Source organism: Komagataeibacter melomenusus (assembly GCF_013155395.1).
Classification (GTDB): domain Bacteria; phylum Pseudomonadota; class Alphaproteobacteria; order Acetobacterales; family Acetobacteraceae; genus Komagataeibacter; species Komagataeibacter melomenusus.
This window is the reverse complement of sequence record NZ_JABJWC010000026.1, coordinates 1-48,425: the sequence shown is the minus strand read 5'-3', so window position 1 is coordinate 48,425 and position 48,425 is coordinate 1. Positions and strand designations below refer to the sequence as shown.

Below are 48,425 nucleotides of genomic sequence, written 5' to 3'. Positions count from 1 at the left end.
TGCCGGAAGCAGGCCAGATCATCGAGATCGGGCGCGGGCGAATCGTGCGCGAGATGGCGCGCCAGTCCGGCCCCGAGCAGGGCGGCATCGCCATCCTCTCGCTCGGGCCGAGGCTTGCCGATGCGCTGAAAGCTGCCGACATGCTGGCAGCCCAGGGGCTTTCCCCCACCGTGGCCGATGCCCGCTTCGCCAAGCCGCTCGACACCGCGCTGATCGAGCAGCTTGCGCGCAACCATGCCGTGCTCATCACCATCGAGGAAGGCTCGGTTGGCGGATTTGGCAGCTTTGTCATGACGCATCTGGCCAAGACCGGCCTGCTCGACCGCGTGCGCTTCCGCCCCATGACCCTGCCCGACCGCTTCATCGACCATAACAGCCAGGAGGCCCAGTACCATGAGGCCGGGCTGGATGCGCCCGCCATCGTGGCAACGGCCCTTTCGGCCCTTGGCGTGCCGCACTCACGGCAGATGGCCTGACACGGGCGGGTCGGGGTAGCGCCGCGCATGGCAAAACGACGCGTTGACCAGATGCTGGTGGACCGGGGGCTGGTGGAAAGCCGCACCCGGGCGCAGGCGCTCATCATGGCGGGGCTGGTCTATACATCCGACCGGCGCATTGCCAAGGCGGGCGACCAGCTGCCCGAGGATGCGCCGCTTGCGCTCAAGGGGCAGGACCATCCGTGGGTCTCACGCGGGGGGATCAAGCTGGCGCACGGACTGGAGCATTTCGGTCTCTCGCCCGCGGGGCTGACCTGCCTTGACGTGGGGGCATCGACCGGCGGCTTTACCGATGTGCTGCTGCATGAAGGGGCTGCAAGGGTCTATGCGGTCGATGTCGGCCACGGCCAGCTTGCGTGGAAGCTGCGCAGCAATACCGAGCAGGTCGTGGTGCTGGAAAAATGCAATGCCCGCGCGCTCGATGCCACCATCATCCCCGACCCCATCGATGCGCTGGTGTGCGATGCCAGCTTCATTGGCCTGCGCACGGTGCTGCCAGCCGGGCTTGACCTGTGCGTGCCCGGAGCCTGGGCCATTGCGCTGATCAAGCCACAGTTCGAGGCCGGGCGTGACGCGGTTGGCCCCAAGGGCGTGGTGCGCGACCCGGCGGTGCATGAGGCCGTGTGCGAAATGATACGCGACTGGTGGGCGGGCCTTGCGGGCTGGCGCGTGCTGGGCATTGATGCCAGCCCCATTACCGGGCCGGAAGGCAACCGCGAATTCCTGATCGCGGCCCGCAAGGACGGCTGATCGGCAGTCGCATCCACGGCCCCGGCTGTGATACACAGGCCGCAGGAGCGGGCTGCAACGCCCCTCCCCTTACGCATGACATGAAACACAGAGGCAGCACCGGTATGTCCGCAGCCCCCGCAACTTCTCCTTCCCGGTTACGTGACGGGACGGCGGCCTCGCTCCTTGATGATGCGGAGCGCACGCGCATACGGGCCAAATCCGCCCAGTTCGCCCCCCCCCGGCGCCGCCCTGCCCGATGGCAGGCGCGACCTTGTGGGCCTGTCACGCGAGGAACTGACCGAGATCATGGTCGAGATTGGCGAAAAGCCATTCCGCACCAAGCAGTTGTGGCACTGGATCTACCACCAGGGCGCCACCGATTTTTCGCGCATGAGTTCGATTGCCCGCCCCCTGCAGGAAAAGCTGGCCGAGCGCTTCGTTGTTGGCCGCCCCGGCGTGGTGACCGAGCAGACATCACAGGATTCCACGCGCAAATTCCTCTTCCGCTTCCGTGACGGGCAGGAGGCGGAAACCGTTTACATCCCCGACCGGCAGGAAGATCGCGGGGCGGTGTGCATTTCCTCGCAGGTGGGGTGCACGCTGTCATGCACCTTCTGCCACACCGGCACGCAGGCGCTTGTGCGCAACCTTGGTGCTGCCGAGATCGTGGGCCAGTTCATGGCCGCGCGTGACAGTTATGGCGAGTGGCCCAGCCCCAAGGGCGATACGCCGCGCCTGCTCTCCACCATCGTGCTGATGGGCATGGGCGAGCCGCTCTATAATTACGACAACGTGGCCAAGGCCATGCGCATCATCATGGATGGCGAGGGCATTGGCCTCTCGCGCCGCCGCATCACGCTCTCCACATCCGGCGTGGTGCCGATGATGGACCAGTGCGGGGCGGAACTTGGCATCAACCTGGCCGTGTCGCTCCATGCCGTGCGCGATGACCTGCGCGACGAGATCGTGCCGCTCAACCGCAAATATCCCATAAAGGAAGTCATTGCCGCCTGCCGCCGCTACCCCGCCGCCAGCAATGCGCGGCGCATCACGTTTGAATACATCATGCTGCGCGGCATCAATGACAGCGAGGCCGATGCGCGTGAACTCGTGCGGCTGATCTCGGGCATTCCGGCCAAGGTCAACCTCATTCCGTTCAACCCGTGGCCGGGCAGCAGCTACAAACCCTCGACGCGCGAGCAGCTTGAGAAGTTTGCCACTATCGTCATGGATGCGGGCTTTGCCTCGCCCATCCGCATGCCGCGCGGGCGCGACATCCTGGCCGCCTGCGGGCAGTTGCGCACCGAAAGCCAGCGCCTGCGCCGCGCGACCCGCCCGGAAGGGGCGCCCGATCCGGTGGAATGACGTAAAAATCCGCCTTTCGCTTCTGGTCGCCCGCTGCGTGGGGTGCTAGGAGGGCAGGCCGCCGGTTTTCCCGGCAAAGTATTGTCAAAGTTTTGTCGACAGGAGCGTTCTCCCATGGCCGCCAAGGGTGTCAAAAAGGTCGTTCTCGCGTATTCGGGCGGTCTTGATACTTCCGTGATTCTGCGCTGGCTGCAGACCACCTATAACTGTGAAGTCGTGACCTTCACCGCCGATCTCGGCCAGGGCGAGGAACTCGAACCCGCCCGCCGCAAGGCCGAGATGTTTGGCGTAAAGGAAATCTTTGTCGAGGACCTGCGCGAAACCTTCGTCAAGGATTTCGTCTTCCCCATGTTCCGCGCCAATGCGCTGTACGAGGGGCAGTACCTGCTGGGCACCTCCATCGCCCGCCCGCTGATCGCCCAGCGCCAGATCGAGATTGCCGAGCAGGTCGGCGCCGATGCCGTGGCCCATGGCGCCACCGGCAAGGGCAACGACCAGGTGCGCTTCGAGCTGGCCTATTACGCGCTCAAGCCCGACATCACCGTGATCGCGCCCTGGCGCGAGTGGGACCTGACCTCACGCACGCGCCTGCTCGCCTTTGCCGAGGAGCACCAGATCCCCATCGCCAAGGACAAGCGCGGCGAGGCCCCCTTCTCGGTCGATGCGAACCTGCTGCACTCGTCCTCGGAAGGCAAGCTGCTTGAAGACCCGGCGGTCGGCCCCGATGAGATCGTGTTCCAGCGCACCATCTCGCCCGAGGCCGCACCCGACAAGGCGACCGAGATCACCATCGATTTCGTGTCCGGCGACCCGGTGGCCATCAACGGCGTGGCCATGTCGCCCGCAACGCTGCTCACGCGCCTGAACGAACTGGGTCGTGACAACGGCATCGGTCGCCTCGACCTGGTGGAAAACCGCTTCGTGGGCATGAAGTCGCGCGGCATTTACGAGACGCCGGGCGGCACGATCCTGCTGACCGCGCACCGCAGCATCGAGAGCATCACGCTCGACCGCGAGGCCATGCACCTCAAGGACAGCCTGATGCCGCGCTATGCCGAGGTGATCTATAACGGCCTGTGGTTCTCGCCCGAGCGCCACATGCTGCAGGCGCTGATCGACCGCAGCCAGCACTCCGTCAGCGGTCGCGTGCGGCTCAAGCTGTACAAGGGCAACGTGATCTGCGTGGGCCGCGAAAGCCCGAACAGCCTGTATGACACCCGCGTCGTCACCTTCGAAGATGACCAGGGTGCGTACAACCAGGCCGATGCGCAGGGCTTCATCAAGCTCAACGCGCTGCGCCTGCGGCTTGGGGCCAAGATCGGCCGCCGCGGCGGCGCGCTCTGATCGCCTGCGCCCTTTCTTCATCCCTTCAACAGCCTGCCGAGGTGTCATGAAACGCTTTTCCCGTGTCATTCCCCTTCTTGCCGCAGCCGTGGTTGCGCTGCCGCTTGCGGCCTGTGGCGGAAACAAGGATGAACAGCCGGAACTGACCCCGGCGCAGTTCATGGACAACGTGCGCAAGCAGCCCGGTGTCCAGACCCTGCCTGACGGGCTGGCCTACAAGGTGCTCCAGTCCGGTCCGAAGGACGGGGCGCAGCCCACCATCAATGACAGCGTGATGGTGATCTATGAAGGCCGCCTGCCTGATGGCGGCATCTTTGACAGTTCCGACCAGCATGGCCACGGCGCGTATATGCAGATGCCGCTGGAAATGGTGATCAAGGGCTGGCAGGAAGCCGTGCCCAAGATGCATGTGGGCGATACGTGGATGCTGTACGTGCCGCCCGAACTGGGCTACGGCCACAAGTCAATGGGCATCATCCAGCCCGACAGCCCGCTGATTTTCAAGATCCAGCTGCTTGGCGTCTCGCCTGGCGGCCGGTAAGCCCTCAAAGAGCCATTCATCCGCCGGGTGGGTGGCTCTTTTCACATGACGGGACAGGAACCGGACAACCGAGATGGGTACTGCAACCGGGCGCTTGGCGTCCGCACTGCGCAAAAGCTGCCTGATTGCCAGCGTAGTGCTGCTTGCCGCCTGCACGCGCCACGGGCAGGAAGGCTATGCGCGCTACCGCACCAACTGCGGCATCTGCCACCATGGCGGTGAAGGACTGAAGGGCGAGATCCCGCCCATAACCGGCCGCGTGGACAGGATCGCCACCTCGCCCGAGGGCAGGCAGTACCTGATGCATGTACTGCTGAACGGGCTCAATGGCCCGCTCAGGATCGATGGCGTGCCCTACAACTTCTTCATGCCGTCTTTCCGCGCCCATCTGTCCGATGAGGAGATCGCCTCCATCCTGAGCTATCTGGCCACGCGCGGCGACACGAAGCCCGCCCCGGTCTTTACCGCAGCCGAGGTGGCCAGCGAGCGCACCCATGCCCTGAGCAGCAGCATGGTGGCGGAGGAACGCCGCCGCCTCGATGCGATCCACCCCCTGCCCTGACCACCGCGCACAAGAAACGGAAAATACTTTCATGCAACGCCTGTTTTCCGGCATTCAGCCGACCGGTATCCCGCAGCTTGGCAACTACCTGGGTGCTATACGCAACTGGGTTGCGCTCCAGCGCGACCATGACTGCATTTTCTGCCTGGTGGACATGCACGCCATCACCACATGGCAGGACCCCGCCACCCTGCGCCAGCAGACCCTGGCGCAGACCGCCGTGCTGCTGGCCTCAGGCATTGATGTGAACAGGCACATCCTGTTCAACCAGTCTGCTGTCAGCGCCCATGCCCGGCTGGGGTGGATCTTCAACTGCGTGGCACGCCTGGGCTGGCTCAACCGCATGACCCAGTTCAAGGACAAGGCAGGCAAGGACCGCGAGAAGCATTCCGCAGGGCTGTATGTCTATCCCGACCTGATGGCGGCTGACATCCTGGCCTACAAGGCAACGGCGGTGCCGGTGGGCGAGGACCAGAAGCAGCACCTTGAACTGACCAACGACATTGCCCAGAAATTCAACCATGATTACGGGGTGGAATTCTTCCCGCAGGTCGAGGCCCTCATTCCGCCGCAGGGCGCGCGCGTGATGAGCCTGCGCGATGGCACCAAGAAAATGTCCAAATCCGATCCCTCCGCCCAGAGCCGGATCGAGATGACGGATGACGCCGATGCCATCGCCACCAAGATCAAGCGCGCCAAAAGCGATTCCGAGGCCCTGCCATCGGAGGCAGCGGGCCTTGAAAACCGGCCCGAGGCCCGCAATCTTGTCACCATCTACGCAACGCTTTCGGGGCGCACGATTGATGACGTGCTCGGGCAGTTCGGCGGCCAGGGGTTTGGCCCCTTCAAGGCGGCCCTGACCGAGGTGGTGGTGGGCGCTGTCTGCCCCATCGCCACCGAGACGCAGCGCCTGCTCAAGGAACCCGGCTTCCTGCGCGACACGTTGCGCGCCGGTGCGGACCGGGCCCGTGTGATTGCCGATCCCATCGTATCGGAAGCGGAATCGCTGATCGGCTTCCTCAAATAAACCCGAAAGGACCCGCCCCATGCGCCAGGAACTGCACAGCCTTCAGGTCAGCACGCAGGGCAAGGGGCTGGTTCCGATCGACCGGCCGGTGCTGGCCTGGGTGCGGCAGAGCGGGATTGAAACCGGCCTGCTCACCCTGTGGTGCCGCCACACCTCCGCCTCGCTATGCGTGCAGGAAAATGCCGACCCCACCGTGCGCACGGACATCGAGCGGTATTTCGAGGCGCTGGTGCCCGAGCAGCCCGGTCGCTACATCCATGATGATGAAGGCCCGGATGACATGCCCGCCCATCTGCGCGCCATGCTCACCAACGTGCAGCTTTCCATTCCCGTGGCCGGTGGCAGGCCGGTGCTGGGCACGTGGCAGGGATTATACCTGTTCGAGCACCGCGCCCGCCCCCACCGGCGCGAGATCGTGCTGCACCTGATGGGCGAATAATTACAAAGCTTCAGAATAATGCTGCCTTTTCCTTAAAAAAAGGCAGCACCCGAAAACTTTTATCAACGCATTATTTGCAATCTCTCATGCCGTTCCGATTACGTGGCATTCAGGATTGTAGCATGATGGTTGATATGGTCGGCAATGAAGGACTGGATGAACCAGTAGGAGTGATCATACCCCGCATGCATGCGCAGTTGTAGCCCCTGCCCTGCCCCCCCCTGCCGCCGCACGCAGCAGGTCGGGCCGGAGCTGGTTGTGCAGGAACTGGTCCGCCTCGCCCTGGTCGATCAGGATGGTAGTGGGGTGGGTGTGGCCTGCCTCGAGCAGGAGCGTAGCATCATGCCGTGCCCAGGCCTTGCGGTCGGGGCCAAGATAGGTGGCAAAGGCCTTCTCGCCCCACGGCACGATGGCCGGATGGCAGATGGGGGCAAAGGCCGAGACCGTCTTCCATGCCTGGGGCGCCGTAAGCGCATGCACCAGCGCGCCATGACCGCCCATTGAGTGCCCCATGATGCCGCGCCTTGCGCCATCAATGGCAAAATGCGCCTGCACAAGTTGCGGCAGTTCCGTATCGATGTAACTGCCCATGCGGTAATGCGTCCGCCACGCAGGGGTGGTGGCATCAAGGTAGAAACCGGCCCCGGTGCCAAGGTCGTATGCCGCGTCCTCGCCCGGCACGCCCGCACCCCGCGGCGAGGTATCGGGCGCAACCAGCGCAAGACCGTGATGGGCGGCAAAGCGCACGGCGTTGGATTTGATGAGGAAGGTCTCCTGCGTGCAGGTCAGGCCCGCGAGCACGAACAGCACCGGCACCTTTGCGCCTGCCAGCGCCCGGGCGGGCAGGAACACGCCAAAGCGTGCCTCCAGCCCCAGCGTGGTGGAAGGGTGGCTGTAAAAACCAACCCGCCCGCCGCAACTTGCATGTTCCTCAAGCGTCGTGATCTGGCCCATGATCAGAACTCGACAACGGTGCGGATGCTCTCGCCCTTCGCCATCATGTCGAAGCCTTCATTGATGCGCTCGAGCGGCAGCTTGTGGGTAATCAGGCTGTCGATATCGATGCGGTTTTCCATGAACCAGTCCACGATGCGCGGCACGTCGGTGCGCCCGCGCGCACCGCCAAAGGCCGAGCCGATCCACCGCCGCCCGGTCACGAGCTGGAAGGGGCGCGTGCTGATTTCCTGCCCTGCGCCTGCAACACCGATGATGGTCGAAACCCCCCAGCCGCGATGCGCGCATTCCAGCGCCTGGCGCATGAGCGTGGGGTTGCCCACGCATTCGAACGAGTAATCCACCCCGCCCCCGGTCAGCTCCACGATATGGCCAACGAGGTCGCCATCGGGGCCAAGATCCTTGGGGTTGATGAAATCGGTCATGCCGAATTTGCGGCCAATGGCCTCGCGCTCGGGGTTGATGTCGATGCCGATGATGCGCTCGGCGCCTACCATCTTCGCCCCCTGGATCACGTTCAGCCCGATGCCGCCCAGCCCGAACACGGCCACCGTGGCCCCGGCCTCGACCTTGGCGGTAAACAGCACCGCGCCAATGCCGGTCGTCACGCCACAGCCGATGTAGAATACCTTGTCAAACGGGGCATCGGGCCGGATCCTGGCCAGTGCGATCTCGGGCAGCACGGTAAAGTTGGCGAAGGTGGAGCAGCCCATGTAGTGATGGATCGGCTGGCCTTTGAACGAAAAGCGCGACGTGCCATCAGGCATCAGCCCCTTGCCCTGCGTTGCGCGGATGGCCGTGCACAGGTTGGTCTTGCGTGACAGGCAGGATTTGCACTCCCGGCATTCGGGCGTGTAGAGCGGGATCACGTGATCGCCGGGCCTGAGGTGGCGCACGCCGGGGCCGACCTCGCGCACAACACCTGCCCCTTCATGGCCGAGAATGGCGGGGAACAGCCCCTCCGGGTCGGCGCCAGAGAGGGTGAACTTGTCGGTGTGGCACAGGCCGGTGGCCATGATTTCCACCAGTACCTCGCCCTCACGCGGGCCTTCGAGTTGCACGGTCTCGATTTCAAGCGGTTTGCCAGCCTCGAAGGCAACGGCGGCCCTTACATCCATGACCAGTCTCTCCTTGCATGCGTTGCGGGCCGGAGCCCGTAGCTGTTTGCAACGATTAAGGGCATCGGGGCGGGGTGCGTCAATGTTGCCGGGTCAGGAAAGCGTTAAGACATTTCAGTGACAAATGATGCCACGCGGCATGCCATGCTGCCACGCGCGGTACGGGATGTGATAAGCGCGAAAGCGGGGCTGGCAACGCCTGCCCGCTTTTTTCAACCACTCCGGGAACACCATATGGTCATCAATCGCAAAATCGGCTTGTGGATCCTCATGCGCGAGAGCCTGCTCTCGCTCGTGCTGCTCTGCGCGTGGGATGTGGTCGTGGTCATGATGTTCCAGATCTTCCACCAGGAATGGATGGAGCAGCCCACCCTGCCCATCTCGCTCATCGGCTCGGCGCTGGTGCTGTTCATGAGTTTTCGCAACAACACCGCCTATAACCGCTGGTGGGAGGGGCGCACCCTGTGGGGTGCCGTGACCAATAACAGCCGCTCGTTCGCCCGGCAGGCGGGCACCATCCTGCGCGGCTGCCCGGACCTGGCCTGCGCCATGGCCGCCTACCCCTACGCGCTGCGCAGCGCGCTCGGCCGACTTGATGACATGAGCGACGTGCTGCGCCTTTTGCCAGATTCGATGAAGCCCGGCATCGAAGGCCGCGCCAACATCCCGGCCGCCATCCTGTTCCAGATCGGGCTGCGGGTGGAGGCGGAATGCCGCGCGATGGACATCGATGGCGCATTGCAGGGCCAGATCGACCGCATCCTGTCCGACATGAGCAACGCGCAGGGCGGGCTCGAGCGCATCCGCAACACGCCGCTGGCCATCCAGTTCTCGGTGCTGCCCAAGGTGGTGGCCGCCGTGTTCTGCATCATCCTGCCGCTTTCCATGGTGCAGACGCTGGGGTGGATCACGCCACTCGGCTCATCGCTCGTGGGGGTTCTGTTCGTGGCCCTCGACAAGATCGGCAGCGACCTGCAGGACCCCTTTGGCGCAACGCCGCACGGCATGCCGATGCTGACCATATCGCGCACCATCGAGATCGACCTCATGCAGTCCTGCGGGTTGCCCGCCCCGCCGCCGCTCGCCCCCGTGCGGGGCATACAGGGCTGAATCAGCGCCATGCAAGCGCCTCAAGACAGCAGGCGCAATTTATGCTACAAGGTGGGCATGAGCATGTTCAGAACCACCCAGAAGGGCACTGTGACCGATGCCATGGCGCGGACCGCCGCCGCGACCACGGCAGCCGAGGCCAAGTCCAGCACGGCTGTAAAAGATGAAGATCCGTTCCGCGAGGGCGATGCCATCGTCTATGCCGCGCATGGCGTGGGCCGCGTTGACCGGATCGGGGTCGACGAGATCGCGGGCACGAAACTGGAGATGATCCAGATCTCGTTCCCCGGCAACCAGATGACACTGCGCATCCCGCTCTCGAAGGCACGCAAGTCCGGCCTGCGCAAGATCGTCTCGCGCGAGATCGTGGACAAGGCGATGGCCATCATCAAGGGCAAGCCCCATGTCAGCCGTGGCATGTGGGCCCGCCGCGCCGTGGCCTATCAGGAAAAGATCAACTCCGGCGATCTCGTGCAGATTGCCGAGGTGCTGCGCGACCTGCGCCGCAATGTCGACAGCCTTGATGGCAGCTTCAGCGAGCGCAAGCTGTTCGAGGCGGCCCAGGAACGCTTCGTGGCCGAGGTGGCCGTGCTTGAAGGCAAGGAGCCGACCGAAGTGCTGGAAAACCTGACCGAGGTGATGAAGGCGGCCTGATCGCGCCCCATCCCCACTACACCCGACAAGACACCGCTGGCCCCCGCGCCAGCGGTTTTGCTATGGGGGAACACATACCCCGCCGGGGCACGGTGCCCCATGACGCAAAAACCTTTACCGCCCGGTCGCCCGGCACAAAAGACGCAAGGCGACCGGGTCCGATGCTGGCAAGGATGGAGACAATGGCCGGAAAATTCTTCAGCCGCGATGCAATCATCGATACGCGCCGCAACCTTGACCGCATGAACGCCATCCAGAAACGGCAAGGGCCGGTGTCGTACCACACACACCTCATTACCTGCGGCTGCCCGGACCCCATATGCGGGGCCTATCCCCGCATTGATGAGACACGCCCCCTGCCCACGCCCCAACAGGCGGAGCAGACCCTGCGCGCACACAGGCACCAGCGCAAGGCCCGCCGCAAGCGCTTCAACAGGGCCAGACTGGAGCAGTTGCGTGCCAGAGCGGCATCAGGTTGCTACACCGGCCCGGCCCTGATCTGACGTTTCAGTATTTGAACTGATAAAGCAGGCCGATACTGCTGCCCGGATCATTTTCCGGTGTGGTGAAGCCGGTCACGTTGCCGCCGGTGCCCACCGTGGTGTTGATCTTGAGCCGCTTGGTCAGGTCAACCTGCACCTGCGCCTGCGTGCCTGAACCCGACGTAGCCTGCTTGGCCCCCACATACACCCCGCGCATGACATATTTGCCCGCCTCGATGGCCCCGGTATCATTGCCGCCCGAGCCGTTGGAGGAACTGCTCATCTGCAACCGGTCCAGATGCAGGGTCTTGCGCACCATGCCCAGCGGGTCAAAGGCGGAGCCACCGCTGACACTGGCCACGGCGGCGGCGATGGAGGCCATCTGCGTGGGCGAGAGCGACTGCGTATCGGTGCCGAACAGCAGGATGGCGAGGATCTGGTCCTGCGAGAGCGGCGGCGAGGAGGAGAACGTGATCTTGGGCGCGCTGGCATACCCGCCCACGTTCAGCCGGGCGGTGCCATCATTGGTGCTGCGCTCGGCCACGAAATCCAGCGTCGGGTCGATGGCATGCGTCACCCCCACGCCATTGAACCCCACCTGCCCCTTGCTGAAGTCAAGCGAGATGCCGCCGAGCGAGAAGCCCCCCTTCACCAGCGAGAACGCCCCCGTCATCACCGGCGCGCTCGCGGTGCCACCAGCGTGGACATGGCCATGCATTTCCGTGTTCAGGCCATGCCCACGCACATAGAACTGCCCCGGCGAGGTCACATCCAGCCCCAGCCCGACCACCAGCGGCGCGGCTTTGGCGGTCCTGTCCTGATTTTTCTCGTCCTCGGGCCGGATGACATCCAGATGGGCGACCGAACTGGGCAGGGAATCGGGAATGTTGATGTCCACCCGCTTGAGCGTGATGCTGCCGGTCGCATCGATCCGGCTTGAAAGCTGCCCCTTTACGCCCAGGTCGCCATTCAGCGTGGCGGTGATCAGGTCACTGGCCAGCGGGCGGGCATTATCGGCATGGATATGCAGGTCGATCGGCTGGCCGGGCTGCAGCACGCCATAACTGCCCGAGGCCGCAATGCTGCCCTTGCCCGCCTGCGCGGTGAGCGCGGCGATGACCAGCCTGTCGCCCATGGCATTGACCGTGCCCTGCATGGCTGAAAGCTGTATCCCCTCGCCAAAGTCATGGAACAGGCCATTGCTCAGGCTGAGCGTGCCATTGAGCCGGGGCTGGGCGGGGGTGCCGCGCACGCCCAGCGCCACCTGCAGGTTGCCCCCCGCCTGCATGCCCTGCGCACCCAGATAGGCATTGGCCACCGCAAGGTCCACCCGGCCATCGGCCTGCAGGGTGATCTGCCCGGCCCTGTTGACCGGCGCCGTGCCGTGCAGGCCCAGATTGACCTGCGGCCCCGCCTCGATCTGGGCATCGACCCGCGCCATGCCCGCATTGAGGTTGGCCGTGGCCTCGATCGAGGCCGGGGCGAGCGAGGCGGTATAATCGGTGTGATATCTGAGGTCCGTGCCGCGCAGGCTCACCTTGCCCGTGGGGCTGGCGGGCGTGCCGGTCAGCCGGGCCTCGGCGGATATCTGGCCCTGCGCGTGCAGCGTGGGCACGAAGGGCACCAGCAGGTCGGGCGAGAGGCGGTTGAGCGCCACATGCAGGTCAAGCGCCGGGCTGATCTTGCCGCTGGCTTCCACGCTGCCCGCCTGCCCGCGCGGCGGCATCAGGCTCACGCGCAGGTGGTCGAGCGCGATCTCCTTGCCATACCCCACGCTGACCGGGCCATCGAGGCGCATCTGCTCGCCGCGCGCCTGCGCTGTAAGGCGGCGCACGTTCACCGACTGCCCGCTGATATTGGCCACCAGCCCCGCATCCAGCGTGGCGGGGCCGGTCCACGGCGTATCGAGCGTGGACTGTGCGTTGACATCCAGCCCCGAAAGCGGCCCCTTTGCCGTCACATGCGCCCGCCCCCCCATATCGCGGAAATGGGCGTTATCCACCAACAGGTCGAGGTCGGTGGTGGGCGCATCACCCGTAGGGTCGAGCACATGGCCCCTGAGCACCACCCGGTCGATACGCGCGATGGCGGCATTGAGCGCGCCATCCACATTCACCGCCAGGGCCGCGGGCGTCGTGGCCGTGGCGGCGGTGGTGTGCACGGTGGCCGCCACGTGGCCGCTGATGTCCTGCCCGGTCAGGTCATGCAGGTCGGCCAGGCGGGTCATGTGCACATCGAGCATGCCAGCTGGCACCTTGTGGCCCTCGGGCAGCGTCATGTCCGCCGTGCCGGCAAGGCTCTTCCAGCCCAGTTGGGCAATCTGGAGGTGGCGGCTGTTATCGGCAGTGCTGTCCAGACGGGCGCTGACCTGTATAGGCGCGCGGTCCACCGTGCCGGAAATGCTCAGTTCCCCCTGCCTGACCTGCGGCAGGTGCGCCATGGTCAGGCTGGCCTGCACATCGCCCGCCGCCGTGTTGCTGGCCGCGATGCTGGCCTGGGTCTTCAGGCTGGCCATGAGGTCATTGACCGGGCCTGCCGCATGCAGGTCGGCCTGCATGTGCCCCTTGAGTGTTGGCGCCAGCACATGCAGGTCCGACAGGGCCAGATGCGCCGTGGCATCCACGTTGAGCGGCGTGCCGGTTACGATCCGGGTCGGCGTGGCATCGAGTTGCAGGGTGCGTCCGTGCACCTGCAACGTGGTGAAGCGGATCGTATTGATCCCCTTCCCGCCCGGCGTCATGGTGCCCGCAATGCTGACATGTCCCTTGTCGCCCACCAGCCCCACGGCCACCGGCAACCCGCCATCGAGCACGATCTGGCTCTCGAGGCCGAACTGCCCGTCCTGCCCCTTTGCGGGCAGGCTCACGCTGCCATCAAGGCCCGCATGGCCATGCAGGGTGGTGCCGCCCGCTGCCGCCAGCGGGGCAAGGTCGGGCAGGTCGGCATGGAAGGTGGCGGCAATCGGCTGCGTGGTGGTGGCCTGCCCGGTCAGTTGCGCCAGCGGGTGCGACAGCGACAGCGTGAGCAGCCCCTTGGGCGCATCGGGCCGCCACAGCACATCCAGTTTCAGCGGATCAGCGGCGAACAGCGTGGGCTGGCTGCCCGGAATGCGCAGCCCCGTCACGGTGGCATGCACCGCCGCATGCTCGGGCTGGCCTGCGACCGGGGCGCTCAGCCCGTCGGCCACCAGATGCAGGTTGGTGAAGCTGGTATCGTTACAGGTCAGGCGGTCGATGTCGAGCGTACCATTGCCCGTGGGGCGGTCCAGCGTGCCACCCAGATGGGCAGCCAGTTCCGCGCCCTGCCAGCCCGTGCCACCAGTGGCCGTTACCGCATCGCTATGGGCCGCGACATCCAGCGCCATGTGGTGATCGAGCAGGCCGAACTGCCCGTGCGCCCTGGCATGAATGCCCCCCGTGGCCAGCGCGAGGGCCAGTTGCGTGTTCGCACGCGGGCCATGCAGCCCCAGCGTGAGATCCAGCGGCGCAAGGGCGGGCACGCGGGTGAGCGTGGCAAGGAAGCCCTCCGCTCCTTCACTGGCGTGCAGGTCCAGCGCCACGTCGCCCCTGCCCAGCTTCGTGACAAGATCGAGGCTGCCGGGATGGTCGAGCCGGACCAGCTTCAGCGCGATATCGGCAGGCGGCAGGGTGGCGATCGAGAAATGGTCGAGCACCGGGGCAATATCGGCCAGGCTGGCATGGCCGTTGAGGCTGAAGGCGGCGGGAACCTGCGCCAGGGCCGCCCCCACATCGATCCGCGCCACATGCACTTCCCTGATGTCCACGCCCATGTGGATGCTGCTGCTGGATGGTTTTTCAGGCCTGGGCGGATGGGCGGGGTCATCCTCGCTCAGGCGCGGAATGGCCAGCCGCGCCATGGACAGGTTGTTGACAACCGCCCGCCGCGTGAGCAGCCGCAGGGGCGACCAGTCAAGCTGGAGATCATCGATCGACAGCCACGCGCCCCTGTAGTCATCAAGTTCAAGATGCTGGACATGCAGCGCATCGGGGAAACGCCCCCCCAGCCCCGACAGGTGCACGCTGCCCCCGGTCAGCCCCGGCAGGCGGCGCTCGATCTCGCGCTGGCCCGCCCCGGTATTGGCCGCCACCAGCACCATGGCCAGTGCCGCGGCCACCAGCCCGAAGGGAATGCCAAATGCCAGCGCGCAGGCGCGCACGATGCGCCGCCCCGTGCGGGACGGGGGGGAAGATGGCGTATCCTGCGGCATCAGAATGTCTCCCCCAGGCCCACGTACAGCTCCCATGTGTCGCCCTTGGCGGGGCGGTTGAGCGGCACCGCCACGTCAAGCCGCACCGGGCCGATGGGCGTGTAGTAGCGCGCCCCCGCCCCGGCCCCCACGCGCACCGTGCCCTGGAAGGGCGTGCGGTCCGCCGTGACCTGACCGGCATCGATAAAGCCCACCGCGCCGAATTTCTGCAAGATGCGCTGGCGGTATTCAAACGAGCCCGCATCCATCGACGTGCCGCCAATGGCGTAGCGCGTATTGGCAAATTGCGGGCCAACGCCCTGGTAGCGGAAGCCGCGCACCGTGGCCGAGCCACCGGCATAAAGCCGCTGGTCGGGCGGGATGGCGAAGGTCGAGGCCCCTTCAACATTGCCAATGGTGCCACGAAACGCCAGCACGCTGCGGCCAGGGCGGCTCAGGCCGAAATTCTTGAGGTCGAAATAGGTCGAGACCGTGGCCTGCATGATGGCGAAGAACGAGGTGCCATCGGTCAATGAGGCCGATGGCGTGATGCTGGCCCCCACGCGCACGCCATGGGTGGCGGGCGTGATGGGGTTGTCCACGCCCGTGCCGTCATAATTGGCGGTGAGCGGCACCGAGAGGATGAAGTAGCTGTTGGTGGTGCGCATCTGCTCGATCTGTTCCTGCTCGATCTGGCCGCCAAACGACACGTTCCAGTGGCGGTTGACGTGGCGCACGACGCCGATGCGCGCGAGCAGCGCGGTCTGGCGGTAGGAATAGAGTTCCTGCTTGATGCCCTCGATGCGGGCGCTGAGGTTCTGCTGGCGCGAGCCGAAATCGGGCTTCATCAGGTCGGCATAGAAATCATAGCCCAGCCCCTGCTCCGCCGAGCCGCCAAGCCCGGTAATCAGCGCGGTCAGCCGCAGCCGCTCGGCATTGCCGAACAGGTTGTTGTGCGTCCATGTCACACCCGCGCGGCCACCAAGGTCGGTTGAATACCCGCCCTCCGCCCCCACGCTGTGGCGCTTGCCTTCATGGAAGCCGAAATCGAGCGGCATGGAGCCATCAGGGGCCAGCGTGTCACCATGGTTGACCTGCACATCCGAAAACAGCCCCGTCGCGGCAATGTCCTGCCGGGCGCGCTCGATGCGCGAGGGCTGGTACAGTTCGCCGGGTGCTATGGTCAGCCTGCGCGCGATATAGGCCGGGTGCGTGCGCTGCAGCCCCCCAAAGGCGAAGGCGCCAAGGTTCACCACCGGGCCGCGATGCACGGTATAGGCAATATCGAGCGTATGGGTGGCAGGGCGCAGCCAGGCCTGTGGGGTGCTGACATGGGCCAGGGCGTAGCCTTCCTCCGTCAGGGCGGTCTGGAGGCTTGCGCCGGCTGTCAGCACCGCCTCGGCCTGCGCGGCAGCACCCGGCTTCATGCCAAAGGCCGCGGCCTCGGTGGGGTTGAGGTGGATGGGGCCATCGGCCTGGTCGGGGTTGAGCGTGACCGTGCCGATGCGGAACAGCGGGCCGGTGCTCGCCGCGATGCTGATCTGCGCCTTGTGGCCCGCGGGCAGCGCCTGCATCCATTCCGGCAGGTCGGGGTCGCGCCCGTCCTGCGCGCCATCGGCGGGCGTGCTGCCCTTATGGCCCCCATCGCTTATGGTGATGGTAATGGCGCCCGCATAATAGCCATAGCTTTCAAGCGCGCTGATCAGGCGGGAATAGTCGTTGTGGATGCGCCCGGTCAGGGCAAAGGGGCTGACGGCCTGCGTTTTCTGCAGCGAAAGCAGGTCGGAAGACGCCCTGAGCGCTGCATCAAGGTCGGCATTGCCGGTGGGGCGGATGGTTGTGGTGTAGTCCTGCGGGTCGGCGGCGAATGCTGCGGGCGGTCCCGGCAGGAGAACCGTCAAGACCGCGAACAGGCTGACATAACCGACCCCGCGCCGGGCACGAACCGCCAGGCGGAGATGACGCAATCGTGTCAAACGGTGCTGCCCCTGTTGCTGTCTTCTTTCATGCGGTCAGTTGCCCACAGGGTATTGTCTGCCATTCCCGCCATGCATGTTCAAACCGATATTAACGCTTCCCCCTTAATAAGTTCCGAATTTGTCGCATTGAAGGACAAAACGCGCCAGCGATGTTGCAAACTATCTCCACGCCTGCGTTCCTGACTTGACATACCCCCGATTCCGGCAGGCATGATCGGGGGCAGATCGGGCATAGGGGCCGCACCCGGCACCCAACCCTTCGCACCAGGAGCGTTGATGGGCAGACCATATGTTCCCGGCTTTATCGGCGGCAAGCCTCTTGACCGCGCGCAGGCAAGGCCCGATGTCTTGCCCCCGTTGCGCGGGCGCGTGCCCGCGATGATGCCTGAGGATACCTGACCCGTGAACAGCCTGTCTCCCCGCCCCGGCGTGGCCACGCCACAAGCCAGCACCTCATCCACCAGGGGGCTTCATGTCATAACATGGGGCTGCCAGATGAACGTGTATGACAGCGAGCGGATGTCCGACGTGCTGCGCCCGCTTGGCTACCGGGCCGTGAGCACGCCGGATGCGGCTGACATGATCATCCTCAACACCTGCCACATCCGCGACCGCGCGGCCGAGAAGGTCTTCTCCGAACTCGGTCGCCTGCGCAAGGTCAAGGAAGCGCGCGCCGAGCAGGGTGCGGCCACCGTGCTGGCCGTGGCAGGCTGCGTGGCGCAGGCGGAGGGCAAGGAAATCCTCGCCCGCGCGCCCTATGTCGATATCGTGCTCGGCCCCCAGACCTATCACCGCCTGCCCGAGATGGTGGCGCGCGCCGCCCGCGCGGCGGGGGCCGTGATCGAGACCGACTTCCCCGTCGAGCAGAAATTCGACTTCCTGCCCGCCGACCGCGAGGTGCCGGCCGGGGGGGCTGCCTTCCTCACCATTCAGGAAGGGTGCGACAAATTCTGCTCCTTCTGCGTCGTGCCCTACACGCGCGGGGCGGAAAGCAGCCGGCCCGCGCAGGCGGTGATCGATGAAGCCCGCAGGCTGGCAGCCGCCGGCGTGCGCGAGATCACGCTTTTAGGCCAGAACGTGAACGCCTACCATGGCGAAGGCCCGGATGGCCGCACCTGGGGCCTCGCCCGCCTTGCCCGCGTGCTGGCCGACGAGGTGGGCATTACGCGCATCCGCTACACCACGTCGCACCCGCGCGACATGGAGGATGACCTGATCGCGGCCCATCGCGACCTGCCGCAGCTCATGCCGTTTTTGCACCTGCCGGTCCAGTCCGGCTCCGACCGGGTGCTGGCCGCCATGAACCGGGGCCACACGGCCGATGACTACCGCACGCTCGTGGCCCGCCTGCGCGCGGCGCGGCCCGACCTTGCCCTGTCATCCGATTTCATCGTGGGGCATCCCGGCGAGACGGATGCCGATTTTGCCGACACGATGCGCCTGATCGATGAGATCGGCTTCGCGCAGGCCTATTCCTTCAAGTATTCCTCCCGCCCCGGCACGCCTGCGGCAGGCGCTGGCATGCACGTGCCCGAGGATGTGAAGGATGCCCGCCTGCAGGAACTCCAGGCCATGCTGCGCGTGCAGCAGGATGCATTCAATGATGCAACCATAGGCCAGGTGGTGCCCGTGCTCTTTACGGGGCGGGGGCGCAAGCCCGGTCAGGTTTCGGGCAAGAGCCCATGGCTGCAGGCCGTGAGCGTTGAAGGCCCGGACAGCCTGATCGGCCAGATCGCCAATGTGGATATCCGCCACAGGTACACCAACTCGCTTGGTGGTATCCTGACAGAGGAGACAGACAGGGCTTGAGAGAACAGACACAATCCACGCTCCACGCCCCCCGTCGCAGCGGCGGGCGGCGTACCCCCGGTGGCACGGCCGCGGCCAATGACCGCACCGTGACCATGCAGTTTGAAGATAACGTGCTGCTGGCACAGCTTGTGGGTGACCATGACCGCCACCTGCTGCATCTTGAACGTGGATTTGATGTCCGGCTGGCCTGCCGGGGCAACCGCATCGCCATTACGGGTGCGGCACAGCGGGTGGAACTGACACAGGCCACGCTGGGCGAACTCTACCGCCGCGCAACAGCCGGGCAGACGGTCGATACCGCCACGGTCGATACCGCCATCCGGCTGGCTGCCCATGCCTTTTCCGCCCCACACACCGTTACGGGAGGACTGCCCGCCATGCCCGACACCCGCACTGCGGCAGCCCCGGCAGGCCCGACGCTGGCCGACCTGCCCACCATCATGACCCGTCGCGGCCCCGTGGCCCCGCGCTCGGTGGGCCAGGCGGAATACATGGCCATGCTCGCCCGGCAGGAAATGGTGTTTGGCCTTGGCCCCGCGGGCACCGGCAAGACCTACCTTGCCGTAGCCCAGGCGGTGGCCATGCTGCAGGCGGGCCAGGTGGACCGCATCGTGCTCTCGCGGCCCGCGGTGGAGGCAGGCGAGCGGCTGGGCTTCCTGCCCGGCGACCTGAAGGAAAAGATCGACCCCTACCTCCGCCCGCTGTATGACGCCCTGCATGACATGATGCCGGGTGATCAGGTGATCCGGCGCATGGGCACGGGCGAGATCGAGGTGGCGCCGCTGGCCTTCATGCGCGGGCGCACGCTGGCGCACTGTTTTGTCATTCTGGACGAGGCGCAGAACACCACGCCCGCCCAGATGAAGATGTTCCTCACCCGCATGGGTGAAGGCACGCGCATGGTCATTACCGGCGACCTGAGCCAGGTTGACCTGCCGCGTGGCGTGACATCCGGCCTGCGGGAGGCAGTCGATACCCTCGACGGCCTGCCCGGGATCGGCATGATGCGATTTGAATCGCGTGACGTGGTGCGCCACCCGCTGGTGGCGCGTATAGTGGAGGCATACGACCAGCGTGCCGGGGCCGAACGCCGCCCCCACCACGCCCGGTCGCAGCAGGAGAACGATGAAACCTCGAAGTAGCACAGGCCCCGCCCACAAGGGCGGGGTCGCAGCAGGGCGGGCCACGCAGCCTGCCCTCCCGGCCGGGTCCGATGGCCCCGATGTCACGGTGGCGGACAGGCGCTGGAACCGCGCCGTCCCCCACCCCGCCCGCGTGGTGGATCGCGCGGTGCGCGCCACGCTCGCGGCCACGGGCTGCCATGGCCCGGTCAGCGTGGTGCTGGCCGATGACCGCACGGTCGCCCGCATGAACTGGCGGCATCGCGGGCGCAACAAGCCCACCAATGTCCTCACGTTCGAATACCCCCAGGCCGGTGGCATATGGGGCGGCGACATCATCATCGCCTTTGGAACCGTCGCGCGCGAGGCGCAGGCCGCAGGCCGCGACATGGCCGCCCATCTGGCGCATCTGGTGGTGCATGGCGTGCTGCACCTGGCCGAATATGACCACCACCACCCCGGCGAGGCCCGCGAGATGGAAATGCGCGAGGCCCGCATCCTGTCCGGCCTGGGCGTTGCCAATCCGTGGAAGCCGGGCCGCATGGCCGCGCGGGGGGCACGCTCATGAGCCGCCCCGGCACCGATGCCAACGAGGAGCCTCCGTCCGGCTCGCGCGGCAGGGGATTCCTGTCACTGTTCAGCCGCAGGCGCGCTGAACCGGGACTGCGCCATTCCATTGCCGCGCTGGTCAAGGAAGCCGATGATGCAGCGGGGGATGACGCCAATCCCCATGCCTCCGAACTCGACCGGCAGGAACGCGCGCTGCTGGCCAACGTGCTGCGCCTGCGCGGCATCACGGCGGATGACGTGATGATTCCACGCGCCGACATCGTGGCGATGCCGGTCGATATCAGCCTTGATGAGGCCCTGGCCATGATGCGACGGGAAAACCACTCCCGCATGCCGGTCTATCGCGACCAGCTTGATGACATCGTGGGCATGATCCATGTGAAGGACCTGATCGCCTATGTCGGCACGTCGGAAGCCTTCCGCATGGAGCCGCTGCTGCGCCAGCCGCTCATGGTGGCACCACAACTGCCCGTGCTCGACCTGCTGTTGCAGATGCGGCTGCGGCATGTGCATCTTGCCCTCGTGATCGATGAATATGGCGGCATCGACGGCCTCGTCACCATCGAGGACCTGATCGAGACCATCGTGGGCGATATTTCCGACGAGCACGACGAACCGACCGTGAACATGATGCGCGAACGGCCCGACGGCACGCTCGATGTCGATGCCCGCACCCCTGTCGCCGCCTTTGAGGAAAAGGTCGGCCCCGTGCTCACGCGTGAGGAACGCGAGGCCGAGATCGAGACCGTGGGCGGGCTGGTGTTCCGCCTTGCGGGCCATGTGCCCACGCGCGGCGAGATCGTGACGCATGAAAGCGGCATGGTGTTCCGCATCCTTGATTCGGATGCCCGCCATATCCGCCATGTGCGCGTGCGCCTGCCCCCGCGCGACGCAGCCACGCCGCCCGCCTGAACGGTGGCGCGCCAGCCCCGGCGCGCCACCTGCATGGCACCACGATGGCATGGTGCCACGATGGATTTACGCCGGGCCTGCGCCGCCTTAATACTGATACCCGCCGGGGCCATGCCCCATAATATCCCTGTCCCCACCGGAGAGTGACCGTAATGCCCATCACACGCCGCACCCTGCTTGCCCTCACCCCCACTCTCATGGCTGGCGGCCTGCTGTCTGGCCAGGCCATGGCGCAGGCGGCGGACCCGCGCCTGTCCATCCGCGCCGTGGGCAACCCGGCGGCCAAGGTGCATGTGGAGGAATTCTTCTCGCTCACCTGCACGCATTGCGCGCGTTTCGCTGCCGAGGTCTTCCCCGAAGTGCGCAGCAAGCTGATCGATACGGGCAAGGTCTACTACATTTTCCGTGATTTTCCGCTCGATCAGGTGGCGCTGACTGCCTGCATGGTCGCGCGCACGCTTGCACCCGAGCGTTATGAGCCGTTCGTGCTTGCCCTGCTGTCCAGCCAGGACCACTGGGCCTTTGGCAAGGAACCGGCGGAAGCCGAGGCCGAGATCCAGAAAATGGCGGCACTTGCAGGCATGTCCGCCGACCTGTTCCAGCAGACCGTCCATGACGACAAGCTGCGCCACGCCATCATGGATGAGGAAGACCGCGCCCAGGCCCAGTACAAGATCGACGGCACGCCCACCTTCCGCTTCAATGACAGGGAGCAGGTGGCCCAGGAACTGACCTACGAGCAGTTTGCCCAGAAGGTTGAAGCGGCGGCCCGCTGAGCATGACCGCCCGTTTCGTCCGGCTGCGCATCGCAGGCTTCAAGAGTTTCGCCGACCCGGTCTCCGTCGACATCCTGCCCGGCCTGACCGGCATCGTCGGGCCTAATGGCTGCGGCAAGTCCAACGTGGTCGAAGCCCTGCGCTGGGTCATGGGCGAAACCAATGCCCGCGCCCTGCGCGGCGGCGAAATGGATGACCTGATCTTCGCGGGCACCACCGCGCGCGCGGCCCGCAACATGGCGGACGTAACGCTGACGCTGGAAGGCGCTGCCGAAATCGCCCCCGCGCCCTTTACCGGGCAGGATGAGCTTCAGGTCTGCCGCCGGGCCGAGCGGGGCGCGGGCAGCGGCTACCGCATCAATGGCCGCACCACGCGCGGGCGCGACGTGCAGACCCTGTTTGCCGACCTTGCATCGGGTGCCCGTTCATCGGCCATGGTCAGCCAGGGCCGCGTCTCGGCGCTGGTCAATGCCCGCCCCGAGGAACGGCGCACCATTCTGGAGGAAGCCGCGGGCATTACCGGCCTGCATGGCCGCCGCCACGAAGCCGAACTGAAACTCCGCGCGACCGAAGCCAATCTCGCGCGCGCGGAAGATCTGCGCCTGCAACTCGAATCCCGGCTTGGGGATTTGCAGGAGCAGTCCGAACAGGCCGCCCGTTACCGCGAACTCTCGCAGGACCTGCGCGAATCCGAAACCGCGCTGCTGGCGCTGCTGCATGCCCGCGCCCATAATGGCGTGGCCGAGGGCGAGGCCGCCCTGCTTGCCGCCCGCACCGACCTGCGCGCCGCCGAGGAAATGGCCGAGACCGCCGTCCTGACCGATTACGAAGTGACAAAGGCGCTCCCCGCCCTGCGCGAGACACTGGATACGCAGCGCACGGCACTCGAACGCTTCAAGGTCCGCGCCGAAACCATTGCTGAGGAACTGGCCCGCGCCGAGGCCGCGGCGGAACAGGCACGGACCCGCCTTGCCGAATGCGAGGGCGCGCACGCCGCAGCCCTTGCCCGGCGTGATGACGCGCGCCTCATGCTCGGGCAGCTTGAAGCCGAGCGGGCACAGGTGGAAGAACGCCTGTCCGCCCTGCCCGCCCTGCGTGAAGCCGCACAGGCCGAATGCACGGCGCTGGCGCAGGCCATGACGGGGATGGCCGCCCGCGTGGAAGAGGCCACCACCACCGTGCGCGAGGCCCAGTTGCAGGCCACGCAGGCCCGCGAAGGGCTTGCCACGGCCACCGCCGCGCATGAGCGCCTTGCTGCCCGGCACGCAGCCCTCGCTACCGAGATCGCCGCACTCGAAGCCGACATGCCAACGGTCGAAGCCATTGCCGCCCATGATGAACGGATCACGCAGGCCGAGGCCCAGGCCGCCCACGCCCTGAGCGCGCGCGAGGACGCCACCCGCGCCCACGCCGATGCCACGCTACAGGCCGACCTGGCCCGCAATGCCGCAACCGAGAGCCAGCGCGTGCATGCGCAGGCCACGCAGGATGCGGCGGCGGCGGCTGCCCGGCTTGAAGCCCTCGCGCGCGATGTGGCAACGCTGGGCAATCATGTCGGCAATGCCCGCGCGGACCTTGTGCCCGAGGCCGAACGCACGCGCCTGGCACAGGCTGCGACCGAAGCCGAAACTGCCCTTGATACCCTCCGCGCCGAACGCGCCACGGCAGAAGACGCCCGTGCGCAGGCCACACAGGCCGAAATTCAGGCCAATGCCCGCCTGAAGGAAGCCCGCGCCACCCGCGCCGCCACCGAGGAAGCCCTCCGCGCCGCCCAGGCCGCCCACAAGCGCGCGCGCGACGCGGTCGATACACTGACTGCCAGCCTGACGCGCCTGCGCGCGCAGGCCGTGCCCGATGAGGCGCTGCAGGCGCTCGTGACAAAACGCGAGGCCGCTGGCACCGCGCTGGACGCTGCCCGCCAGCACATGGCGGCAGTCGAGGCGGCCACGATTGCGGCCACAAAGGAGGATGAAGCCTGTAATGCCCGCCTGACCGAGGCCCGCGCCAGCCTGTCGGGCCTCGAGGCGGAAGCCGATGGCCTCGCCCGCGCGCTGCACAGCGAGGCGCAGGCCGACCCCGCCCACGGCACGACGCTGGCCGACAGCCTGCATGTGCCCGCCGGGCTGGAAACCGCGCTGGCGGTCGTGCTGTCCGACGGGCTTGAGGCGGTGGTCAAGGGCACGGCGCCGCGCTCCTGGCATGACCTGCCGCCCGCGACACCAGCGCCCTTTCCCGCTGCGGGCATCGAGCCGCTTTCCACCGTGCTTGAAGCCCCGCCTGCCCTGTCACGCGCGCTGGGGGCTGCCGGCCTGCTGCCCGATGGCATGGATGGCGCCCCCCTTCAGGCCAGCCTGACGCCGGGGCAATGCCTCGTGACCCGCGCGGGCGCGCTATGGCGGTGGGATGGCTACACGCAGGCCCCCAACCTGCCTGACCGCGCGGCACTAAGGCTCAAGGAGCTCGGCCGCCTGCGCGCGCTGCGCACGGAACTCGAGCAGTTGCGTGGCGCGCTCCCGGCACTGGAACAGGCGGCACAAGCCGCCACAACCACCCGCCAGCACGCAGGCGAAGCCCTAGCGACGGCACGTAACGCCCGCATGGCCGCCGAGAACGCGCTGGAGACCGCCCGCACGGCCGAGGCCGAGCTTTCACGCCAGCACGCCACCATCTCGGCCCAGATCGACACGCTCTCGGTGCAGCAGACCACGGCCCAGGCGGCCCTGACGGATGCGGAGGCCGCCTGCGCACGCGCCACGGAACAGGAAGCCAGCCTGCCCGCCCTCGACCAGCTTGCCCGCGCCCAGCAGGCGGCAGCGCAGGCGGCCACGCAGGCGCAGGATGCCGAAAAGGCGCTGCGGACCCGCCATCAGCAGGCTGAATCAGCCCTTGAGCAGGCCCGCCGCGCCCTGCAGGCCGCAACAACCCGGCACAGCGAGGCGGAAACGCGCCTGCAGGCCCTGCTGCCCGAACAGGCCCGGCTGGCGAACGACCACGACACCGCAAGCCGGGAACTGGCCACCCGGCGCGAACAGCTTGCCGCCCTGCCCGCCCCGGCGCTGGCCGAGGATGCGGCCCGGCAGGCCACCGCTGCCGCGACACAGGCGGCTCACGCGCTGGAACAGGCCCGGATCATGGTGGAAGAGACAACGACCCAGCTCGAGCACGCCCGCACTGCCCGCGCTGGCCTTGAGCAGAAAATGCGCGAGACCGGCGCCCGGCTTGAAGCCCGTCAGGCCCGCATGGCCGACCTGACCGATGGGCTGCAACAGGCACAGGCCGCCGTTGCCGCCGCCCAGAGCCGCCTCGAGGCCCTGCCCGACATGAGCGGGCTGGAACACACGCTGGCCAGCCTGCGCGAACAGGCCGAAAGCCTGCGCCTGCGCGAAACCGAGCAGCGCGAGACCCTGGCCCGCCTGCATACGGAAGACGCCACCCTGCGCCAGCGCTTTGAGGCATCGGCTCAGGACATGACGCAGTGGACCGCCCGCGTGGAGGCTGCAAGCCTTGAAGCGGAAGCCGCCGAGACCCGCCTGCACAACGCCCGCGCCGAGCATGAGCGCATTGCCCCCCAGCCGGTTGCCGTGCGCGCGCGGCGCGATGCGATCGCAACCGAACTGGCGCAGCACGAAGCCAGCCATGACGTGGCGATGGCGGAACTGCAACAGGCCGAAACCCGCATGGCGGACGTGCAGCAGGGCCGCCGCACGGCAGAAGAGGTGCTGACCGCAGCGCGTGAAGCCGTGGTCCGCGCCGAAGGCAGGCGCGAGCAGGCACAGGTGCTGCTGGCGCAGCTACAGGCGGACTCGACACCACCTGCGGGCGTGGTGCCTGCTGACCTGAGCGTGAATGCCGAGACCGGGCTGCGCCGCAAGGTGGCCCGCCTGACCCGCCAGCGCGATGAACTTGGCCCGGTCAACCTGCGCGCCGAGCTTGAGGCGCAGGAGGCATCGGGCAAGATCGACACGATCCTGCATGAGCGCGACGAACTGCAATCGGCCATTGCCCGCCTGCGCGGCATGATCGGGCAACTCAACCGCGAGGGGCGCGAGCGGCTGATGGCCGTGTTCTCGCAGATCGACCAGCATTTTCAGGCTCTGTTTGCCCGCATGTTCAATGGCGGTCGCGCGCATCTGGGCATGGTGGGCAATGATGACCCGCTTCAGGCCGGGCTGGAAATCTATGCCCAGCCGCCGGGCAAAAAGCTGGCCACGCTCTCGCTGCTTTCAGGTGGCGAGCAGGCGCTGACCGCGCTGTCGCTCATCTTCGCGGTGTTCCGCTGCAACCCCGCGCCGGTCTGCGTGCTCGATGAGGTGGATGCACCGCTTGATGATGCCAATGTGGGCCGCTTCTGCGCCCTGCTCGCCGACATGGTGGCGGAAGCGGGCACGCGCTTCCTGGTCGTGACCCACCACCAGTTGACCATGGCGCATATGGACCGGCTGTATGGCGTGACGATGCAGGAGCGCGGGGTCAGCCGCGTGCTGTCGGTTGACCTCGAACGCGCGACCGAAATGGTGGATGCCGAACCCGCACGCTAGGAAAACATAACGGCCCTTGGGTGCCGCCTTTTTTAAAGAAGGCGGCATTTTCTGAAGCTTTTTGAAAAAAGCTTCACCAAAAACGTTTATACATTACGGCATCATGCTGCCGGTCTCGATGAAGCGCTGGTGCCACGACAGCGCCTCGGTCAGCAGGTGCGGCGACTGCTGGCCAAACGACCCCGCGCGGGCGCGCTTGTAGTAGTCGAGCAGCATCGGGCGGTAATCGGGGTGGGCGCAGTTGGCGATGATGACTTCCGCGCGCTGCTTGGGCGAGAGGCCACGCAGGTCGGCCAGGCCCTGCTCGGTCACCAGCACCTGCGAATCCTGCGTGATGTGATCGACGTGGGAGGCCATGGGCACGATGGCGGAAATCTTGCCGCCCTTGGCAGTCGAGGGCGTCATGAACACCGAGATATAGGCATTGCGCGCGAAATCGCCCGAGCCGCCAATGCCGTTCTGGATCTTGGAGCCCATGATCTGGGTCGAGTTCACGTTGCCATAGATGTCCGATTCGATCAGGCCGTTCATGGCGATACAGCCAAGGCGACGGATCAGGCCGGGATGGTTGCTGATATCCTGCGGGCGCAGGATGATCTTCTTCTGGAACTCGCGCATGCGGCTGTTGAGCGATTCTGCCGCTTCGGGGCTGAGCGAGAAGGCCGTGGCCGAGGCCACCCGCATCTTGCCGCTTTCCAGCATGCCGAGCATGCCATCCTGAATCACTTCCGTGTAGGCGGTCAGGTCATCGAACGGGCCTTCCTCCAGCCCACCCATCACGGCGTTGGCCACGTTGCCCACGCCGGACTGCAGCGGCAGCAGCGAAGGCGGCAGGCGGCCCATCTTCACTTCATGGCGGAAGAACTCCATCAGGTGGCCCGCAATGCCGCGCGCGGTCTCGTCTGGCGGCGAGAACGGGGCGTTGCGGTCGGGCGCATTGGTCTCGACAATGGCCACGATCTTGGCGGGGTCGACCTTGAGCGAGGTGCCGCCGATGCGGTCATCGGGGCGCAGCAGCGGAATGGGCTGGCGGTGCGGGGGCAGGGCTGCGCCGTACCAGATGTCGTGCATGCCCTCGAGTGCGGCGTCCTGCCAGCTATTGACCTCGATGATGACCTGCCTGGCGGTATCGAGCCAGGTCTTGGAATTGCCGACGGAGGACGACGGCACGATGCTGCCATCTTCACGGATGGCGGTGGCCTCGATGATGGCGGTGTCGATCGTGCCGAAGAAACCCGCCCACGCCATGGGCGCGACATGGCTGAGATGCATGTCGAGATATTCCGTCTCGCCCTTGTTGATGCGCGCGCGCAGGCCAGGATCGGAATTATAGGGCATGCGGAAGGAGATGCCGTTGACCTTGGCGAGCGCGCCATCAAGCTCCGGCCCGGTCGAGGCGCCGGTGAGCAGGCGGATGCGGTATTCCTTCCCTTCGGCGTGCGCGCGCTCCATCAGGGCTGCAAGCGCCTGCGGCACGGCCTTGGGGTAACCGGCGCCGGTAAAGCCACTGGTGCCCACCGTGCTGCCCGGGCGGACAAGGGAGGCCGCCTGCTCGGCGGTGGTGATCTTGGCCCGGAGCGCCGCATTCCGGATTCGGGTGTGGTCGATCATGAACTTTCCCTCAAACTCTTATCGTTATGCCCGGCCGGTCGAGACCGCGCCGGATATGTCGTATGCCGTTGTCACGGCCCTGGCCGGGGCCGATCTGCCGGGCGGCGGCCATGGCGCGGGTATTCCCTTTGCACCAGAGCGCCTGCCCCTGCGTTTCACGTCAGCATGACGTCTTCATCTGTTCTCCGTCCTGCAGGCTACGTCACAACAAAAGAGTGTGACACCGCGGCCGGACTCCGGTTGGCGGTTTCACGTTTGCTCCATCAGCCACGTCTTCAGGCAGGAATGCGATGTCTCTACCGGTCTGTGTCGTGGTCAATATATTCCGGTTTTCCGTGTACAATATCGTTACCCGGATGCAACCGGTTTGTGTCATTAAGGATACATTATTGACCATCCCCCTAGTGCATGGCGGCCAATCTTGTGAATAATAGGAGACCAGACCCAGCAAGGGGCATCACCCGGACCGGCCACCAACAGGAGAGGATTTTCGTTTGAGACGTCGATTTTCCTCCCATCGGCCTGTCATGGCACGGGATGCCATATTCCCGCCCACTGCCGAGCGGGAAGAAGTGCCCCCCCCTGCCCCGCCCGTGCTGCCCACGCACCCGCTGGCAGGGCTGCTGGCAGGCCGCCCCCTGCGCGTGGTGGGCGACGTGCATGGCGACCTGCACGCCTTCCGCCATGCCGCGGCAACCGACCGCTTTGTCATACAGCTGGGCGACCTGGTGGATTACGGGCCGGACAGCGCGGGCGCGTTCCGCCTGATGCAGCGCCTGATCGATGAAGGGCGCGGCCTGTTCATACTGGGCAACCATGACCGCAAGCTGGCCCGCGCGCTGCAGGGCCGCAAGATGCGCCGCGACCCGCCTTTGATGGAAACGCTGGCCGCCTTCCAGCGCGAGGAGAACAGCGACGTGTACCAGCGCGCGCTGGCCGATCTTGCGCGCGCGCCCGCGTGGATCGTGCTGGGGCAGTCCATATTCGTGCATGGCGGCTTTCATGCCCGCATGCTGGGTGAACTGCCCCCGCCGGGGCTGGGCACGGTCACACCCCTGCTGTCACGCGCCCTGTTTGGCGAGACGACGGGCCGCATGCAGAAGGATGGCTACCCCGAGCGCCGGCTGAACTGGGTCGATCACATTCCGCCGGGCTACACGGTCTATTGCGGGCATGACCGTCGCTCCACCGACGGACGGCCCTGGGTGCGCCAGGGCCGCATGGGCGGGCGGGCCATCTTTACCGATACGGGGGCGGGCAAAGGGGGGCATCTGGCGTGGATCGACCTTCCGCCTGTCCTGTAAATCTTTATAACGCCATCATCTTATCCCCACGCAGGAGCGCCGACACCGATGAACACGACCGAGGCCAGACAGGACGCAGCCCGGCTCAAGCTCGAAGAACTGCGCTGCAGCATCGACAACATTGATGCCGCCCTGATCTACATGCTGGCCGAGCGCTTTCGCCACACGCAGGCGGTGGGCAGGCTCAAGGCCGCCAACGACATGCCGCCCGCCGACCCCGCGCGTGAGGCCCGCCAGGTGGCCCGCCTGCGCGAACTGGCCACCGCCGCCCATCTGGACCCCGATTTTGCGGAAAAATTCCTGGCCTTCATCATCCGCGAGGTCATTCGCCACCATGAGGCCATTGCCGCGGGTACCGGCCAGTAACCGCCGCCATGCCCCGCCAGCTTGTGCTCATGCGCCATGCCCAGGCCGCTCCCGCCGCATTTGGTGACATCGGGGCACAGGCCGATTTCAACCGCGCGCTGACCCCGCATGGCCGCGATAGTGCCCGCGCACAGGGCGCATGGCTGCGGGCGCGCGCCTTTGCCCCGCAACTGGTGCTGGTCAGCCCCGCGCGGCGCACGGTCGAGACACTGGCGGCGCTGGGATCATTTTATGGCGATCGGCAACCCGATATCCGATATGTGAACGAACTGTATGACGCAACCGCCGAAACGGTGCGTGACATGCTGTATGACATTGCCGATAAAACAAGCAATATCATGGTATTAGGTCATAATCCGGCTTTGGGCGCGCTGGTATTTCACTGGGGGGCGCGGCATTGTCCGCCCGCCCTTGAAGGGGCCATGCAGCGCGGCTTCCCACCGGCCTCGATGGCCTGTTTTACCGCCGAAAAACCATGGAATTCAGCCACTGATGGCGAAATCCACCTTCACGCCCTGTCTTGCCAATAATGTCATTGCGGCAAGGGGGCTGCATGGATTGCCACGCCAGGGGTTTCGTTCCTATCGTCAGAACCGAGGCCCGATGACTGCCGCCCCGTGCGGCACGCCGGGCATATAATTTGGGCATAGCGATAAACTGCCGCATGAACGGCAGAATGCCCGGAGGTTGGAGACATGTGCCCCCTTGCCGCCAGGCGCGCGAGGATGGCACCCAGGAGGAGAGTTGTAGATGAGCGAGTCCGGAAAAACTGCCACAATCTCGCTGAACGGCAAGGATGTTGTACTACCCGTGCTGTCCGGCACGATGGGGCCGGAGGTTGTCGACATCCGCAAGCTGCCTGCCCAGGCTGGCGTATTCACCTATGATCCCGGTTATGGCGAGACCGCGTCATGCTCCAGCAAGATCACCTTCATCGATGGTGAAAAGGGCGTGCTGCTGCATCGTGGCTATCCCATCGCGCAGCTGGCCGAACAGGCCACCTTCATGGAAGTGGCCTACCTGCTGCTCAACGGCGAACTGCCCGACAGGGCGCAGTACGACGGGTTTGTGAACTCCATCAAGCACCATACGCTGCTGCACGAGCAGATCCGCAATTTCTTCAACGGTTTCCGCCGTGATGCGCACCCCATGGCCATCCTGTGCGGCACGGTGGGCGCGCTGTCCTCCTTCTATCATGAAGGGCTTGATGTCTCGAATGCTGCCACGCGCTACCAGTCGGCCATGCGCATCATCGCCAAGATCCCGACCATCGCGGCCTGGGCCTACAAATACACGCAGGGCGAGACCTTCATCTACCCGCGCAATGACCTGTCCTATGCCGAGAACTTCCTGTCCATGATGTTCGCGGTGCCGAGCGAGCCGTACAAGATCAACCCGGTGCTGGCGCGCGCCATGGACCGCATCCTGATCCTGCATGCCGACCATGAGCAGAATGCGTCGACCTCCACCGTGCGCCTTGCGGGCTCGACGGGGGCCAACCCGTTTGCGTGTATTTCCGCCGGTATCGCAGCGCTTTGGGGTCCCGCGCATGGTGGCGCCAACGAGGCGGTGCTGAAGATGCTGGCCGAGATCGGCCACAAGGACAACATCCCCGAATTCATCGCCAAGGTGAAGGACAAGACCAGCGGCGTGCGCCTGATGGGCTTTGGCCACCGGGTGTACAAGAACTTCGACCCGCGCGCCAAGATCATGCAGGCCACCTGCCACGAGGTGCTGGGCGAGCTTGGCATCAAGGACGACCCGCTGCTCGACCTGGCCATCGAACTGGAAAAGATTGCGATCCATGACGAATATTTCGTCAAGCGCAGCCTGTACCCCAATGTCGATTTCTATTCCGGCATCATCCTCAAGGCCATGGGCATCCCCACCAGCATGTTCACCGTGCTGTTTGCCGTAGCCCGCACCACCGGCTGGATCAGCCAGTGGAAGGAAATGATCGAGGAACCCGGCCAGCGCATCGGTCGCCCCCGCCAACTCTATACCGGATCGCCCGAGCGCGATTTCGTGCCGTTTGACAAGCGGGCCTGATTAAAAAGACCATGCCGGGCGGGGAGCGCCCTGCCCGGCATGGCACTTTGATTTTTTGCAGAAGCCCGACCCATTTAGACTACCCTTGCCATAAAAGGCTGTTTCGCTCAGCATATGGCAATGGCCCGGGCATATTGATCGAGCGAAGCATCAGAAATTAAATTTGCGGATGACCATGCTGTCCTTGGCTCTTTAGCCCGCCAGCTTTCATCTGCTGTGGCGTCCGTCCTCATCCACTAAACTGCGCCGGGACGCGCGAAAAACGTCAGATCTCCATCAACAGATTCACAATGACGTGCAGGCCTTGCGAAGGGGATCGGCCATTTTGTTCCGGGTAAACGGGAGCCTCTCAGCCCACACGACACAGGAACAGAGTATAAAAAACGAAGGCGCGCAAAAAAGGGATTGATGGCTGTATTTTGCGGAAGAATACAGAATCCATTGCATATGAAAAGGCAGTAAAAATCTCGCTGTACAAAGCATATCGGATAAAGAGCGTTACCTGAATATTCCCTGCCTGGAAAACTTTTTTTGGGAATGTGAGGACGTTACAGATCTAAATGAAACTGAAGAAGACGGAATCAGGAAAGCTATATATTTAAAGACGGTATTTGCACGACAGATAGAGCAGTTCTGGCGTCTTGCCTTGTCTGAATGTCATCCGGACAAGAAATTCGAATTCGAGATTGCAGAAAACCGGAGGGCAGATGAAGAGGGCGTATGCCTGACTTTCTGGCAAAAAACCGCATAAACATCACCTGACGCACATGAAAAGAGGGCAGGCCGCATCCATGCCCGGCCCTCTTTTACACAGCCCCACCCCCGACAGGTCAGTCACACTCGCACCCGGCCGTCGGGCCAGGGCGCTTTTGGATGACATGATGGTCGATCCATTCCGACACCAGGCGCCGCGCCTCGTTGAGCGAGGATTCGGGGTGGTGGATGCGGTAGAGGGTCGTGCAGGCATGGAAAGCCGACACATCGCTTGTCCCGACGCCACGCAGTTCCTGGTAGGCGGTGATTACGGCACGCTCGCATTTGCGGGCGATGCGACTGTTTTCAACAGACACGATGCGATGATCCACTAGTGAGAATGATTATTAATATTGAGATACTAGAGCGAATACCCCGTGGGGGCAAGGTACGCAAACGCTCACACTCTGCTGATCGGGTCACGTTATATTTCCGATGCGGCCTTTTTTTGGCAATTCCGCCTTCATTGGCCCGGACATAGATGGATTTTCCGCCCTGTTGCGGTTAAGCGTCTGTGCTGACATTCAGTACACGCAATTCATTTGGCCGGAGACAGGGTATGCACGACGCCACGGGGAATGGGGCAGGACTTTCAACAGGCACAACCGCATGGGACCGCGACGCAGCCCTCATGACCGCGCGCCTGCTGCTGGAAATCAAGGCCGTCAACTTCCGCCCCGATGATCCCTACACCCTGACCTCGGGCTGGAAATCCCCGGTCTATATCGATTGCCGCCGCATCATCTTCTTCCCCCGCGCGCGCCAGAAGATCATGGAACTGGCGGTGGAAAAGATCGGTCGCCATGTCGGCTATGAAAGCATCGACGCCGTGGTGGGCGGCGAGACGGCGGGCATTCCCTTCGCCGCCTGGATTGCGGACCGCATGATGGCGCCCATGGCCTATGTGCGCAAAAAGCCCAAGGGTTTTGGCCGCAATGCCCAGATCGAGGGCGATGTGCCCGAGGGCATGCGCACCCTGCTGGTGGAAGACCTGACCACCGATGGCTCATCGAAAGTGCAGTTCGCCAACGCGCTGCGCAAAGCGGGCGCGATCGTGGACCACACCTTCGTCGTGTTCTTCTACGGTGTCTTCCCTGGTGCGTATCGCACGCTGGCGGATATGGATATCAGCCTGCACGCGCTGTGCACCTGGTGGGATGTGCTGGAAGCCTGCGCGGGCAAGCCCTATTTCTCGGAAAAGGATGCCGCCGAAGTCCGCCGCTTCCTTGAAGACCCCTGCGCATGGTCGGCCAAGCATGGCGGGGTGGGCAGCGCTGAGGAGGCGCTGGCGCTCAAGGCCAGGCGTGACGCCGGGGCCTGACCTGCGGGGCTGCCGATGCCGCGCGTTCTTGCCTTCGATTCGGGCATTGGGGGGCTGGGCATCGTAGCCCAGCTCCGCCTGCTCCTGCCGGGCATACCGGTCGATTACCTGGCCGATACGGCCGTATTCCCTTACGGCGAACAGCCCGATTCCGCGCTACGCGCGCGGATCGTGCGGCTGGTGGGGGCGGCCATTGAGCGCCTGCAACCCAGCGTTGTGGTGGTGGCGTGCAATACTGCCAGCACGCTTGCGCTCGACAGCCTGCGGGCTGCTTATGACGTGCCCTTTGTGGGCTGCGTGCCCCCCATAAAATGGGCCGCCGACCAGACCCGCACCGGCACGATCGGGCTACTGGCCACGCGCGCCACCGTGCGCAGGCCCTACCTGAAAGCCCTCAGCGCCCGCTTTGCGCCTGACTGCACCCTGCTCGCCTACGGCGCGCGGGGACTGGCTGACATGGCGGAAAAGGCTTTTCGTGGCACCCCGCCCGACCCTGCCCTGCTCAGGACAGAACTGGCTGGCCTGTTCGCTCAACCCGGCGGCAGCGCAATCGACGTGGTGGGGCTGGGCTGCACGCATTATACTTTTTTGCTTGAGGCCATGCGTGATATCGGGCCACCGCATGTCGCCTGGCTGGACCCGGCACCCGCCGTAGCCCGGCAGGTCGCCCGCGTGCTGGCCACATGCCCTGCCCCGCATGGCCCTGCACCTGCCCTGCCCGACCAGTTCTGCTTTACCGCCGAGCCGCGTGACTTCGCCGCCCTACGGCCGGGGCTGGCCGCGCTGGGCTATGAGCAGGACGCAGCCAGGCCATTTGAGGCCAGTCCGGTTGTCGAACACAAAGAGTAAACGGTTCCGGGTGCTGCTTTTTGGGAAAAAAGGCAGCGTTTCCTGAAGCCTGTTGAAAAAAGCTTCACCAAAAACTCTTCTTGTTTCCAGATTCTGGAAAAGGTATGAGGCCCGCCTGCTAACGCAGGCGGCTTACGGTGTAGCTCGCCGTATCCTGCAGCATCTGGCGCAGGCGGCTGGGCGGGAAGATGGACAGCGCCTCACGCGCCGCATCGGCATATTCCGTCGCACGCGCCAACGTGGTGCGGATGGCGCCGGTCTGCTCGATCAGGCGCAGGGCATGATCAAGATCCTCGGGCTTCTGCTCGCTTTCCTCGATCACGCGCTGCCAGAAGGCACGGTCCTCTGGCGAACCCGCGGCATAGGCCGCCAGCACCGGCAGGGTGATCTTGCCTTCACGGAAGTCATCGCCCACCGTCTTGCCCAGGCGGGCCTGGTCGGCGGCGTAATCCAGCGCGTCGTCAACAAGCTGGAAAGCCATGCCCAGATTGGTGCCGTAGGATTCGAGCGCCCGCTCCTCCGCCTCGCCCCGGTCGGCCACGACAGCACCCACACGACAGGCTGCGGCGAACAGTGCCGCAGTTTTGCCATGAATGACTTCCAGATACTGATCGATCTGTGTGGACAGGTCATTCTGCGTGGACATCTGCAGCACTTCCCCTTCCGCAATGGTGGCGGAAGCGGATGAGAGGATATTCATGACCTTGAGCGAGCCATCATCCGTCATGAGCTGGAACGAGCGGGCGAACAGGAAGTCCCCCACCAGAACCGAGGCCTTGTTGCCAAACACCGCATTGGCGCTGGCCATGCCCCGGCGCAGCGAACTCTCGTCCACCACGTCATCATGCAGCAGGGTTGCCGTGTGGATGAACTCCACGCAGGCGGCCAGCGCCACGTGGCGCTGGTGCGTGGCATCGGGCTGGTAGCCGCACAGCCGGGCGGAGGCCAGTGTCAGCAGCGGGCGCAGCCGCTTGCCACCGGCGGCCACGAGGTGGGCTGCAAGCTGGGGAATAAGGGCGACCGGGCTGTCCATCCGCTCGACAATGGCGCGGTTGCACGCCGCCATGTCATCCGCAAGATATTCCGCCAGATCGCGCAGGGCGACTTCTGATCCATCTGCCATCGGGCGGCGAGCCCCTTCGTCTTTCTGACTTGCCGTTTCGTCGGATTCCGGCAGACTAACTGCTAGGGCCAAAAGGTTACTCTCCCGGTTCCGAATGTATGAACATAGAATGAGTATATGGGCGGCGCTGGAATAACGGTCAAGCCGGAGCACACAGGCACACGGTACGGAGCAGCGCATGACCTGCCTCTTCCCCCCATGGGCATGGACCCTGTCACCACAGGTCACCTGCTGGGCGGAAAGGTGGTCTATCGCCAGTTTTCGACCGGAAACAGGACCGGACTGGAGCCTGTTCTGATGGCTGCTTTCGTGCCCGCGCGCCCCGGCCAGACCGTCATGGAAGGGGGATGCGGCGCGGGTGCGGGGCTGCTCTGCCTGTCGAATCGGGTACCCCGGCTGACCGGAATCGGGCTGGAGCATGATGATGCCACCGCAGCGCTGGCCCGGCACAACTTCATGCTCAACCATCGCCATGGCCTGCATGTGCGCCATGCCACCCTGCCTGCCCTGCCCGATGACCCGCTGCTGTCCGGCCCCGGCGTGCGGCGCATCGACCATGCCTTTGCCAACCCGCCATGGCATGGGCAGGACTCGTCAGCCTCGCCGCACAGCCAGCGTGACCTTGCCCGCCGCCTGCCCACAGGCGCGCTGGGCGGCTGGGTGCGCGCCATGGCCGCCCAGCTACGCCACCACGGCACGCTGACACTGGCCCTGCCATGCAGCCTGCTGGCCGCCTGCTGCACGGCCATGGAGGGCGCGCGGCTGGGCCGGATCAGGGTGCTGCCCTTCTGGCCCCGCGCAGGGCAGGCCGCGCGCATCATGCTGGTACAGGGACGGGTGAATTCACACGCGGGCAGCGAAATGCTGCCCGGCCTCGTGCTGCATGAAGCCGATGGCCGCTTTACACCTGCGGCCCGCGCCATACTGGAACACGGCATGCCGCTTACGGTCTGAGCGAAACGGCATGCTGAAAAAATAAAAGTTTCCGGGTGCCGCCTTTTTTCAAACAGGCGGCGTTCTTTGAAGCTTTTCCCCCTCGCCTTACTGGCAGGCGAGGCATTCCTCATAGTCACCCGATGTCGCGGGAGGGGTGCCACCATCCTTTGGCGGCACGTCGCGCTTTTCCTGCCCGTCACTCACCGCATCGGCGCGCTGGATGGATAGCGAGCGGCAGTAATACAGCGATTTCACCCCCCGCTTCCACGCCATGTAATGGATCTGGTGCAGGTCGCGCTTGTGCACGTTGGCGGGCAGGAAGATGTTGACCGACTGCGCCTGGCAGATGAACGGCGCGCGATCGGCCGCATGCTCGATGACCCAGCGCTGGTCGAGTTCGAACGCGGTCTTGAACACGTCCTTCTCCTGCTGGGTCAGGAAGTCGAGATGCTGCACGCTGCCCTTGTTGAGCGTGATGGACGACCAGACATCGCTGGTGTTGCGGCCCTTGCTGGTCAGCAGCTTGTCAAGGTGGCGGTTGCGCACGGTAAACGAGCCGGACAGCGTCTTCTGCAGGAACACATTGGCCGCGATCGGCTCGATGCCGGGGCTGGCATTGCCCGCGATGATGGAAATCGACGCCGTGGGCGCGATCGCCATCTTGTTGGAGAATCGCTCCATCACGCCATATTCCGCCGCATCCGGGCACGGCCCGCGCTCTTCGGCCAGCTTGCGCGAGGCGGCATCGGCCTGCGCGCGGATGTGCTGGAAGATCCTGCGGTTCCAGCTCTTGGCCACAACGCTCTCGAACGGCACGTTCTTGGCCTGCAGGAAGGAGTGGAACCCCATCACCCCCAGCCCCACCGAGCGCTCGCGCATGGCGGCGTAGCGGGCGCGCTCCATGTCATCGGGCGCACGGTCGATGAAGTCCTGCAGCACGTTGTCGAGGAACAGCATCACGTCCTCGATGAACTGCGGGTCATCCTTCCATTCATCCCACGTCTCGAGGTTGAGCGAGGAGAGGCAGCACACCGCCGTGCGCTCGCGGCCATGGTGGTCCATGCCGGTGGGCAGCGTGATCTCGGCGCACAGGTTCGATGTCTTGACCTCAAGCCCCGCCAGCTTGTGGTGCTCGGGGCGCGCGTTGTTCACATGGTCGGAGAAGATGATGTACGGCTCGCCCTGCTCCATGCGCGCCGTCAGGATGCGAATCCACAACGCGCGGGCCGAAACCTTGCGGATGACCGTGTTGTCCTTGGGCGAAAGCAGCGCCCATTCATCATCATCGGCCACCGCGCGCATGAACGCATCCGACACCAGCACGCCGTGGTGCAGGTTGAGCGCCTTGCGGTTGGGGTCGCCGCCGGTGGGGCGGCGCAATTCGATGAATTCCTCGATCTCGGGGTGCCAGACCGGCAGGTACACCGCAGCCGAGCCGCGCCGCAGCGAGCCCTGGCTGATGGCCAGCGTCAGGCTGTCCATCACGCGGATGAAGGGAATGACACCCGAGGTCTTGCCATTGCGGCCCACGTTCTCGCCAATCGAGCGCAGGTTGCCCCAGTAGGAGCCGATGCCGCCGCCCTTTGAGGCCAGCCACACATTCTCGTTCCACAGGTCCACGATGCCGCGCAGGCTGTCATTGGCCTCGTTGAGGAAGCACGAGATGGGCAGCCCGCGCGAGGTGCCACCATTGGAGAGCACCGGCGTGGCCGGCATGAACCAGTGCCGCGAGATGTAGTCATACAGCCGCTGGGCATGGGCGGGATTGGCCCCGTAATACGAGGCCACGCGGCCAAACAGGTCCTGGTAGCTCTCATCAGGCAGGAGGTAGCGGTTGTTGAGCGTTGCCTTGCCAAATGCCGTAAGCAGCGCATCGCGGGAATGGTCCACGCGCACGGGATGATGGCCGGGAAGCTGGACCACGCTGTCCAGCATGTCAGACGTGTCAGGCATGGGCGTACTGTCCTTTCCCTGGACGAACCCATCCCCGTTGGCAGAACGATCGGCCATGCCGCCGGATACGTCATCCAGGACCATTTACATTCTCCGTAATCGGCCCGCGCCAAGGCACGCAGGGCTTTTCAGGCGCCTGCGTGGTGGGACGGGGTTTTATGATATGCCCCTATATATGGACTATTCCATGCCACTTTGCACTAGATAATGTAGCCCGGGAAAATGGGGAGCGTTCTCTCGAATCAGCGGCAAGCTTAGCGTCAAGGCGTTTAGGGAAAGATTATTTTTTTAATTTTTCTTCCCCCCGCCTCAGGCGGTGAGACTGCCCCAGCGCGCCTTTGCCGCTTCATCCTGCGCACGGGGTTCGACCCAGGCGCTGTGCCCGTTTGCAAATTCCTCGCGTTTCCAGAACGGTGCGCTGGTCTTGAGCCAGTCCATCATGAAGGCGGTGGCCTCCTGCGCCGCTCCGCGGTGGGCGGCGGCACACAGCACCAGCACGATGGGCATGCCCACCGCCAGCCTGCCCACACGGTGGATGACCGTGCAGCCCACCAGCCCGAATCGCGCGCAGGCCGATTCCGCTATGCGGCGCATCATGGATTCGGTCATGCCGGGATAATGTTCGAGTTCCAGCGCCACCAGCCCGCCGCCACCGCGCACGATTCCGGTAAAGGCTGCGACTCCCCCCACATCCTCGTGCCCGCGCAGCAGCAGCGCGGTTTCATGAGCGCTATCAAACGCTTCGGCCTGAACGCGGATCGTGACACGCGGCATGATGATCTCAGCCCCCTGTAACTGGCGGGAAAAAGGCAATCTCGTCATGGGCGGCAATAGGGGCGGCAATCGTGGCGAAACTCTGGTTCACCGCCACGCGGATCAGTTCGGGCCGGGCGAAGATGGCGGCATATTCCCCGCCACGCGCGTGCAGGGCCGCAATCAGGTCCTGCACGCAATGCGCGCCCTGCGGCAGGGGCAGCGTCTCGCCAGAGCGGCCAAGGCGGTCGCGCAGCCATGCAAAATAAAGAATGCGTAGCATTCCGCTCTTCTCTCCCACTCAGGGCAGGCACCGCGCCCCGCAGGGGCGGGTCACGTCAGGGGGCCTGCTGTTCATGCACCGTGCCATCGGCGCTGACCTCGGTTGTGCTGCCATCGCCATTGGGCACGATGATCGCCGCATCCGATGCGCCCTTATGCGTTGCCCCCTGCCCCGAAGACAATGCGGAAACTTCCCCGGGCAGCCCATCAGCCGCTGCATCGTTGCCGATCTGCATCTCGCCCCCTGCAGGCAGGTCGTGCTCGACCACGCCTGCGGTCCTGTTCCGGGTGCCGGGCAGCATGGCCGCGACCTCATCCCCCTGTGCCAGGTCCGCCTGGCCATCAGGCAGCACGGGCCAGATATTGCGCGCCTGGGGCACGATGGGCAGCACCTGCGGGGCCTGCCCGCTTACGCGGCGCATGTTCTCCCCCTCCGCACGCGGCGTATTGGGCAGGCTGCCAGGCAATTCGGTATTATCGGCCAGGATCGGCCCGAACCCGCCGCATCCCGTCAGCCCCACCAGCAATGACAGCACCAGTGCCTTGCGTACCACGCTCTTCCCTCGCCCCCTCGCCAAACCGGCGGGCCTGTGGGCCCGCAGGGACGATGAGCCATGAAGGGCGTTAATTTTTCATGTAGGTCAGGAAGATAATTTGGTGGCGCCCGAGGTGCCACGCCCCACGTGGCGCAGCCCGGTGGAGACATAATCCCACCCGGTAATCAGCGTCAGGGCGGCGGCGATCCACATCATTATGGCGCCGAGCACATTGACTGGCAGCCAGCCGATATGCAGCAGCCCTGCCGTGCTGTCGCCCGCGAGCAGGAAGCCGATCGCCGTCATCTGGAATCCGGTCTTCCATTTGGCCAGTTTCGTCACCGGCAGGCCCACGCGCGTGGCGGCCAGGTACTCGCGCAGGCCGCTGACCAGGATCTCGCGGCACAGGATGATGATGGCGGGGTACAGGCACCCGTAAGGCAGGCGCCCCAGCCCCGCCATGACCATGAGCGATGCGCCGACGAGCAGCTTGTCGGCAATGGGGTCGAGCATGCGGCCCAGATCCGAATTCTGGTTCCATGCCCGCGCCAGCTTGCCGTCGAAATAATCGGTAATGCCCGCCAGGATGAACAGCACGCACGCGGCGCAATCGGTCTGCGCGGTGTGAATGACCACAAGCGCGACCACGATCGGCACCACGATGATGCGGGACAGGGTCAGGAGGTTGGGCAGGTCGGTAAGCATGCTGATACTGCTATAACCAAGAAAGGGGAAAAGCCAAGATACTGATAGCGCCTATCAGGCAGCCTGCAGGCTCACATCTGCATGACAGCCGCTCACTCTCCTGTCCAGTCGGGATGGAAAAAACCGTAAATGACCCGTGCCATGTCGCGGTTGATGCCCGGCGCATGCTCCAGTTCCCCCAGGCCAGCCTGCCGCACGCCACGCGCCGAGCCGAAATGCTTGAGCAGCGCGCGCTTGCGTGCCGGTCCAACGCCCGGAATATCATCAAGTTCCGAGCGCACCAGGGTTTTGGAGCGCCCGGCGCGGTGGGTGGTGATGGCAAAGCGGTGCGCCTCGTCACGCAGGCGCTGGAGGTAGTACAGCACCGGATCGCGCGGCGGCAGCTGGAAGGGCGGCCGGTCGGCCGTATGGAACCACTCCCGCCCCGCATCACGGTCCGGCCCCTTGGCAATGCCCACCAGGGTCACGCCCGTCACGCCGAGTTCATCAAGCACGCCGCGCACAGCGGTGTACTGCCCTGCCCCGCCATCGATCAACAGGATGTCGGGCCAGTCCTCGGGGCGCACGCCTTCCTCGCGGTCCTTGAGTGCGCGGCGGAAGCGCCGCTCGAGCACCTCGCGCATCATGGCGAAGTCATCGCCCGGCGTGACCGGCCCCTTGATGGAAAATTTGCGGTAGGCGCGTTTTTCAAACCCTTCCGGGCCGCCCACCACCATCACGCCGTAAGGGTTGGCCCCCTGGATGTGGCTGTTATCGTAGGTCTCGATGCGCTTGGGCGGCGCATCGAGGCCAAACAGGTCGGCCACACCCTGCAACAGCTTCGCCTGCCCGGCACTTTCAGCCATCCTGCGCTCCAGCGCCTCGCGCGCGTTCAGGGCGGCATGCTCGATCACGCCGCGCTTTTCGCCACGCTGGGGGTGCAGGATCTCGACCCTGCGGCCCCGGCGCAGGCTCAGGGCGGCGGTGAGCACGTCAAGCTCGGGCAGGTCCTGGTTGACGAACACCTGGGCGGGTGGTGGCTTGTCATCATAAAACTGGCCGATGAAGGCGGCGAGCACGTCAGGCGCGTTCTCATCGCGCGCATGGCTGGGAAAGAACGCCCGGTTGCCGTTGTTGCGCCCCGCACGGATGAAGAACACCTGAATGCACGACTGCCCCGCAATCTGCCAGATGGCGATGATGTCCGCGTCACTCACGCTGGAGGGGTTGATGACGCTGGAATCCTGCTGCAGGGCCGAAAGCCCGCGTATGCGGTCGCGGATGGCCGCCGCGCGCTCGAATTCCAGCGCCCCGGCGGCCTGTTCCATCTCGCGGCCGAGTTTTTCGCGCATGTCCGGGTTCTTGCCCGCCAGGAAGCTGCGCGCCTGGGCGGCGAGTTCGGCATAGTCCTCGCGGCTGATACGGTCGGTGCACGGCGCCGAGCAGCGATGGATCTGGTGCAGCAGGCACGGGCGCGTGCGGCCCTGCATCTCGCTATCGGAGCACGAGCGCAGCAGGAAGGTGCGCTGGAGCAGGTTCAGCGTCTGGTTGACCGACCAGGCCGAGGCGAACGGCCCCCAGTACGACGCCCCCTTGACCGGCTTGCCCCGGTGCTTGCTGATCTGGGGGAAGTCGTGCCGGTCGGTCAGCATGATCCACGGGTAGCTTTTGTCATCACGCAGCAGGATGTTGTAACGCGGCTGCATGCGCTTGATGTAATTGGCCTCGAGCAGCAGGGCCTCGGCCTCGGTATGGGTGGTGACGATTTCCATGCTGCGCGTTTCCGACACCATGCGGCGCAGGCGCTCGGTCAGGCGGCTGACATGGGTGTAGGAGGTCACGCGCTTCTTCAGGTTCAGCGCCTTGCCCACATACAGCACGTCCCCCTTTTCACCGAGCATGCGGTACACGCCGGGGGCCTGCGGCATGGTGCGCAGGGCGTGGTGGATGGCATCGACCCCCACCGGGCGGGTCGGTGCGTCAGAAATGGCCGTTGTCATGGACGCCAGCCGTTCATCCACCGATAATGTGGATAAGTCTGTGGAGCAGGGGCCGAAAAAAACGTGCGGGTGGCGGTTTTCCGTTCCTGTACTTGGATTGCCCAAAAAAACATCACTAACAACAACCTACTGTTTTTAAACAATTATATTGGACAAGCCGGAGGCCGGAAAAAAAATCCGCCCCACAACAGGCCGGATTCACGGCTGTCAACCCCACAGGTGGACAAATTATGGCATCCGTGTGTCCTGATGCATGGATTGCAATTTTGCAGGAAATATCAGCTGCCTTTTGCCATTCGTTCCTGTTTTCGTCCTGCGCTGCGCCCTGTGGGGAAAAAAATATTCTTGTCAGCCTGCCACGGATCGGCAATGCAGCCGATATGCGTATCGTCACCTGGAATATCAATTCCCTCCGCCTGCGGATGCCGCTTCTCGCCCGGCTGTGCCAGGATACATCGCCCGATCTCGTCTGCCTGCAGGAAACCAAGGTGCCGGACGCCCTGTTCCCACTTGCTGACGTGCGTGCCCTTGGCTTCGAACATGTCGTGTTCCGGGGCATGAAGGGATATAATGGGGTGGCGATCCTGTCACGCCAACCCGTAACCGTGCTGGAGGAGACACCCGACTGGTGCGAAAAGGGCGACTGCCGCCACATCGCCGTGCGCCACGGCACGGGGGTGAACGCGATTGACGTGCATGATTTCTACGTGCCGGCGGGTGGTGATGTGCCCGACCCGGTCGAGAACCCCAAATTCGCCCACAAGCTGGCTTTTGTGGAGGAGGCGCGGGCGTGGTTCTCCGCACGTGACATGCGCCGCACCGTGCTGGTGGGCGACCTGAACATCGCGCCGCTTGAGCAGGATGTGTGGAGCCACAAACAGCTGCTCCGGATCGTCAGCCACACGCCCGCGGAAACCGAACGCCTGCTGGCCTGGCAGCAGACCGGCTTCATCGATGCCATGCGCGAATTCGTGCCGCCGGATGAGAAGCTCTATACGTGGTGGTCCTACCGCAACCGCGACTGGAGCGCGTCAAACCGCGGGCGGCGGCTGGACCATGTATGGGTCACGCCCGACCTGCGCCCCGCCCTGCGCGGCATGGAGGTGCTGCGTGCCGCCCGCGACTGGGAAAAGCCCTCGGACCACGTGCCGGTGCTGATCGACATTGACGGCTGACCTGCCGGGACAGCCTTCTTCTAAGCTTTTTGAAAGAAGCTTCACCAAAAACTTCCGTTTTCATCAATCAGTGGCCTGAACGCGACCGGGCCGCCCGAAACCGGGCGGCCCGTCACAATCCATAGGTCAGAACAGGGCCCGTTCAGGCAAGGGCGGCGCTCTTGCCCCCTTCGGGGTCGAGACGGTAGCCGCCGCCTTCCGTCACCAGCAGGCTGGCATTGGTGGGGTCGGGCTCGATCTTCTGGCGCAGGCGGTAGATATGGGTTTCCAGCGTGTGGGTGGTCACGGCCGCGTTGTAGCCCCATACCTCATTGAGCAGCACCTGCCGGGGCACGGGGCGCGTGCCCGCGCGGTACAGGAACTTCAGGATGGCCGCTTCCTTCTCCGTCAGGCGGATGCGGCGATTCTTGGCCGTTTCCTGCAACAGCTTGGCCGACGGGCGGAAGATATACGGCCCGATGGCGAAGACCGCGTCCTCGCTGTTCTCGAAAATGCGCATCTGCGCGCGCAGGCGGGCCAGCAGTTCCGCAATGCGGAATGGCTTGGCCACATAGTCATTGGCGCCCGCATCAAGCCCGCGCACCACGTCCGTCTCGTCATCAGAGCCAGTCAGGATGATGATGGGGATGCGCTTGCCCTTGCGCCGCAGGTCAGCGCAGAAGTCACGCCCGTCCCCGTCAGGCAGGGATACATCGAGGATGATCGCGTCAAAGCGCGCCCCCGGTTTCTGCAGCTTCTCCCAGGCCTCGGCGACGGAGCCAGCCTCGATCGCTTCAAATTCACCATCAATCTGTAGCTGTTCAACGAGCATCTGACGTAAAGTCTGATCGTCGTCCGCTATCAGTATGGGACGTGCTCCTGCCATCGAACCCTCTTTATCACTTTAAGGCCGGCCCTTTATCGAACCGGTCTCTGTCTTTGCTGTTCATGCCCGCCACCACGACCGACAGGCCCATGACCCGCCGGCCCCGATGCCGTATGCAGCCGGATGAGGCCGGAGATAACATAAATACGACCCGATCCAGAGGAATTCATGATACGCGCTATTTTGCAAACGAATACAGGGCTGGATGCACAACTGCATTGCATGCGCGAAATTATGCCCGCCATCATCGGCGCGGGGGGCATCAAGACCCGCAAAATCGAGGGAGATCACGCAACACCTGCCGGTATTCTGCCATTGCGGCGCGTGTTCTATCGCGCCGACCGGGTGGCATCACCTGTTTGTCATCTGCCTGTCGAGCCGCTCTCGCCGCTTGATGGCTGGTGCGACGACCCTGCCAGCACCGATTACAACCGCCACGTCACCCTGCCCCACCCTGCCCGGCACGAGCGCCTGTGGCGCGAGGATCACGTTTACGACATTCTGGTGGTGCTTGGTTATAACGACGCGCCTGTCCATTCCGGCGCGGGCTCGGCCATCTTCCTTCACCTGCCGCCCAGGGGCGGCCGCCCGACGGAAGGCTGCATCGCCCTGCCCGAACCCGAACTGCGCCGCCTGCTGGCCGCGGGACTTGCGGAAATCGAGGTCAGGCCGCCGGGATAGACCCATCGACCACGGGCAGGTCCGTCCGGCTCACATCCTGCCCCGGCGGCATGAACAGCACGATGATGTCGCCTTCCGCCGGTTCGGCCGGAATCGCGTCCTCGGCGGAGAAAACCCAGATCGCCGTGCCCTTGCGGATGATCATGAACAGCATGGCCGGGCCATCGGTCAGCCGGGTTTCGCTTATGGTTTCATCGGCGACATAGCTGCCAAAGCGCCAGCCCTGGGCGTAGCGGGAATCGATGAGCGAGAAATTCCACGCAGGCTCGCCCAGCACCTTGCCGCGCGAATCCCGGCTCAGCCCGTGATACAGGTCCAGCCTTGCAATGCCCGGGCTGACCTGAAACACGCGCTGCCGCCCCAGGTCAGGCGCCATGCGCGCGCACACCAGGCCGTTATAGATGGCATCCGGCGTGGTGGCGATCAGGTAGTCGGCGGGGCGTTCCTCCAGGCTTTCCTGCCCCTCGACCGAGAGCAGTTCGGCGCGCAGCACCGGTATGCCCAGCCGCGCCGCCTTGTTGAGCGCAGGCGCATAGGTATCGACCAGCAGCACCGGCACGCCCCGGTCATGCACCACGCTGGCAAGGTTGGTGGACCATGCATTGGCCCCCATGATGGCCAGCGCCGGCTCATCGGACAGGGTGAGCCTGAGCGCGCGCGCCAGCGGCCTGAGCGAGAATCCATGCAGGATCATGGTCGAGGCGATCAGCGCGAACACGGCGGGCGTGATCATGTTGGCCCCTGCGTAACCGGCCTCCTGCAACTGTAGCCCCACCACGCCGGACACGGCGGCGGCCACGATGCCGCGCGGCGCAATCCAGCCCACGAACAGCCGCTCCTGCCACGACATGCTTGCCCCGATGGTGGAAAGATAGATGCCCAGCGGCCTGACGACGAACATAACCGTGAAGGTCAGCGCCATGATCGGCCAGGACAGTTCGGCCAGCACCGTGCGCTGCAGGTCCGCCGTGAGCAGCACGAACAGGCACGAGACCACGATCACGCCCAGCGATTCCTTGATGCGCTGGAGTTCCGACATGCCGGTCACATGCAGGTTGGCCAGCGCCATGCCGAACACGGTGGCCGCCATGAGCCCCGCCCCCTGCATGAGCAGGTTGCACACGGCCGCAACCCCCATGGCGAAGGCCAGGATCATGGGAATGCGCAGGATCTCGGGCAGCAGGTCGCGCGCCGAGAGGAACTTGATGAGCAGGGCGGGAAAAATGCCGCACCCGATGGAAAACATGGTGGCAAACAGCAGGTGCGGCCCGATTTCCACCGCCGCCAGCGAGGCATCGGATGTGTGGCTGGAACTGATCAGCAGGCATTCCAGCACCAGGGTGGCCAGAATGGCGGCGATGGGGTCGTTCACGATCGCCTCCCACCGCAGGAAGGCCGCCACCCTTGGCCGCAGCTTGGTGTGGCGCAGCAGGGGCAGCACCACGGTTGGCCCCGTCACCACCACAATGGCACCAAACAGCCATGCCGTGCCCCAGTTCAGATGCCCCACGTAATGCGCGGCCAGCGAGCCGAGCACCCAGTTGATGGGAAGTGCCGCCGCGGTCAGGCGCAGCACGCCCTCGCCCGATTCACGCCACTGCCGCAGGTCAAGCGCAAGGCCACCCTCGAACACGATGAACGCCACGGCCATGGACACAAGCGGGTGGAAATACGGCCCGATGGCCGTGGCCGGGTGCAGGATGCCAAGCCCCGGCCCGCAGATCAGCCCAAGGGCAAACAGCAGCACGATGGCAGGCAGCTTGAAGCGCCACGCCACCCACTGCGCCGCGATGCCGCCGCCCAGCACGAACAGAATTCCAATTGCCAGGTTTGTTGCCTGCATCCCGATGTCCCATAATGTTGCAAATGGCGCTGGTGCCACCCTGCCGATGGATCATGGTGGGCCGCGACCTTTCAGGCCCGCCCAGCCCTGCGCCGCATCCATGATCCTGTCAGCTTCGGCACATGATACTGTATATGTGCAACAATAATGCCCAGGGCAGGAAACCAGAACCAGCCTGTCATAGATAAGCCAAAAATATTTCTTGCCGCAACAGAATACGGCGCGAATGTTAAACATCGCGCAGGCGCGATTTGACCTTCTTTTGTTGTGCTGACGCTTTGTTGATGGCTGCATTCACCCCTGCCTGTGCGCCCGCTTGGCGGGGCACGGGATGTTGCGCATGGGTTGTAAAGCCTGTTTGGGCTGAAGGAAGTATCAGGCCCGGAGCTTGCTGAAAACGCTGTCTTTTGGAAACTGTTTGAAAAGTCAGACCGGAAAACATCCGGCAATCATAAGGATGTTTTTGGTGAAGCCTTTTTCAGGGTCTGTTTGGAATTGATTTTTCACAAGGTCCCTGATGTGCTTTAAACTGCATATGGATCGCTTGATATTGACGGATGCCCAATGGGCGAAAATGGAACCGCTGTGCCTTGGCAAGCAA

Annotated in this window: 43 protein-coding genes and 2 pseudogenes; 28 read left to right on the top strand and 17 right to left on the bottom strand. The window is 64.9% G+C overall.

The window, feature by feature from the left end; all coding sequences use genetic code 11:
- The 8 genes and pseudogenes from HNW77_RS10920 to HNW77_RS10885 form a co-directional block, all read left to right on the top strand.
- Positions 1–476: transketolase C-terminal domain-containing protein (locus tag HNW77_RS10920; RefSeq protein ID WP_275942147.1), on the top strand; the 476-nt coding region annotated here is incomplete at its 5' end.
- Between the two features lie 27 nt (positions 477–503).
- On the top strand, positions 504–1,247 hold the full coding sequence (locus tag HNW77_RS10915; RefSeq protein WP_172157610.1) for a TlyA family RNA methyltransferase: 744 nt from the start codon (positions 504–506) through the stop codon (positions 1,245–1,247).
- A gap of 104 nt (positions 1,248–1,351) precedes the next feature.
- A pseudogene (gene rlmN, locus HNW77_RS10910) lies at positions 1,352–2,594 on the top strand (23S rRNA (adenine(2503)-C(2))-methyltransferase RlmN).
- A 114-nt stretch (positions 2,595–2,708) separates the two neighbouring features.
- Positions 2,709–3,938: an argininosuccinate synthase gene (locus HNW77_RS10905; protein ID WP_172157608.1), complete on the top strand. Its 1,230-nt coding sequence runs from the start codon at positions 2,709–2,711 to the stop codon at positions 3,936–3,938.
- Positions 3,939–3,984: 46 nt separating this feature from the next.
- On the top strand, positions 3,985–4,479 hold the full coding sequence (locus HNW77_RS10900; RefSeq protein ID WP_172157606.1) for an FKBP-type peptidyl-prolyl cis-trans isomerase: 495 nt from the start codon (positions 3,985–3,987) through the stop codon (positions 4,477–4,479).
- Between the two features lie 94 nt (positions 4,480–4,573).
- Positions 4,574–5,041 (top strand): c-type cytochrome, encoded by a 468-nt coding sequence (locus HNW77_RS10895; RefSeq protein WP_241694406.1) that lies wholly within the window; start codon positions 4,574–4,576, stop codon positions 5,039–5,041.
- Between the two features lie 31 nt (positions 5,042–5,072).
- The gene (trpS, locus tag HNW77_RS10890; RefSeq protein WP_172157602.1) at positions 5,073–6,068 is read left to right on the top strand and encodes a tryptophan--tRNA ligase; all 996 of its coding nucleotides are present in this window, start codon (positions 5,073–5,075) and stop codon (positions 6,066–6,068) included.
- 19 nt (positions 6,069–6,087) lie between these two features.
- A complete protein-coding gene (locus tag HNW77_RS10885; protein ID WP_061271660.1) occupies positions 6,088–6,507 on the top strand; it encodes a secondary thiamine-phosphate synthase enzyme YjbQ in 420 nt (139 codons plus the stop codon).
- Positions 6,508–6,605: 98 nt separating this feature from the next.
- Here the strand turns inward: HNW77_RS10885 and fghA are convergent.
- Together fghA and HNW77_RS10875 are read right to left on the bottom strand one after the other, a co-directional pair.
- A pseudogene (gene fghA, locus HNW77_RS10880) lies at positions 6,606–7,461 on the bottom strand (S-formylglutathione hydrolase).
- Positions 7,462–7,463: 2 nt separating this feature from the next.
- A complete protein-coding gene (locus HNW77_RS10875) occupies positions 7,464–8,579 on the bottom strand; it encodes an S-(hydroxymethyl)glutathione dehydrogenase/class III alcohol dehydrogenase (RefSeq protein ID WP_172157600.1) in 1,116 nt (371 codons plus the stop codon).
- 234 nt (positions 8,580–8,813) lie between these two features.
- On the opposite strand from HNW77_RS10875, the gene HNW77_RS10870 reads away from it, so the two are divergent.
- The 3 genes from HNW77_RS10870 (at position 8,814) to HNW77_RS10860 (ending at position 10,846) form a co-directional block, all read left to right on the top strand.
- Positions 8,814–9,689, top strand: coding sequence for a bestrophin family protein (locus tag HNW77_RS10870; protein WP_172157598.1), 876 nt, complete (start codon positions 8,814–8,816; stop codon positions 9,687–9,689).
- A gap of 57 nt (positions 9,690–9,746) precedes the next feature.
- The gene (locus HNW77_RS10865; protein WP_078524182.1) at positions 9,747–10,343 is read left to right on the top strand and encodes a CarD family transcriptional regulator; all 597 of its coding nucleotides are present in this window, start codon (positions 9,747–9,749) and stop codon (positions 10,341–10,343) included.
- A 182-nt stretch (positions 10,344–10,525) separates the two neighbouring features.
- Positions 10,526–10,846 carry a hypothetical protein gene (locus HNW77_RS10860; protein WP_172157596.1) on the top strand — a complete coding sequence of 107 codons (321 nt, stop codon included), beginning with the start codon at positions 10,526–10,528 and terminating at the stop codon, positions 10,844–10,846.
- A gap of 4 nt (positions 10,847–10,850) precedes the next feature.
- Here the strand turns inward: HNW77_RS10860 and HNW77_RS10855 are convergent, their stop codons facing one another.
- Positions 10,851–15,053 carry a translocation/assembly module TamB domain-containing protein gene (locus HNW77_RS10855; protein ID WP_172157594.1) on the bottom strand — a complete coding sequence of 1,401 codons (4,203 nt, stop codon included), beginning with the start codon at positions 15,051–15,053 and terminating at the stop codon, positions 10,851–10,853.
- Entirely contained in the window at positions 15,053–16,999 is a 1,947-nt protein-coding gene (locus tag HNW77_RS10850) for an autotransporter assembly complex protein TamA (RefSeq protein ID WP_172157617.1), read from the bottom strand. The genes HNW77_RS10855 and HNW77_RS10850 overlap by 1 nt, the downstream gene beginning before the upstream one ends.
- 288 nt (positions 17,000–17,287) lie before the next feature.
- Here HNW77_RS10850 and HNW77_RS17985 point away from each other — a divergent pair, with 288 nt between their 5' ends.
- From HNW77_RS17985 to HNW77_RS10820, 7 genes are all read left to right on the top strand, one after another.
- The gene (locus HNW77_RS17985; protein ID WP_275942146.1) at positions 17,288–17,410 is read left to right on the top strand and encodes a hypothetical protein; all 123 of its coding nucleotides are present in this window, start codon (positions 17,288–17,290) and stop codon (positions 17,408–17,410) included.
- A 3-nt stretch (positions 17,411–17,413) separates the two neighbouring features.
- A complete protein-coding gene (miaB, locus tag HNW77_RS10845; protein ID WP_172157592.1) occupies positions 17,414–18,820 on the top strand; it encodes a tRNA (N6-isopentenyl adenosine(37)-C2)-methylthiotransferase MiaB in 1,407 nt (468 codons plus the stop codon).
- 89 nt (positions 18,821–18,909) lie between these two features.
- A complete protein-coding gene (locus HNW77_RS10840; protein WP_172157615.1) occupies positions 18,910–19,965 on the top strand; it encodes a PhoH family protein in 1,056 nt (351 codons plus the stop codon).
- A complete protein-coding gene (gene ybeY, locus HNW77_RS10835) occupies positions 19,949–20,512 on the top strand; it encodes an rRNA maturation RNase YbeY (protein WP_172157590.1) in 564 nt (187 codons plus the stop codon). The genes HNW77_RS10840 and ybeY overlap by 17 nt, the downstream gene beginning before the upstream one ends.
- A complete protein-coding gene (locus tag HNW77_RS10830) occupies positions 20,509–21,426 on the top strand; it encodes a hemolysin family protein (RefSeq protein WP_172157577.1) in 918 nt (305 codons plus the stop codon). Before ybeY ends, HNW77_RS10830 begins: the two co-directional genes overlap by 4 nt.
- Positions 21,427–21,578: 152 nt before the next feature.
- Entirely contained in the window at positions 21,579–22,202 is a 624-nt protein-coding gene (locus HNW77_RS10825) for a thioredoxin domain-containing protein (protein WP_172157575.1), read from the top strand.
- Positions 22,203–22,204: 2 nt separating this feature from the next.
- Positions 22,205–26,740: an AAA family ATPase gene (locus tag HNW77_RS10820; RefSeq protein ID WP_172157573.1), complete on the top strand. Its 4,536-nt coding sequence runs from the start codon at positions 22,205–22,207 to the stop codon at positions 26,738–26,740.
- Positions 26,741–26,833: 93 nt separating this feature from the next.
- On the opposite strand, the gene HNW77_RS10815 is transcribed toward HNW77_RS10820, so the two are convergent.
- Entirely contained in the window at positions 26,834–28,351 is a 1,518-nt protein-coding gene (locus HNW77_RS10815) for an acetyl-CoA hydrolase/transferase family protein (protein WP_172157571.1), read from the bottom strand.
- Here HNW77_RS10815 and HNW77_RS10810 point away from each other — a divergent pair.
- The 5 genes from HNW77_RS10810 to gltA all read left to right on the top strand — a co-directional run bounded on the left by HNW77_RS10810 (position 28,350) and on the right by gltA (position 32,070).
- On the top strand, positions 28,350–28,520 hold the full coding sequence (locus HNW77_RS10810; protein WP_172157569.1) for a hypothetical protein: 171 nt from the start codon (positions 28,350–28,352) through the stop codon (positions 28,518–28,520). The two genes, HNW77_RS10815 and HNW77_RS10810, sit on opposite strands and share 2 nt — an antisense overlap.
- 358 nt (positions 28,521–28,878) lie before the next feature.
- Positions 28,879–29,655 carry a metallophosphoesterase gene (locus HNW77_RS10805; RefSeq protein WP_241694409.1) on the top strand — a complete coding sequence of 259 codons (777 nt, stop codon included), beginning with the start codon at positions 28,879–28,881 and terminating at the stop codon, positions 29,653–29,655.
- Positions 29,656–29,703: 48 nt separating this feature from the next.
- Positions 29,704–30,021, top strand: a complete 318-nt coding sequence (locus tag HNW77_RS10800; RefSeq protein WP_078524201.1) for a chorismate mutase — start codon at positions 29,704–29,706, stop codon at positions 30,019–30,021.
- A gap of 8 nt (positions 30,022–30,029) precedes the next feature.
- Complete coding sequence (locus tag HNW77_RS10795) at positions 30,030–30,551, top strand: SixA phosphatase family protein (protein ID WP_172157567.1); 522 nt, start codon at positions 30,030–30,032, stop codon at positions 30,549–30,551.
- 220 nt (positions 30,552–30,771) lie between these two features.
- Positions 30,772–32,070 carry a citrate synthase gene (gene gltA / locus HNW77_RS10790; protein ID WP_172157565.1) on the top strand — a complete coding sequence of 433 codons (1,299 nt, stop codon included), beginning with the start codon at positions 30,772–30,774 and terminating at the stop codon, positions 32,068–32,070.
- 830 nt (positions 32,071–32,900) lie between these two features.
- On the opposite strand, the gene HNW77_RS10785 is transcribed toward gltA, so the two are convergent.
- The gene (locus HNW77_RS10785; protein ID WP_082770746.1) at positions 32,901–33,155 is read right to left on the bottom strand and encodes a hypothetical protein; all 255 of its coding nucleotides are present in this window, start codon (positions 33,153–33,155) and stop codon (positions 32,901–32,903) included.
- Between the two features lie 227 nt (positions 33,156–33,382).
- Here HNW77_RS10785 and HNW77_RS10780 point away from each other — a divergent pair, with 227 nt between their 5' ends.
- Positions 33,383–34,144: an orotate phosphoribosyltransferase gene (locus tag HNW77_RS10780; RefSeq protein WP_078524208.1), complete on the top strand. Its 762-nt coding sequence runs from the start codon at positions 33,383–33,385 to the stop codon at positions 34,142–34,144.
- 15 nt (positions 34,145–34,159) lie between these two features.
- Positions 34,160–34,993, top strand: coding sequence for a glutamate racemase (gene murI / locus HNW77_RS10775; RefSeq protein WP_172157563.1), 834 nt, complete (start codon positions 34,160–34,162; stop codon positions 34,991–34,993).
- Between the two features lie 118 nt (positions 34,994–35,111).
- On the opposite strand, the gene HNW77_RS10770 is transcribed toward murI, so the two are convergent.
- On the bottom strand, positions 35,112–36,116 hold the full coding sequence (locus HNW77_RS10770) for a polyprenyl synthetase family protein (protein WP_172157561.1): 1,005 nt from the start codon (positions 36,114–36,116) through the stop codon (positions 35,112–35,114).
- A 198-nt stretch (positions 36,117–36,314) separates the two neighbouring features.
- Between HNW77_RS10770 and HNW77_RS10765 the strand changes: the two genes are divergently transcribed.
- A complete protein-coding gene (locus tag HNW77_RS10765) occupies positions 36,315–37,070 on the top strand; it encodes a tRNA1(Val) (adenine(37)-N6)-methyltransferase (RefSeq protein WP_172157559.1) in 756 nt (251 codons plus the stop codon).
- An 87-nt stretch (positions 37,071–37,157) separates the two neighbouring features.
- Here the strand turns inward: HNW77_RS10765 and HNW77_RS10760 are convergent, their stop codons facing one another.
- The 7 genes from HNW77_RS10760 to HNW77_RS17740 all read right to left on the bottom strand — a co-directional run bounded on the left by HNW77_RS10760 (position 37,158) and on the right by HNW77_RS17740 (position 43,802).
- Positions 37,158–39,005 (bottom strand): ribonucleoside-diphosphate reductase subunit alpha, encoded by a 1,848-nt coding sequence (locus tag HNW77_RS10760; protein ID WP_241694404.1) that lies wholly within the window; start codon positions 39,003–39,005, stop codon positions 37,158–37,160.
- Between the two features lie 309 nt (positions 39,006–39,314).
- On the bottom strand, positions 39,315–39,779 hold the full coding sequence (locus tag HNW77_RS10755; RefSeq protein WP_172157555.1) for a molybdenum cofactor biosynthesis protein MoaE: 465 nt from the start codon (positions 39,777–39,779) through the stop codon (positions 39,315–39,317).
- A 7-nt stretch (positions 39,780–39,786) separates the two neighbouring features.
- Positions 39,787–40,041, bottom strand: a complete 255-nt coding sequence (gene moaD, locus HNW77_RS10750; protein ID WP_172157553.1) for a molybdopterin converting factor subunit 1 — start codon at positions 40,039–40,041, stop codon at positions 39,787–39,789.
- A 55-nt stretch (positions 40,042–40,096) separates the two neighbouring features.
- A complete protein-coding gene (locus HNW77_RS10745) occupies positions 40,097–40,579 on the bottom strand; it encodes a hypothetical protein (protein ID WP_172157612.1) in 483 nt (160 codons plus the stop codon).
- A 102-nt stretch (positions 40,580–40,681) separates the two neighbouring features.
- Positions 40,682–41,281, bottom strand: a complete 600-nt coding sequence (pgsA, locus tag HNW77_RS10740) for a CDP-diacylglycerol--glycerol-3-phosphate 3-phosphatidyltransferase (protein WP_130731743.1) — start codon at positions 41,279–41,281, stop codon at positions 40,682–40,684.
- Between the two features lie 92 nt (positions 41,282–41,373).
- Entirely contained in the window at positions 41,374–43,260 is a 1,887-nt protein-coding gene (gene uvrC / locus HNW77_RS10735; protein ID WP_172157551.1) for an excinuclease ABC subunit UvrC, read from the bottom strand.
- A 278-nt stretch (positions 43,261–43,538) separates the two neighbouring features.
- The gene (locus tag HNW77_RS17740; protein WP_241694410.1) at positions 43,539–43,802 is read right to left on the bottom strand and encodes a hypothetical protein; all 264 of its coding nucleotides are present in this window, start codon (positions 43,800–43,802) and stop codon (positions 43,539–43,541) included.
- On the opposite strand from HNW77_RS17740, the gene HNW77_RS10730 reads away from it, so the two are divergent.
- Entirely contained in the window at positions 43,683–44,435 is a 753-nt protein-coding gene (locus HNW77_RS10730; protein ID WP_241694407.1) for an exodeoxyribonuclease III, read from the top strand. The two genes, HNW77_RS17740 and HNW77_RS10730, sit on opposite strands and share 120 nt — an antisense overlap.
- Before the next feature lie 142 nt (positions 44,436–44,577).
- Here HNW77_RS10730 and HNW77_RS10725 read toward each other — a convergent pair whose 3' ends face one another.
- On the bottom strand, positions 44,578–45,300 hold the full coding sequence (locus HNW77_RS10725; RefSeq protein WP_172157547.1) for a response regulator transcription factor: 723 nt from the start codon (positions 45,298–45,300) through the stop codon (positions 44,578–44,580).
- 222 nt (positions 45,301–45,522) lie between these two features.
- Between HNW77_RS10725 and HNW77_RS10720 the strand changes: the two genes are divergently transcribed.
- Positions 45,523–45,981, top strand: a complete 459-nt coding sequence (locus HNW77_RS10720) for a L,D-transpeptidase family protein (protein ID WP_172157545.1) — start codon at positions 45,523–45,525, stop codon at positions 45,979–45,981.
- Here the strand turns inward: HNW77_RS10720 and HNW77_RS10715 are convergent.
- A complete protein-coding gene (locus tag HNW77_RS10715; RefSeq protein WP_172157543.1) occupies positions 45,965–47,824 on the bottom strand; it encodes a cation:proton antiporter in 1,860 nt (619 codons plus the stop codon). The two genes, HNW77_RS10720 and HNW77_RS10715, sit on opposite strands and share 17 nt — an antisense overlap.
- Before the next feature lie 229 nt (positions 47,825–48,053).
- Entirely contained in the window at positions 48,054–48,266 is a 213-nt protein-coding gene (locus HNW77_RS10710) for a hypothetical protein (protein ID WP_172157541.1), read from the bottom strand.
- Between the last annotated feature and the right edge of the window lie 159 nt (positions 48,267–48,425).

Bases quoted from the DNA above. Each gene is read 5' to 3' on its own strand.
- HNW77_RS10915 (WP_172157610.1), top strand. From the start codon at position 504: ATGGCAAAACGACGCGTTGACCAGATGCTGGTGGACCGGGGGCTGGTG.
- HNW77_RS10905 (WP_172157608.1), top strand. From the start codon at position 2,709: ATGGCCGCCAAGGGTGTCAAAAAGGTCGTTCTCGCGTATTCGGGCGGT.
- HNW77_RS10900 (WP_172157606.1), top strand. From the start codon at position 3,985: ATGAAACGCTTTTCCCGTGTCATTCCCCTTCTTGCCGCAGCCGTGGTT.
- trpS (WP_172157602.1), top strand. From the start codon at position 5,073: ATGCAACGCCTGTTTTCCGGCATTCAGCCGACCGGTATCCCGCAGCTT.
- HNW77_RS10885 (WP_061271660.1), top strand. From the start codon at position 6,088: ATGCGCCAGGAACTGCACAGCCTTCAGGTCAGCACGCAGGGCAAGGGG.
- HNW77_RS10875 (WP_172157600.1), bottom strand. From the start codon at position 8,579: ATGGATGTAAGGGCCGCCGTTGCCTTCGAGGCTGGCAAACCGCTTGAA.
- HNW77_RS10870 (WP_172157598.1), top strand. From the start codon at position 8,814: ATGGTCATCAATCGCAAAATCGGCTTGTGGATCCTCATGCGCGAGAGC.
- HNW77_RS10865 (WP_078524182.1), top strand. From the start codon at position 9,747: ATGAGCATGTTCAGAACCACCCAGAAGGGCACTGTGACCGATGCCATG.
- HNW77_RS10860 (WP_172157596.1), top strand. From the start codon at position 10,526: ATGGCCGGAAAATTCTTCAGCCGCGATGCAATCATCGATACGCGCCGC.
- HNW77_RS10855 (WP_172157594.1), bottom strand. From the start codon at position 15,053: ATGCCGCAGGATACGCCATCTTCCCCCCCGTCCCGCACGGGGCGGCGC.
- HNW77_RS17985 (WP_275942146.1), top strand. From the start codon at position 17,288: ATGGGCAGACCATATGTTCCCGGCTTTATCGGCGGCAAGCCTCTTGAC.
- ybeY (WP_172157590.1), top strand. From the start codon at position 19,949: ATGAAACCTCGAAGTAGCACAGGCCCCGCCCACAAGGGCGGGGTCGCA.
- HNW77_RS10830 (WP_172157577.1), top strand. From the start codon at position 20,509: ATGAGCCGCCCCGGCACCGATGCCAACGAGGAGCCTCCGTCCGGCTCG.
- HNW77_RS10825 (WP_172157575.1), top strand. From the start codon at position 21,579: ATGCCCATCACACGCCGCACCCTGCTTGCCCTCACCCCCACTCTCATG.
- HNW77_RS10820 (WP_172157573.1), top strand. From the start codon at position 22,205: ATGACCGCCCGTTTCGTCCGGCTGCGCATCGCAGGCTTCAAGAGTTTC.
- HNW77_RS10810 (WP_172157569.1), top strand. From the start codon at position 28,350: ATGAACTTTCCCTCAAACTCTTATCGTTATGCCCGGCCGGTCGAGACC.
- HNW77_RS10815 (WP_172157571.1), bottom strand. From the start codon at position 28,351: ATGATCGACCACACCCGAATCCGGAATGCGGCGCTCCGGGCCAAGATC.
- HNW77_RS10805 (WP_241694409.1), top strand. From the start codon at position 28,879: ATGGCACGGGATGCCATATTCCCGCCCACTGCCGAGCGGGAAGAAGTG.
- HNW77_RS10800 (WP_078524201.1), top strand. From the start codon at position 29,704: ATGAACACGACCGAGGCCAGACAGGACGCAGCCCGGCTCAAGCTCGAA.
- HNW77_RS10795 (WP_172157567.1), top strand. From the start codon at position 30,030: ATGCCCCGCCAGCTTGTGCTCATGCGCCATGCCCAGGCCGCTCCCGCC.
- gltA (WP_172157565.1), top strand. From the start codon at position 30,772: ATGAGCGAGTCCGGAAAAACTGCCACAATCTCGCTGAACGGCAAGGAT.
- HNW77_RS10780 (WP_078524208.1), top strand. From the start codon at position 33,383: ATGCACGACGCCACGGGGAATGGGGCAGGACTTTCAACAGGCACAACC.
- murI (WP_172157563.1), top strand. From the start codon at position 34,160: ATGCCGCGCGTTCTTGCCTTCGATTCGGGCATTGGGGGGCTGGGCATC.
- HNW77_RS10770 (WP_172157561.1), bottom strand. From the start codon at position 36,116: ATGGCAGATGGATCAGAAGTCGCCCTGCGCGATCTGGCGGAATATCTT.
- HNW77_RS10765 (WP_172157559.1), top strand. From the start codon at position 36,315: ATGGGCATGGACCCTGTCACCACAGGTCACCTGCTGGGCGGAAAGGTG.
- HNW77_RS10760 (WP_241694404.1), bottom strand. From the start codon at position 39,005: ATGCCTGACACGTCTGACATGCTGGACAGCGTGGTCCAGCTTCCCGGC.
- HNW77_RS10755 (WP_172157555.1), bottom strand. From the start codon at position 39,779: ATGCCGCGTGTCACGATCCGCGTTCAGGCCGAAGCGTTTGATAGCGCT.
- moaD (WP_172157553.1), bottom strand. From the start codon at position 40,041: ATGCTACGCATTCTTTATTTTGCATGGCTGCGCGACCGCCTTGGCCGC.
- pgsA (WP_130731743.1), bottom strand. From the start codon at position 41,281: ATGCTTACCGACCTGCCCAACCTCCTGACCCTGTCCCGCATCATCGTG.
- uvrC (WP_172157551.1), bottom strand. From the start codon at position 43,260: ATGACAACGGCCATTTCTGACGCACCGACCCGCCCGGTGGGGGTCGAT.
- HNW77_RS10730 (WP_241694407.1), top strand. From the start codon at position 43,683: ATGCCGCTTCTCGCCCGGCTGTGCCAGGATACATCGCCCGATCTCGTC.
- HNW77_RS17740 (WP_241694410.1), bottom strand. From the start codon at position 43,802: ATGTTCGAAGCCAAGGGCACGCACGTCAGCAAGTGGGAACAGGGCGTC.
- HNW77_RS10725 (WP_172157547.1), bottom strand. From the start codon at position 45,300: ATGGCAGGAGCACGTCCCATACTGATAGCGGACGACGATCAGACTTTA.
- HNW77_RS10720 (WP_172157545.1), top strand. From the start codon at position 45,523: ATGCGCGAAATTATGCCCGCCATCATCGGCGCGGGGGGCATCAAGACC.
- HNW77_RS10715 (WP_172157543.1), bottom strand. From the start codon at position 47,824: ATGCAGGCAACAAACCTGGCAATTGGAATTCTGTTCGTGCTGGGCGGC.
- HNW77_RS10710 (WP_172157541.1), bottom strand. From the start codon at position 48,266: ATGTTTTCCGGTCTGACTTTTCAAACAGTTTCCAAAAGACAGCGTTTT.